This window comes from Psychrobacter sp. PSi21 (assembly GCF_054960615.1).
Genome location: NZ_JBHNYR010000006.1, coordinates 57,672 through 115,342, shown reverse-complemented (window position 1 = coordinate 115,342; position 57,671 = coordinate 57,672). Strand labels below are relative to the sequence as shown.

General features: G+C 44.3%; 52 protein-coding genes and 1 tRNA gene (1 of these 53 only partly in view). 31 read left to right on the top strand and 22 right to left on the bottom strand.

Annotated elements, in window-relative coordinates; translation table 11 throughout:
- The first annotated feature begins 20 nt into the window (after positions 1-20).
- Positions 21-1,766 carry an SEL1-like repeat protein gene (locus ACFI32_RS05935; RefSeq protein WP_462625587.1) on the top strand — a complete coding sequence of 582 codons (1,746 nt, stop codon included), beginning with the start codon at positions 21-23 and terminating at the stop codon, positions 1,764-1,766.
- 393 nt (positions 1,767-2,159) lie between these two features.
- On the top strand, positions 2,160-5,447 hold the full coding sequence (locus ACFI32_RS05930) for a type I restriction endonuclease subunit R (protein ID WP_462625586.1): 3,288 nt from the start codon (positions 2,160-2,162) through the stop codon (positions 5,445-5,447).
- A gap of 68 nt (positions 5,448-5,515) precedes the next feature.
- Here ACFI32_RS05930 and ACFI32_RS05925 read toward each other — a convergent pair.
- Positions 5,516-5,592: transfer RNA gene (locus ACFI32_RS05925), tRNA-Arg, on the bottom strand.
- A 365-nt stretch (positions 5,593-5,957) separates the two neighbouring features.
- On the opposite strand from ACFI32_RS05925, the gene ACFI32_RS05920 reads away from it, so the two are divergent.
- The 7 genes from ACFI32_RS05920 to ACFI32_RS05890 all read left to right on the top strand — a co-directional run bounded on the left by ACFI32_RS05920 (position 5,958) and on the right by ACFI32_RS05890 (position 13,145).
- A complete protein-coding gene (locus tag ACFI32_RS05920) occupies positions 5,958-6,566 on the top strand; it encodes a c-type cytochrome (protein ID WP_462625585.1) in 609 nt (202 codons plus the stop codon).
- 195 nt (positions 6,567-6,761) lie between these two features.
- Positions 6,762-7,724, top strand: a complete 963-nt coding sequence (locus ACFI32_RS05915) for an ABC transporter ATP-binding protein (RefSeq protein WP_462625584.1) — start codon at positions 6,762-6,764, stop codon at positions 7,722-7,724.
- Between the two features lie 32 nt (positions 7,725-7,756).
- Complete coding sequence (locus tag ACFI32_RS05910) at positions 7,757-8,530, top strand: ABC transporter permease (protein WP_462625641.1); 774 nt, start codon at positions 7,757-7,759, stop codon at positions 8,528-8,530.
- A gap of 84 nt (positions 8,531-8,614) precedes the next feature.
- Positions 8,615-9,493, top strand: coding sequence for a hypothetical protein (locus ACFI32_RS05905; RefSeq protein ID WP_462625583.1), 879 nt, complete (start codon positions 8,615-8,617; stop codon positions 9,491-9,493).
- A 528-nt stretch (positions 9,494-10,021) separates the two neighbouring features.
- Entirely contained in the window at positions 10,022-11,059 is a 1,038-nt protein-coding gene (locus ACFI32_RS05900) for a FecCD family ABC transporter permease (RefSeq protein ID WP_462625582.1), read from the top strand.
- The gene (locus ACFI32_RS05895) at positions 11,056-12,309 is read left to right on the top strand and encodes an ABC transporter substrate-binding protein (protein WP_462625581.1); all 1,254 of its coding nucleotides are present in this window, start codon (positions 11,056-11,058) and stop codon (positions 12,307-12,309) included. Before ACFI32_RS05900 ends, ACFI32_RS05895 begins: the two co-directional genes overlap by 4 nt.
- Before the next feature lie 59 nt (positions 12,310-12,368).
- Positions 12,369-13,145: an ABC transporter ATP-binding protein gene (locus ACFI32_RS05890; RefSeq protein WP_462625580.1), complete on the top strand. Its 777-nt coding sequence runs from the start codon at positions 12,369-12,371 to the stop codon at positions 13,143-13,145.
- 11 nt (positions 13,146-13,156) lie between these two features.
- Here ACFI32_RS05890 and ACFI32_RS05885 read toward each other — a convergent pair whose 3' ends face one another.
- Positions 13,157-14,032, bottom strand: coding sequence for a DMT family transporter (locus ACFI32_RS05885; RefSeq protein WP_462625579.1), 876 nt, complete (start codon positions 14,030-14,032; stop codon positions 13,157-13,159).
- A gap of 266 nt (positions 14,033-14,298) precedes the next feature.
- Between ACFI32_RS05885 and queF the strand changes: the two genes are divergently transcribed.
- Entirely contained in the window at positions 14,299-15,183 is an 885-nt protein-coding gene (gene queF / locus ACFI32_RS05880) for an NADPH-dependent 7-cyano-7-deazaguanine reductase QueF (protein ID WP_462625578.1), read from the top strand.
- Positions 15,184-15,258: 75 nt separating this feature from the next.
- Here the strand turns inward: queF and ACFI32_RS05875 are convergent, their stop codons facing one another.
- Positions 15,259-16,977, bottom strand: a complete 1,719-nt coding sequence (locus ACFI32_RS05875) for a proline--tRNA ligase (RefSeq protein WP_462625577.1) — start codon at positions 16,975-16,977, stop codon at positions 15,259-15,261.
- A 470-nt stretch (positions 16,978-17,447) separates the two neighbouring features.
- Between ACFI32_RS05875 and ACFI32_RS05870 the strand changes: the two genes are divergently transcribed.
- Entirely contained in the window at positions 17,448-18,146 is a 699-nt protein-coding gene (locus ACFI32_RS05870; protein ID WP_462625576.1) for a DUF4230 domain-containing protein, read from the top strand.
- Positions 18,147-18,391: 245 nt separating this feature from the next.
- Entirely contained in the window at positions 18,392-19,822 is a 1,431-nt protein-coding gene (locus tag ACFI32_RS05865; protein WP_462625575.1) for a hypothetical protein, read from the top strand.
- Between the two features lie 24 nt (positions 19,823-19,846).
- On the opposite strand, the gene ACFI32_RS05860 is transcribed toward ACFI32_RS05865, so the two are convergent.
- The 3 genes from ACFI32_RS05860 to ACFI32_RS05850 all read right to left on the bottom strand — a co-directional run bounded on the left by ACFI32_RS05860 (position 19,847) and on the right by ACFI32_RS05850 (position 21,563).
- Positions 19,847-20,419, bottom strand: coding sequence for a hypothetical protein (locus ACFI32_RS05860; protein WP_462625574.1), 573 nt, complete (start codon positions 20,417-20,419; stop codon positions 19,847-19,849).
- 157 nt (positions 20,420-20,576) lie between these two features.
- Complete coding sequence (locus tag ACFI32_RS05855; RefSeq protein ID WP_462625573.1) at positions 20,577-21,011, bottom strand: secondary thiamine-phosphate synthase enzyme YjbQ; 435 nt, start codon at positions 21,009-21,011, stop codon at positions 20,577-20,579.
- Positions 21,012-21,020: 9 nt separating this feature from the next.
- The gene (locus tag ACFI32_RS05850; protein ID WP_462625572.1) at positions 21,021-21,563 is read right to left on the bottom strand and encodes a hypothetical protein; all 543 of its coding nucleotides are present in this window, start codon (positions 21,561-21,563) and stop codon (positions 21,021-21,023) included.
- Between the two features lie 239 nt (positions 21,564-21,802).
- Between ACFI32_RS05850 and yiaA the strand changes: the two genes are divergently transcribed.
- On the top strand, positions 21,803-22,360 hold the full coding sequence (gene yiaA / locus ACFI32_RS05845; RefSeq protein ID WP_462625571.1) for an inner membrane protein YiaA: 558 nt from the start codon (positions 21,803-21,805) through the stop codon (positions 22,358-22,360).
- A 22-nt stretch (positions 22,361-22,382) separates the two neighbouring features.
- Here the strand turns inward: yiaA and mnmC1 are convergent, their stop codons facing one another.
- The 4 genes from mnmC1 to ispZ form a co-directional block, all read right to left on the bottom strand.
- On the bottom strand, positions 22,383-24,482 hold the full coding sequence (gene mnmC1 / locus ACFI32_RS05840) for an FAD-dependent 5-carboxymethylaminomethyl-2-thiouridine(34) oxidoreductase MnmC1 (protein WP_462625570.1): 2,100 nt from the start codon (positions 24,480-24,482) through the stop codon (positions 22,383-22,385).
- Positions 24,483-24,568: 86 nt separating this feature from the next.
- On the bottom strand, positions 24,569-24,991 hold the full coding sequence (locus ACFI32_RS05835) for a hypothetical protein (protein WP_462625569.1): 423 nt from the start codon (positions 24,989-24,991) through the stop codon (positions 24,569-24,571).
- Positions 24,988-25,305: a YciI family protein gene (locus tag ACFI32_RS05830; RefSeq protein WP_462625568.1), complete on the bottom strand. Its 318-nt coding sequence runs from the start codon at positions 25,303-25,305 to the stop codon at positions 24,988-24,990. The genes ACFI32_RS05835 and ACFI32_RS05830 overlap by 4 nt, the downstream gene beginning before the upstream one ends.
- A gap of 208 nt (positions 25,306-25,513) precedes the next feature.
- Positions 25,514-26,065, bottom strand: a complete 552-nt coding sequence (gene ispZ, locus ACFI32_RS05825) for a septation protein IspZ (RefSeq protein WP_462625567.1) — start codon at positions 26,063-26,065, stop codon at positions 25,514-25,516.
- Between the two features lie 280 nt (positions 26,066-26,345).
- Between ispZ and ACFI32_RS05820 the strand changes: the two genes are divergently transcribed.
- Together ACFI32_RS05820 and ACFI32_RS05815 are read left to right on the top strand one after the other, a co-directional pair.
- Entirely contained in the window at positions 26,346-27,224 is an 879-nt protein-coding gene (locus ACFI32_RS05820; protein WP_462625566.1) for a PHP domain-containing protein, read from the top strand.
- A 137-nt stretch (positions 27,225-27,361) separates the two neighbouring features.
- Positions 27,362-28,813 (top strand): GGDEF domain-containing protein, encoded by a 1,452-nt coding sequence (locus ACFI32_RS05815; protein WP_462625565.1) that lies wholly within the window; start codon positions 27,362-27,364, stop codon positions 28,811-28,813.
- Between the two features lie 13 nt (positions 28,814-28,826).
- Here the strand turns inward: ACFI32_RS05815 and truD are convergent, their stop codons facing one another.
- The gene (truD, locus tag ACFI32_RS05810) at positions 28,827-30,038 is read right to left on the bottom strand and encodes a tRNA pseudouridine(13) synthase TruD (RefSeq protein WP_462625564.1); all 1,212 of its coding nucleotides are present in this window, start codon (positions 30,036-30,038) and stop codon (positions 28,827-28,829) included.
- A 295-nt stretch (positions 30,039-30,333) separates the two neighbouring features.
- Between truD and ACFI32_RS05805 the strand changes: the two genes are divergently transcribed.
- Together ACFI32_RS05805 and ACFI32_RS05800 are read left to right on the top strand one after the other, a co-directional pair.
- Positions 30,334-31,962: an FAD-dependent oxidoreductase gene (locus ACFI32_RS05805; protein ID WP_462625563.1), complete on the top strand. Its 1,629-nt coding sequence runs from the start codon at positions 30,334-30,336 to the stop codon at positions 31,960-31,962.
- Positions 31,963-32,043: 81 nt separating this feature from the next.
- The gene (locus tag ACFI32_RS05800; RefSeq protein WP_462625562.1) at positions 32,044-32,676 is read left to right on the top strand and encodes a GNAT family N-acetyltransferase; all 633 of its coding nucleotides are present in this window, start codon (positions 32,044-32,046) and stop codon (positions 32,674-32,676) included.
- Positions 32,677-32,792: 116 nt separating this feature from the next.
- Here the strand turns inward: ACFI32_RS05800 and ACFI32_RS05795 are convergent, their stop codons facing one another.
- Complete coding sequence (locus tag ACFI32_RS05795; RefSeq protein ID WP_462625561.1) at positions 32,793-32,978, bottom strand: hypothetical protein; 186 nt, start codon at positions 32,976-32,978, stop codon at positions 32,793-32,795.
- A gap of 81 nt (positions 32,979-33,059) precedes the next feature.
- Here ACFI32_RS05795 and ACFI32_RS05790 point away from each other — a divergent pair, with 81 nt between their 5' ends.
- Positions 33,060-34,109 (top strand): XAC2610-related protein, encoded by a 1,050-nt coding sequence (locus tag ACFI32_RS05790; RefSeq protein ID WP_462625560.1) that lies wholly within the window; start codon positions 33,060-33,062, stop codon positions 34,107-34,109.
- Positions 34,110-34,536: 427 nt separating this feature from the next.
- Entirely contained in the window at positions 34,537-34,902 is a 366-nt protein-coding gene (locus tag ACFI32_RS05785; protein WP_462625559.1) for a hypothetical protein, read from the top strand.
- A gap of 54 nt (positions 34,903-34,956) precedes the next feature.
- Here the strand turns inward: ACFI32_RS05785 and ACFI32_RS05780 are convergent, their stop codons facing one another.
- Together ACFI32_RS05780 and ACFI32_RS05775 are read right to left on the bottom strand one after the other, a co-directional pair.
- The gene (locus ACFI32_RS05780; RefSeq protein ID WP_462625558.1) at positions 34,957-35,409 is read right to left on the bottom strand and encodes a threonine/serine exporter family protein; all 453 of its coding nucleotides are present in this window, start codon (positions 35,407-35,409) and stop codon (positions 34,957-34,959) included.
- Positions 35,410-36,198: a threonine/serine exporter family protein gene (locus ACFI32_RS05775; protein WP_462625640.1), complete on the bottom strand. Its 789-nt coding sequence runs from the start codon at positions 36,196-36,198 to the stop codon at positions 35,410-35,412.
- Between the two features lie 119 nt (positions 36,199-36,317).
- On the opposite strand from ACFI32_RS05775, the gene ACFI32_RS05770 reads away from it, so the two are divergent.
- Together ACFI32_RS05770 and ACFI32_RS05765 are read left to right on the top strand one after the other, a co-directional pair.
- A complete protein-coding gene (locus tag ACFI32_RS05770) occupies positions 36,318-36,599 on the top strand; it encodes a DUF503 domain-containing protein (protein WP_462625557.1) in 282 nt (93 codons plus the stop codon).
- 74 nt (positions 36,600-36,673) lie between these two features.
- A complete protein-coding gene (locus tag ACFI32_RS05765) occupies positions 36,674-37,027 on the top strand; it encodes a hypothetical protein (RefSeq protein ID WP_462625556.1) in 354 nt (117 codons plus the stop codon).
- Here the strand turns inward: ACFI32_RS05765 and ACFI32_RS05760 are convergent, their stop codons facing one another.
- A complete protein-coding gene (locus ACFI32_RS05760; protein ID WP_462625555.1) occupies positions 37,028-37,522 on the bottom strand; it encodes a hypothetical protein in 495 nt (164 codons plus the stop codon).
- Positions 37,523-37,687: 165 nt separating this feature from the next.
- Between ACFI32_RS05760 and ACFI32_RS05755 the strand changes: the two genes are divergently transcribed.
- Both ACFI32_RS05755 and ACFI32_RS05750 read left to right on the top strand, forming a co-directional pair.
- Positions 37,688-38,317, top strand: a complete 630-nt coding sequence (locus ACFI32_RS05755; protein ID WP_462625554.1) for a LysE family translocator — start codon at positions 37,688-37,690, stop codon at positions 38,315-38,317.
- A gap of 90 nt (positions 38,318-38,407) precedes the next feature.
- Positions 38,408-38,872, top strand: a complete 465-nt coding sequence (locus tag ACFI32_RS05750) for a hypothetical protein (protein WP_462625553.1) — start codon at positions 38,408-38,410, stop codon at positions 38,870-38,872.
- 122 nt (positions 38,873-38,994) lie between these two features.
- On the opposite strand, the gene ACFI32_RS05745 is transcribed toward ACFI32_RS05750, so the two are convergent.
- The gene (locus tag ACFI32_RS05745; RefSeq protein ID WP_462625552.1) at positions 38,995-40,308 is read right to left on the bottom strand and encodes a hypothetical protein; all 1,314 of its coding nucleotides are present in this window, start codon (positions 40,306-40,308) and stop codon (positions 38,995-38,997) included.
- Positions 40,309-40,594: 286 nt separating this feature from the next.
- The gene (uvrA, locus tag ACFI32_RS05740; protein WP_462625551.1) at positions 40,595-43,501 is read right to left on the bottom strand and encodes an excinuclease ABC subunit UvrA; all 2,907 of its coding nucleotides are present in this window, start codon (positions 43,499-43,501) and stop codon (positions 40,595-40,597) included.
- A 714-nt stretch (positions 43,502-44,215) separates the two neighbouring features.
- On the opposite strand from uvrA, the gene ACFI32_RS05735 reads away from it, so the two are divergent.
- From ACFI32_RS05735 to ACFI32_RS05710, 6 genes are all read left to right on the top strand, one after another.
- On the top strand, positions 44,216-45,580 hold the full coding sequence (locus ACFI32_RS05735) for an MFS transporter (protein WP_462625550.1): 1,365 nt from the start codon (positions 44,216-44,218) through the stop codon (positions 45,578-45,580).
- Positions 45,581-45,696: 116 nt separating this feature from the next.
- Positions 45,697-46,308, top strand: coding sequence for a single-stranded DNA-binding protein (ssb, locus tag ACFI32_RS05730; RefSeq protein ID WP_462625549.1), 612 nt, complete (start codon positions 45,697-45,699; stop codon positions 46,306-46,308).
- A 224-nt stretch (positions 46,309-46,532) separates the two neighbouring features.
- A complete protein-coding gene (locus ACFI32_RS05725; protein ID WP_462625548.1) occupies positions 46,533-47,702 on the top strand; it encodes a tyrosine-type recombinase/integrase in 1,170 nt (389 codons plus the stop codon).
- Positions 47,702-49,267: a site-specific integrase gene (locus ACFI32_RS05720; RefSeq protein ID WP_462625547.1), complete on the top strand. Its 1,566-nt coding sequence runs from the start codon at positions 47,702-47,704 to the stop codon at positions 49,265-49,267. The genes ACFI32_RS05725 and ACFI32_RS05720 overlap by 1 nt, the downstream gene beginning before the upstream one ends.
- 1 nt (position 49,268) lies before the next feature.
- A complete protein-coding gene (locus ACFI32_RS05715; RefSeq protein ID WP_462625546.1) occupies positions 49,269-51,254 on the top strand; it encodes an integrase in 1,986 nt (661 codons plus the stop codon).
- Complete coding sequence (locus ACFI32_RS05710; protein WP_462625545.1) at positions 51,247-51,723, top strand: protein kinase; 477 nt, start codon at positions 51,247-51,249, stop codon at positions 51,721-51,723. The genes ACFI32_RS05715 and ACFI32_RS05710 overlap by 8 nt, the downstream gene beginning before the upstream one ends.
- A 46-nt stretch (positions 51,724-51,769) precedes the next feature.
- Here ACFI32_RS05710 and ACFI32_RS05705 read toward each other — a convergent pair whose 3' ends face one another.
- Both ACFI32_RS05705 and ACFI32_RS05700 read right to left on the bottom strand, forming a co-directional pair.
- On the bottom strand, positions 51,770-52,018 hold the full coding sequence (locus tag ACFI32_RS05705; RefSeq protein ID WP_462625544.1) for an antitoxin VbhA family protein: 249 nt from the start codon (positions 52,016-52,018) through the stop codon (positions 51,770-51,772).
- A 113-nt stretch (positions 52,019-52,131) separates the two neighbouring features.
- Positions 52,132-53,439, bottom strand: coding sequence for a hypothetical protein (locus tag ACFI32_RS05700; RefSeq protein ID WP_462625543.1), 1,308 nt, complete (start codon positions 53,437-53,439; stop codon positions 52,132-52,134).
- Between the two features lie 102 nt (positions 53,440-53,541).
- Here ACFI32_RS05700 and ACFI32_RS05695 point away from each other — a divergent pair, with 102 nt between their 5' ends.
- Both ACFI32_RS05695 and ACFI32_RS05690 read left to right on the top strand, forming a co-directional pair.
- Complete coding sequence (locus ACFI32_RS05695; RefSeq protein WP_462625639.1) at positions 53,542-53,733, top strand: helix-turn-helix domain-containing protein; 192 nt, start codon at positions 53,542-53,544, stop codon at positions 53,731-53,733.
- A gap of 377 nt (positions 53,734-54,110) precedes the next feature.
- Positions 54,111-55,286, top strand: a complete 1,176-nt coding sequence (locus ACFI32_RS05690) for an IS256 family transposase (RefSeq protein ID WP_462625542.1) — start codon at positions 54,111-54,113, stop codon at positions 55,284-55,286.
- A 7-nt stretch (positions 55,287-55,293) separates the two neighbouring features.
- Here the strand turns inward: ACFI32_RS05690 and ACFI32_RS05685 are convergent, their stop codons facing one another.
- The 3 genes in view from ACFI32_RS05685 to ACFI32_RS05675 are tightly spaced (at most 55 nt apart) and all read right to left on the bottom strand, a layout consistent with a single transcriptional unit that may run on beyond the window.
- Positions 55,294-55,539 carry a hypothetical protein gene (locus ACFI32_RS05685; protein ID WP_462625541.1) on the bottom strand — a complete coding sequence of 82 codons (246 nt, stop codon included), beginning with the start codon at positions 55,537-55,539 and terminating at the stop codon, positions 55,294-55,296.
- Between the two features lie 55 nt (positions 55,540-55,594).
- Positions 55,595-57,451 carry an Eco57I restriction-modification methylase domain-containing protein gene (locus ACFI32_RS05680; RefSeq protein ID WP_462625540.1) on the bottom strand — a complete coding sequence of 619 codons (1,857 nt, stop codon included), beginning with the start codon at positions 57,449-57,451 and terminating at the stop codon, positions 55,595-55,597.
- Positions 57,451-57,671: the final stretch of a hypothetical protein gene (locus ACFI32_RS05675; protein WP_462625539.1), read on the bottom strand. The gene runs 499 nt beyond the window's last position; the window shows 221 of its 720 coding nt (coding positions 500-720); the start codon falls outside the window, past its right edge; the stop codon is at positions 57,451-57,453. The genes ACFI32_RS05680 and ACFI32_RS05675 overlap by 1 nt, the downstream gene beginning before the upstream one ends.

Sequence of the window (57,671 nt, the reverse complement as noted above, 5' to 3'; positions counted from 1 at the left end):
ATTATTTTTAGAGACAAATTATGAAAGTATGGATCTTAAAACGAAGACTTATCGGTCAAGCATTGATTTTGAGCATCATACTCGGTGCCTCACTATCAACACAGGCAAGCAATGTGGTCTCTGTCGAAACATTAGCGGCTAACGGCTCGGCATTGGCTCAGTATAATCTAGGTGCCATGTATGAGCTGGGCGACGGTGTCGAACAGGACAGTACACAGGCAGCAATATGGTATCAAAAGGCGGCAGAGCAAGGTAATCCGGCTGCACAAAACAACCTAGGGCTTTTGTACGATTTGGGCGATGGCGTTGATCAAGACTATGTCAAAGCCGCATACTGGTATCAGAAAGCGGCTGATCAAGGTAACCGATTTTCTCAAAAGAACCTCGCGGTATCGTATCAGCTGGGTCATGGGGTCAAACAGGATTATGCCAAAGCTGCACACTGGTATAGACGCGCCGCTGATCAAGGTGAGGTAGGCGCGCAGTATAATCTAGGTATCATGTACGAAGCAGGTCGCGGGGTCGAGCAGGACATGGCTGCCGCCGTTGAGTGGTATCAGCGAGCAGCCATCCAAGGAGATCCGTCAGCTCAGAACAATCTCGGCACCATGTACTATGCAGGTACAGGTATTGCTCAGAATTATGAGGAGGCTTATTCATGGTTTCAGCAGGCTGCTGATCAGGGAAATCCAGTCGCTAACTATAATTTAGGGCGGATGTACAGTTTAGGAGAGGGCGTCGATCAGGATGATATAACAGCTGCCCAATACTTTCAACGAGCGGCTGACCAAGGAAGTATTCAGGGTCAAGGTGCGCTTGGTTGGGTCTATTACATGGGACAAGGCGTAGAGCAAGATTATGATAAAGCCTATCAACTGATTAAAAAAGCCGCTACCAAGGGCAATGTCACGGCGCAAAACAACCTAGGGCTTTTGTACAGTTTGGGCGATGCTGTCGAGCAGGATTATATTAAAACGGCATATTGGTATCAAAAAGCCGCTGCTCAAGGCGACATTGCTGCTCAAAACAACATCGGCGTGATGTATGAATCAGGCTTGGGCGTGATGCAAGACTATAGTGAAGCCGCCAAATGGTATAAACAGGCTGCCGATCAAGGACACGCGATTGCTCAAAACAATATTGGACAGCTTTATCTAAAAGGCTTAGGTGTGACGCAAGATTATACCAAAGCGCTGTATTGGCTACGAAAAGCCGCTGGACAAGGTGATGGTTTGGCACAAAACAATCTAGGCTATATGTATGAGAACGGCAATGGGGTTGAGCGTGACTATGTCGAGGCTTTTAAGTGGTATAAAAAGTCTGCCAATCAAGGTAATGCACTGGGTATGGGCGGTTTGGGCTGGGCATACTATAGTGGTCAGGGCGTTGACCAAAACTATGTTAAAGCCTTTGAATGGTTACAACAATCTGCCAATCAAGGTGAAGCTGCTGGTCTAAACAACCTTGCTGTGATGTACTTAGAGGGCAATGGCGTACCGCAAAATTATGCCCGCGCCATGACGCTGTTTACACAAGCTGCCGCTCAAGATCATCCATTCGCCCCGCGGAATATTGGACTGATGTATATGAGAGCGCAAGGCGTTAAGAAAGACAAGGTGCAGGCTAAAGAATGGTTTGATAAAGGCTGTGATAATGGGGATGTATCGAGTTGTGACCTATATGAAGCGGTTAAAATGACATCGGATGATATGAAGTCAGCAATAGAGGCGAAACCAGATGCATCATCCCCTCGCAAAGCGCTATAAGCAGCTATTACTAGCGCTTCTCTGTAGCCCCTTCATTGCTTATTTACTAAATGCTTACTTGAATTACAGAGGCTACAAAAAGCACGACTCGAACTATGCTGTTTCTTTAGAGTTTTTTATTAGTACCGCTAAGTATATGCTGTTCGATATCACCACTACTTTCAGGTTCTTTTGGCTTCCCTATTTTTGGATTGTAATTATCCCTTATCTGTTTATTTTTTATAAGGCACTTACTTCCAAAAGCGCAGTCGCTGAAAAATACAGAACGATATGGTTAACATTACTGCTGGTATTGTTTTATCGGTTCACGAGCTTATATACTGATTTAATAGCTTCGGTTTGATATTTCTCTTAAAGTGGGATTAAAAAATAACAACGATAAGCGGACTTAACATGACCAACACGCATAACCTCACCTACGAATCTGTATTCCAAGCCGATATCGTCAGCCAGATGCAAGAAAATGGCTGGCAGCTTGGGCAGCCCAGTGACTATCAGGCTGAGACCGCGTTATATGAGCGCGACGTGCTGGACTTTGTGCAGAGCACCCAGCCAAAGGAGTGGGAGAAGTTCTGCCGCACCTTTCCTATCGACTCAGAGCGCCACTTTATCACCGCGCTGGTTAAGCAGCTCAATAAAGCTGATGAGCATGCTACCGATAGAGCCTCGCGCACTTATGGCACATTGGGCGTACTGCGTCATGGGCTTAAGATTCGTAACGCGCGCTTCTCATTGTGCCAGTTTAAGCCTGAGCACAGCCTCAATCCTGAGACCATGGCACGCTATGAGGCCAATATCTGCCGCATCGTGCCTGAGCTGGTGTATAGCCCTCATATCAGTCTCAAAGGCAGCCCAAAAGGCGACACAGACGGTAAGGTCGCTAAGCGTAATCGTATCGACATCGTATTATTCGTCAATGGCTTGCCTGTCACCACGATGGAGCTAAAGTCGGAATTTAAACAAGCGGTACAAAATGCCATCACTCAGTACAAGCGCACCCGCCTGCCAAAAGACCCCGATACCAAAAAGTCTGAGCCGCTGCTGACCTTTAAGCGGGGCGCGCTGGTGCATTTTGCGGTCAGTCAGTATGAAGTCTATATGACGACGAGGCTGGCAGGAGACAGTACTTATTTCTTGCCGTTTAACAAAGGCACTATTGAGGGCGGCGCGGGTAATAGTATCCCTAGTGATAGTAGCCAATATGCCACCGACTATCTGTGGCATGAAGTGCTCACGCCAGAGAATTTACTCTCCATCCTCGGCCACTTTATGCACTTACAGATCGACGAGGAAGAAGACGCAATTGGCCGCAAGTCCAAAAAAGAAACCATGATGTTCCCGCGCTATCATCAGTGGGATGTGGTGACCAAATTGGTTAATGCGGCTATTGACGAGGGCGCAGGGCACAAGTATCTGATTCAGCACAGTGCAGGCTCAGGCAAGTCTAACTCTATCGCATGGACGGCCCATCAGCTATCCACCTTATACAACCGTGATGGCGATAAGCAATTTCATTCAGTCATTGTCATCACCGACCGTACCGTGCTTGATGACCAATTGCAGGACACCATCTATCAGTTTGAACATGCCGATGGTGTGGTCGGTAAGATCAATAGAAAAGAGAGTGACGGCTCAAAGTCTGAGCAGTTAGCTAGCGCACTGGTAAACGCGCAGCCGATCATTATCGTGACCATTCAAACCTTTCCGTTTGTGCTCAAAGCCATTGAAGACTCAAGTGTGCTCAAGTCACGCCGCTATGCCATCATCGCCGATGAAGCGCATTCGTCACAGACAGGCTCAACCGCACGCCAGCTTAAAGAAGTGCTAGTAACGGGCGAGGCAGAAAAGAGCGAAGGTAGCGGGTTATCTGGTGAGGATGTCATCAATCAGGCGATGGACGATAAGCTTGCCGCCCGCCGTAGTAGTCCCAACCTCAGCTACTATGCCTTTACCGCCACGCCCAAACCGAAAACCATTGAGCTGTTTGGACGTGTGCCCAATCCTAAGTTGCCAGCGGCCAAAGACAATTTGCCCGCCGCTTTCCATGTCTATTCCATGCGCCAAGCCATTGAAGAGGGCTTTATCTTAGATGTGCTCAAAAACTATACCAACTACAAAGTGGTCTATCAGCTCACCCAAAAGCTGGCTAGCGAAGACAATGAAGTTGATGAGCGCCGCGCCAAGATTAAGCTTAATAGCTGGGTGCGACTACATGAGCACAATATCGCGCAAAAGGTCAAAATCATCATTGAGCACTTTAATGACAATATCAAAGGCTTACTTGGCGGGCAAGCCAAAGCCATGGTAGTGACAGGTTCCCGTAAAGAAGCGGTACGCTACAAGATAGCTTTTGATAACTATATTGCCAATAGTGGCTATTGCGGCATCAATGCCATGGTCGCGTTCTCAGGTGAGGTTGCCTTTAATGACAATGATCCTGATAGTGGCGCACTCATCGGCGAGAAGTTTACCGAGTACAACATTAATATTGGACTCAAAGGCCGTGATATGCGCACCGCCTTTGATAGTGATGACTATCAAGTGATGCTGGTGGCTAACAAGTTCCAGACAGGCTTTGATCAGCCTAAGCTCTGCGCTATGTATGTTGATAAAAAACTGACAGGCGTAGACTGCGTTCAAACTTTATCACGACTGAACCGTACCTATAAAGGCAAAGCAGAGAGCGGTACGTTTGTGCTCGACTTCTTTAATGATCCTGATGATATTCTCGAAGCATTTCAGCCATATTATGAGACCGCAACCTTAGCGGATGTGTCTGACCCTGATCAGGTATTTGACCTTTGTGAGAAGTTGCGTGCCAGCGGTATCTTTTTAAAGCATGAGGTCGAGCAGTTTGTTGACGCATTTTATAGCAAAAACAAGTCGAACGCCGCCATTAGCAATATTTGCAAGCCTGCGGTTGAGCGTTGGCAGAAGCGCTACAGTCAAGCCCGCGCGCAAGCCAAGTATGCCAAGATGATACTTGAACAAGCTAAAGGTACTGGCAATGTGGTGCTGATCACCAATGCCGAGAATGACTACAAAGGCTTTAAGGCCGATCAAGACGCGCTAGAAATCTTCAAAAAGGATTTGGGTACCTTTACCCGCCAGTATGAGTTTATGTCGCAAATCGTGGACTATGATGACAAAGACTTAGAGAAGCTGAGCCTGTACGCGCGTAACCTACAGCCGATGCTACGTGAAAGCGCGGATAATGAAGATGATATTGATCTGAGTAACATCGTCATGAGTCATTACCGCGTCTCAAAGCTGTATCAGCAGGACTTAAAACTACAAGAAGGCAATGGCGAACTGGCGGCAGGTGGCGGCGCTGGTACAGGAAAGCCCAAGGATCCAAAAGAAGAGCTACTGTCAAAAGTCATCAATCGATTAAACGAGGTGTTTGCTGGCGAGGACTTTACCGATAAAGACAAAGTGAACTTTATGAATACCATTTGGGATAAAGTCACTGAGAACGAGATCGTGGTCAAGCAGTTCACCAATAACAGTGTTGATCAGATCATGCTGGGTGGTTATCCAAATGCTGCTGAGGACGCTATGTTCGAGGCCAAAGGGGCATTTGAAGACATGACCATGCATCTACTGTCTAACCCAAATCAATTTAAGCAGTTTATTCGATTGATGCTGGATACGAAGTTGGGTGCTGAGGTTATAGAGTAGGCTGAAGACGGTGCTGTTTTGAGTAGTGCTAGGACGTGATGACATAACATAAGATGACATAACATAAATGGTGCGCTCGGCGGGAATCGAACCCACGACCCTCGGCTTCGGAAACCGATACTCTATCCAACTGAGCTACGAACGCATGATGACTTGACAGTAGGTGTGATCCACACAGTATCAAGCGATACAGCAGATCGAATCCATCAAGAAATAAAGACCGCTTAGTCTAACAAATAAAATGCCAAAAGCCAATGTACAAAGCCAGCTCGTGGCAATTTTTAAGAAAAAACAGGATAGTCAGCAAACAGGCATGGCAATTTACCCGTCTTTTCCCTTATAATGTTAGGGAGTATTTACATTGATAATCACCGATTACAAGTGTGCCCGCGAGCTTGATGCCTGTTTGCTATTGATGACGGTGTTGTCATGGGAGGACAGACGGCGCATCTTTGTGAGCCAGTCGCTTGTAGACGTAATAAGAGAACGTGACGAATGAGAAAAGTAGTTATGTTATCGGCAGCTGCCATTCTAGGAATCGCTAGTATCGCGGTGAGCCAAGCTGAAGATATCGCAGACACCCCAGTAACCGTGGCTGACGTTGTAGAAGGGCAAGAGGTTAAAGAGGCAGCGCCTGAAATGCTGGGTGAAGAGCCTCAAGCGGCTGCGGATACCACCGATGAAGCGGCACCTGCTGAAGAAGTCGCCGCTGCTGCCGACGAAGAGCCGATGCCAAAAGAAACCCCGCAGGTACAAAAGCTGATGTTATTGTACCCGAATTTGATTGCTCGTATTCAGCCAGTTGGTACGGTATGTTTTGAGGAAGATGACGTCTGTGATGTGACCGCACGCTCCTCTGGTCCCTCTGCTGGTGATGGGCCTCGTGATGGTAAAGCCGTATACAACGCGGTCTGCCATACCTGTCACGCGACAGGTCTACTTGGATCACCCATGATTGGTGATGCTGGTGCTTGGGGCCCTCGTATCGGCAAGGGTGCCGACACATTGTACACGCACGCGATCAACGGCTTTAACGCCATGCCTGCAAAAGGTGGCGCTGACATCCCTGATGAAGAAGTCCAAAACGCTGTGGATTACATGATCGCTGAATCGAGCTAATCACTGCCCTGTCGTGGTACTGATTGCACAAAAAACACTCATTTCCTATAGTGGAATGGGTGTTTTTTTATGGGTGATCGGTGCATTCAGAGATTCTAACGTATCAGTGTTGAAATCGGAGACTGTTAACCTCAGATTAAGGCCTTACATGATTTATTTCATAAACTGCTTTTATATAAGAATACAGAGGCTTATATGTCTGACGTACCAGCGCTTTCTATCCAAAACCTATCCAAGACTTATGACAATGGGTTTTCGGCGTTAAAAGAGGTCAATTTAACCGTGCCGCAAGGGGGATTTTTTGCGCTGCTGGGCCCCAATGGAGCAGGTAAGTCCACCATGATTGGCATTATCAGCTCACTATTTAAACCGAGTACTGGTAGTGTAGAGATCTTTGGTACAGACCTTTTGGCCAACCCGTCACTTGCCAAGCAATATCTGGGCGTGGTGCCGCAAGAATTTAACTTTAATATGTTCGAAAAGGTCGAAGATATCTTAATCACTCAAGCCGGCTATTTTGGTATTCCAGCCAAAGAGGCCAAGCCACGCGCCAAGCGACTGCTCACCGCACTTGGACTATGGGACAAACGCAATAACAAATCGCGGGAGTTATCTGGCGGTATGAAACGCCGCTTGATGATCGCGCGTGCCTTGATCCATAAGCCCAAGCTACTGATTCTTGATGAGCCGACCGCAGGGGTTGATATCGAGCTGCGCCGCTCAATGTGGGCGTTTATGCAGCAGATCAATATCGAAGAGAATACCACTATTATTTTGACCACCCATTATCTTGAGGAGGCTGAGCAGCTGTGCAAACGTATCGCCATCTTAGATCATGGTGAGATTCGTATCAATACTGAAATGAAAGATTTGCTCGCGCAGCTGTCGGTTGAGACCTTTGTGTTTGACTTGGATACCCCAGCCAACCATACCGTGCAGTTGGATGGGGTCACCGAAGTGACGCAGCCAGATACTCAGACGATAGAAGTCACGCTGACAGAAGGGGAGTCTCTTAATAATGTCTTTGAGCAGTTGTCGTCACAAGGGCTGGTCGTCGCCAGTATGCGTAATAAAGCCAACCGCCTAGAAGAGCTGTTTATGCGCTTGGTGGATCAAAATATCGAGAGTAAAGACAGCATGAAGGAGGCAGGATTATGAGCCAAACGCCAGCGATTGACAGCAAAAAAACCATGTCTTGGGACAAAAAATGGGTCTCATTTCGCACCATTTGGCTCAAAGAGGTGCGCCGAATTTTGCGCATTTGGCCACAGACGCTACTGCCACCTGTCATCACCATGAGCTTATACTTTGTCATCTTTGGTAAAATGATCGGCTCGCGTGTGGGTGAAATGGGCGGCGTGCCTTACATGCAGTTTATCGTCCCCGGTTTGATTATGATGTCGATCATCACCAACAGTTACTCGAACGTGGTTTCCAGTTTTTTTAGTGCCAAATTCACGGCCAGTATCGAAGAGCTGCTCGTTTCGCCCGTCTCCAAACATGCGATTTTGATGGGCTATATCAGCGGTGGTATTTTTCGCGGCTTAGCCATTGCCTGTATTGTTTCCATTGTGGCGCTGTTTTTTACCCAGCTGGGTATTGAGCATTTATTTGTCACCATATTTACGGTACTGGGCACCTCTATTTTGTTCTCCCTAGGCGGCTTTATTAACGCTGTCTTTGCCCGCTCGTTTGATGATATCTCGATCGTGCCAAGCTTTGTACTGACGCCGCTGACGTATTTGGGCGGTGTATTTTACTCAATGGAAAACTTATCGCCATTTTGGCAAAACGTCTCGCTGCTTAACCCCATTGTTTATATGGTCAACTCGTTTCGCTACGGTATCTTGGGCTACTCTGATGTCAATGTTTGGTACTCGATGGGTGCGATTTTCTTATTTTGCGTGATATTTTATGTCATCGCGTATCGCTTGCTGGATAATGGCTCGCGAATTCGTTTGTAGTTGGGCTATTAAGCAATACTAAACTCTTGTTATTATTCACTGCAATGTCTTATTATTAGAATCTAACACTGTTGGAGTCTTATTATGAAAAGATTATTGGGTAGCAGTCTGTTAGCATTGGTGATTGTGACACACGCACATGCCGCGCCGCGCGCGCCAGTACAGTATGTGTGGGAGGTATGGCTCGAGGAATTATATGGTGACGAAATATTTTCGGTATGTCACGATAATCCACAGTTCCCAGAAAAAACTTATTATCGACGGTCTTACTATGAGTGTTTACAAAATATATCTGAGAGTCGTGATAATGCACTGAGCAAAAAATGGGGATTGACTGATAAGGTAATACGTGAAAACGATACTATCTATATTAATGTGCCCACTCGAAATTTGCCACTGACCTTGCGAGAGAACCATTCACCATTAGTATCAAGAGACGGGTTGAATTATTACTTATCGCTTGAAACCTATGATGCAGAAAATGAAGTATTGACGATAAAAAAACAAATGTGGAATGCTACTAATACTATCGCAGTAAACTTAACAAGTGGCATTGATCAAGTATTTATCGGTACACAGCTGAAACTCTCACCAAATGGAGATTATGCAATAACAGTTGATCAATCTCATGGGGGAGAGGATGTTGATCAGTCCTATGAAGAGCATATAGATCAATCTTATGGAGACGATATTGTACTATGGCAACGAAAATCAGATGGTTTGTATTATTCTGAAGATATTGATTCGGATTTGAAAAAGGCTTACTTATTGGAGCAATCTATGGCTCATTATAATGATGAGGGTTACCACGTTCAGGTAAGGCCGCAGTGGGTGACGGATAACAGCCTTATCATAGACTATCATTTTGAAACGATAGGTAACGATAAGGACAATTATGATGTACGCTTTAATTATGTCAAATCAAACCTTGAAGATGATTGGAAAATCATTCCTATAAGATAAGTGGTAGCGATAACTTAGTAAGTTTTGAAATAACTTCTTATAGCTTACGGACATGCCTTAGTAGTAATTTTTTCAAAACCGCTTTTAGTTATATAAAAAATTAGATAGCTTTTACGTCTGAGAGTATCAAGTTTATCCTGATGGTGCTCCCATTCATTTTGATAATTATATGTAGTTAAGTGCTGCAAGCTCTTTTTGAAAGACGTTCAGTTACTTGTCTTCAGACCAATTTAGGGCGTGTCTCTAATTCAAACGCTTATCACTAAATGGGTTAAAAATGGCTAAATCCCTGATGCTGTTTGCCTATGATTTATCTCGTTTCTACCGCTATTCTTCAAATAGGGATACGCTCTAGTATTCTTAAATACATTCGCCTTTTATCTGTGTGATGGCCTTTATTATGTAAACAAAAGAAGGCAATTAGGAGAAAGATAGGACTATCAATTGCGAATATTCCTCATTCGCATTATAATTCTCACCTTTTAGAATAAAAGGTGGCTTCGGCTGCTTTGGTAATTGAGATATCAAATGACCCAATCCGTCAGCGCACAAATCATTCGACAACAACGCCGTATCGAATCAAAACGCCGAGTGGTGCTATTGGCGCTTGCGGTAGCGTGTATCGTGGGGCTGGTGCTGGATGTGATGACAGGGCCTTCTATGCTGCCGATGGGTGAAGTGGTAAGGTCGCTGTTACAGCTCAGCGGTGTGGATGATGTCTCGCATACCATCGTCTATGATCTGCGCTTGCCAATTGCATTTATGGCGCTGCTAGTAGGGGCGTCACTTGGCGCTGGTGGTGCTGAGATGCAGACCCTGCTCAATAACCCGATGGCAAGCCCCTATACGCTAGGGCTTGCGGCAGCGGCAGGGTTTGGGGCGTCGCTGGTTATTGCGTTTGGTAGCTTTGGCTTACCACTACAATATGCCGTCCCGATTGGGGCATTTGCGATGACCATGATCGCCTCTGCGGTGCTGTTTTTGTTTGCCTCCTTGCAGCAGTTTACCGCCGCCACACTGATATTGGTGGGTATCGCACTGTTATTTATTTTTCAGTCGATGTTGTCCTTGGTGCAATTTACCGCCTCAGCCGAAGTCTCACAGCAGATTTTGTTTTGGCTATTTGGCAGCTTAACCAAATCCACTTGGGCCAATGTCGCGGTGGTCGCGGTCGTGAGTAGTATTTGTATTACCTTACTGATGCGAGACAATTGGCAATTAACCGCGCTGAGACTGGGTGATGAACGCGCAGCAGCACTGGGTGTTAATATCACACGACTGCGTATCAAAACCCTAATTTTAGTAGCGATGATGACAGCGACAGCGATCAGCTTTGTTGGGGTAATTGGTTTTATCGGTCTGGTGGCTCCGCACGTGGCGCGGCTGCTGGTTGGCGAAGACCAGCGTTATTTTTTACCCGCCACCATGTTCTCTGGTGCGGCGTTTTTATCATTCTCATCGGTATTATCAAAAGTGATTATTCCAGGCGCGCTGTTTCCAGTGGGGATTGTCACGTCGTTTGTGGGCGTGCCTTTTTTATTTTGGATTATTTGGAGTAAGCGGTGAAAAACTGGCTTTGTGGAACAGTGGCAGCAGGTTTGGTGTTAACGACGTTAACCGCTCATGCAGAAATAAAAACCATCAATGATGTGCTAGGACGTGACGTTCAAGTTGACGTACCTGCCAAGCGCGTGGTGCTCGGCTTTTATTATCCTGATTATATTGCGGCGACAGGCGCAGAGAACTTCGATCAGGTGGTTGGTATTTCGCGCGAATTTTGGGAAGGCTTCAACCCCGGTAGCTGGGCGCTATATAGTAAAGAGATGCCCAGTCTAAACACCATCGGCGATATTGGCAACGTGAGTACAGGCACGTTTTCTTTTGAGAAAACCTTGGCAATGAAGCCTGATGTAGTGGTATTGGCAAAATGGCAATACGACACGCTAAAGGCTGAAATGCCACGTTTTGAAGCGGCCAATATTCCTGTTGTCGTGGTTGATTATAATGACCAAACGGTAAAAAACCATGTCAAAAGCACTGAGATTTTTGGTGAATTGGCGGGTAGCGAGCAACGGGCCAATCAAGCGGCACAAGAATACGCGGATGGCATCGCAGAGGTCGAAAAACGCGTACAAGCGGCACAAAGTCCCAAGCCCAAAATCTATATTGAATTTGGTGATAAAGGGCCAGAGGAACACAGCTTTACCTTTGGCAAAAACATGTGGGGCGCAATCGCCGATACGGTTGGCGGCGATAATATCAGCAAACCCTTTATCGAAGACTGGGGCACGCTTAACCCCGAGCAGGTCTTGGTAAGTAAGCCTGAAGTCATTATTATCTCAGGCACCGAAGTGGGTATGAAACAGCACAATGCGATGGCAATGGGCATTGATATCCCAGCTGACGAGGCGCAGCGCCGCTTAAAAGGGTTTACCACCCGCAGCGGTTGGGACAATCTGCCTGCGGTCAAAAACAACCGTGTCTATGGTATCTATCATACTGCCTCGCGCTCGCTATCAGACTTGGCAGCCGCGCAGTTTATGGCAAAAGCCCTATACCCCAGCGCCTTCACCGATGTGGATCCTGAACAGACGTATGCTGCATTTCACAAAAAATATCTACCGGTTCAGCCTGAAGGTACGTTTTTTATTCAACTAGGCTGCGGGGCTAGTATCTGTGATGACACTGCCACTGCCAACGAGCAGGACAGCTCAGTCACCACGGCGGCTCAAGCGGACAACACTGCTGATACGGCATCTGAAGAGGTCTCATGGTTTACCAAGCTGATAAACTGGTTTAGTGGGTTGTTTGCTTAACTGGGAATACGCCCTAGCAACAAGCCCTGATTATTGACAATGTGATAAAAGAGGTCGCCATGCTCAAACTTGACGGTTTAACCATCCAATATGGCACGCATACCGTTGCCAATGCCATTGATACCCAGTTTGCATCGGGTAACATTTATACCATCTTGGGTGCAAATGGGGCGGGTAAATCAAGTTTGCTGAAGGCCATCTTTGGTGAGCTGGATTTTTCAGGCACTATCGATTATCAGGGCAAGGTACAAAGCAAATCTCATTTGAACGCGTGGCGCAAGCCCATTGCCTATATGCCGCAAGACAGCAACACCGATGCTGAGTTGACCACGCTTGAAGTGGTACTGCTCGGACGTATAGACGCGCTGAGCCGCCGTATCAGTGATGACTTATTAACCGAGGCCGTCGAGTTATTGACCGAGCTGAATATCTCTCATTTGGCGCATCGTCCGATTCGCTTATTGAGTGGGGGACAGCGGCAGCTGGCGATGTTTGCCCAAGCCCTGCTGCGTCGACCTAAGATTTTGCTGCTTGATGAGCCTGTCTCAGCCCTTGATATGGCGCATCAAATCAACCTGTTGGACAAGGTGCGCCACTACACCCAGCAGCACCAGCTGATTTGCATTATGGTGTTGCATGATTTGAGCTTGGCCGCGCAGTTTTCGGATGACGTTCTTCTATTGGCGGATGGACACATCCAAGCCCAAGGCATGCCGAGTGCTGTCTTACGGTCTGAGATTTTGCGCCAAGTTTATCATGTGGATATCGAAATTCTGACCAGTCAGCAAGGCTTTCCTGTGATTCATCCGTATCGCAAGCGTTTGGCTAGCGCTTGATTCGTGCCTGACTAGGGAAGTTTAACGGCTTTTTTTTCGGGCAAGCTGCTTGCCACTCCTGCCAAAATAACCGCCATAATTCCAAGAACTTCTATCCAGCCAATGCTTTCGCCTGCAAAAATGACCCCATAAATGGCGGAAAATACCACCGTCAAATAAGACAACGCCGCCACCGTGAACTTTTGTCCCACGTGATAGGCGTGCGTCATCGCCAACTGCGCAAGCAGTCCAGTCACCCCAATGCCAATGATGTAAGGCAAACTTTGACTCGTCAACGCTTGCCAACCAAACCATGTCGCCGCGATGGCCGAAACGATGGTTGCCACTGCCGAAAAGTAAAACACAATCCGCCATGCAGGCTCACCCATCAAGGACAACTCTCGCACTTGTAGCAGCGCAAACGCGGTAAAAATACCACCACTTAAGGTAATCAATGTCTCAAGCAATCTGTCACTGGCAAAGGCAGGTTGTAGCATCAAACAAATACCGCCCAGCCCCATAAGCAGCGCCACCCATGTTTTGAGCGGTGGTTTTTCTTTGAGCCACAGGATGGATAGTAGGGCAATAAATACCACTGAGGTATAGTTTAGGGTGACAGAGGTGGCCAGTGGTAAATGACCCAAACCATAAAACGCCACCAACAAGGCCGTCGTGCCTGCCAAACTACGCTGCATATGTCCCCAAAAAAACGGCGTCTTTAGGGTTTTTTTGCGTGCTAGTGTGGTACCGAAAATGACGAGGGCAGGCAGCAAGGAGCGCCAAAAGGCCAGCTCATACTCATTCATATGCAGGTTAGTGGCGGCATTTTTGACCAAGATACTCATGGCGGCAAATAAGAAGGCAGCGATGACCATCCAAGCTGAGCCTAAAGGGATTGTTTTTATCATAAGTCGCGACAAGCAAAAAAAGGCAATTGTAACATTGCAAGCATCATACTTTTTGCCTAATTTAAACCACTGATGATCATGATATCTGATGCGGTCTTATGACTATCATGCGGACTTTGATAGGGCTAAATCAAGCCTTGATGATGAGTAGTAAATGATTCGTGTACGCTGAGCGATTGCTGTAAAATAGCACGTTTTGAAACCAATTTTATGAGTCGTCATACGGTGTTGGTATGAGCGATTGATAAGCGCTAAAGGGGTGATTGATGAGTATTCATGGTATTTTAGGCGAGCAAACCACAGACTATCCGACTGAGTATAGCCCAGAGACGCTTTATCCCATCGCGCGTAGTATGGGGCGTGATGCAATTGGCTGGGATACTGAGCAATTGAGTGTCGGTATGGATTGGTGGCAGGCGTTCGAGCTGTCTTGGTTAACTCCGCAAGGTATCTCACAAGTGGCGATTGCGCGCTTTAGCATTCCTGCCAGCTCGCCGTTTATTGTAGAGTCAAAGTCGCTTAAGCTGTATTTGAACAGCATCAATTTTACCGAGTTTGCCAGTTGGGATGCGGTGCAAGCCTTGATTGCTCAGGATTTGTCAGCCTGCGTGCAAGCAGAGGTACAGGTGGCTTTGTTTGGCCTCAGCGATGATCTAAACGGCAAGGTGTCAGAATTATTGATTGCTCAGCCAGAGGGCATTTGTATCGATAAAGCATTGGAAAATAGCACCGATAAGGTCGCATTAACCGAGCATCCTGACGCGTCGCTGCTGCGTGGCAATGATAAAGAAGTAAGCGACGATAATATGACACATAACAGCCATCAGCCTTATAACTTTTACTCTAATTTGCTGCGCAGTAATTGCCCTGTGACCAATCAGCCCGACTGGGGTACGCTTGCGGTGTCGATAACGACAGATACACCCGTTAATGAGGCCAACATGCTGCGCTATATTTTGAGCTTTCGTCAACACAATGGCTTTCATGAGCAGTGCGTGGAGCAGATATTCGCAGACCTGAGTCGGTATTATGAGCCAAGCGTGCTTATGGTTAGGGCTTGGTATACCCGCCGCGGCGGTATTGATATCAATCCGTGCCGCGTCAGTAACCTGCGCTTACTGCCTGCGCCGAGTCGTTTGATACGCCAGTAGTGATCATTCAATACTGATATGACAGACATAAAAAAAGCGCCTAATTATGAGGCGCTTTTTTGTGCGTTGATAAATTTACTCGCAGCCCAATTTTGCAAGCATCTCATCACGGCTTAGCAGCTCTTTTTCACCGCTGCGGCGATTGACGTATTCATATTTGTCTTCTGCAAGATTACGATCAGAGACGACGATGCGATGCGGGATACCGATCAGCTCTAAATCGGCAAACTTAACCCCAGGACGCTCGTTACGATCGTCAAGTAGCACATTGACGCCTTGAGCTTTTAGCTCGTCGTACAGTGCCGTCGCCGTTTCCATCACCGTATCTTCTTTTGACTTCATCGGCACGATAGCCACTTCAAACGGCGATAGTGAGTCGTCGACATCAGGTGTCTCTGGCCAGATGATGCCATTGTCGTCATAGTTTTGCTCGATGGCGGCAGCAATGATACGGCTCACGCCAATACCATAGCAGCCCATCATCAACGTCACAGGCTTGCCCGTTTCGCCAGAGACGCTACAGCCAAGTGCTTGTGAGTATTTGTCACCCAATTGAAAGATATGACCGACTTCAATACCGCGTTTGATTTGTAGGGTGCCTTGACCATCAGGTGAGGCGTCACCTTCGAGCACATTACGGATATCAACGATGCGCGTGATGTGTGCGTCACGATCCCAGTTGACGCCCGTTGTGTGTTTGTTGATTTCGTTTGCCCCAGCGACAAAATCAGAGAGAACCGCTGCGGCGCGATCGACAAATACAGGCATATCCAAATCAACACCGATATAGCCTTTAAGCAGACCAGCAGCTTTTAGATCTCCTTCACTGGCCATGGTCAGCGGTATGTTTACTTCTTCAATTTTTTCAGCTTTGATGTCGTTTAGCGTATGATCGCCGCGCAATACCAGCGCCACCAACTGATCGTCACCCTCTGGCGTGTGACCTTGGACAATCAACGTTTTTACGGTGGTGGCAAGCGCAATGTCCAAATGCTCAGCAACCGCTTCACAGGTTGGCATATCAACGGTATCAACGTTGGTAGGTGTTTGAGTTGCAGGCTGACGCTCGCCCGTACTGATGGCTTCGGCAAGCTCAATATTGGCGGCATAGTCAGAGACAGTTGAGAAAGCGATATCATCTTCGCCACTGTCTGCCAACACATGGAACTCATGCGAGGCAAAGCCGCCGATAGAGCCTGAATCGGCCTGAACGGCGCGAAAGTCAAATCCTAAGCGGCTAAAGATGCGGGTATAAGCGTCGTACATATCTTGGTAGGTTTCAGCCAGTGAGGCTTGATTGATATGAAACGAGTAAGCATCTTTCATGGTGAATTCGCGTGCACGCATCACCCCAAAGCGCGGACGAATCTCGTCACGGAATTTGCTTTGGATCTGAAAAAAGGTTATTGGCAACTGCTTGTAACTGCGCAGCTCGCCTTTTGCCAGATTGGTGATCACTTCTTCATGTGTTGGCCCAAGGACAAAGCTGCGATCATGACGGTCTTTAAAGCGCAACAACTCAGGACCGTAATCTTCAAAACGGCCGCTGGTTTGCCATAGCTCAGCAGGCTGGGTCATCGGCATCAGCAGTTCTTGGGCATCGATATTTTGCATCTCTTCACGAACAATGCGCTCAACCTTTTGCAAAATGCGCAAACCCATCGGCAACCAAATATACAATCCAGAAGCGATTTTGCGAATCAGACCGGCGCGCACCATCAACTGGCTTGAGGCGATATCGGCATCACTTGGGGTTTCTTTTAGCGTGGCAAACAAAAACTGACTGGCTTTCATAAATAAAGCGTAACCTTATCTTTGACAGAGTAAATAACAAGTAGGGTGCTGAGCGTTTGACTCAGAGAGTGACGAGCGCTATAAGCTTACCTTGGTAGCCACTCACCATCATGACATTGTGATAGATATGATGGTGAATACACGGTAATGGATGTATCAGCGAGCTGCTCTTTCAGCGCCTATGGTAGGTTGACAGAGAGACGCTGACATTTCATCGAAACAATTAAGCTATGTTAGGTAAACTTAGCCTCAGACGCAATGATTTTTTGCGTTTTCCTATTAAAAGCGTGCTCATAGCGATATACACCGAACCATAATAGTATATTGCGTTGGACAATAGTCTCAAATTAGCACTGCGCACGCACCAGTTTTATGGGATAGTAAAGAAGGGCATACCATCATCACGATGAGTCAATATGTCAATCTATCAACGGTCATGACAGACACCAACCAAATATAGGGGCGCTCATATGACAGAGTCTGATAACCGCATACCCAAACGCGTCTGGTTTTTGGTTATTGCCAGTATTGCGGTATTGATTGCTGCTTTTTATGTGTCAAGTCAGCATAGTGAGGAGGCCGAGATTGAGACCATCACCCGAGACGGTGTGGTGACGCAAATCCAGCGTCTCAATCGTTTGCAAACGGTTGCCTTTAGTGTCGATACGGTAGTGACCAGTCAGCGTCAAGGCAGCTGGATGCGCTTGTGGCAAGATGAGCAAAAGGCATTATTTATCGCCCATGGTCGCGTACAGGCGGGTATTGATTTGAGCGCCTTAACGCCTGATATGGTGCAAGTGACTCCGCCCGTAGCCCTAGATGACAATGCGCTCTCTACAGGAGCGGAAGGTAATGCGGCAGCAAATTTACCGCAGATTCACATCACGTTGCCACCTTCTGAAATCTTTGCAGTCTATTTGGATAATATGGAGGTCTATGACTGGCAAACCGGTATTTTTGGTATGACGCAAGTTGATCCTAAGATACTGGATCAAGCGCAGCAGATGGCCAAAAAAGAAGTGCTTGAGCGCGCTTGTCGCGGTGAGGTGATGACCATGGCGATACAAAATGCCCAAGCACAAGTGCAGCAGTTGTTTGCCTTAACAGGGGCAGTAGTTACCGTCAGCACTCAAGGCGCAGGTGCGTGCCAGATGCCAGTGACAGGGTGATGCTTCTTTACTGAGCATTGCTTATTTGGCGATGCAGATGGCTTTGTACTTCAAATAAGCAGACACAAAAAACACAGACTGGTTACCAAGCTGTTAATGTAAAACGGTTTGTTGCATTGATAGTATAGACGGCCTGATACAGAGCTTAAGAGGCATCGTGCTTACGTCTGTCATGCTCTACAATGAACAAGCACCCGTTAAACGCAGCATAATAATATGACTATCGTGCGGTTTGGAGAGGTTTTATGAGTCGCCCCATCTATCAAGGTCAAGATAACCTAAAGAAAGTTTTACGCACGGCGCTCGTGGGTATCAGGCCTGCCGATCAGGTATTGCTTAAAGGCTATCTGCGCATATTACTACGTTTGGAAGCGGACTTGGAATGGGTTGCGGCCAATCATCCTCAAGTTGACCTATTTTTTATCAGCAATGACTTTCGTGATGCTGCCAGTGTGGTCAAGCTATTATCAGAGCAGGCACAAAAGCCTGTGCTTTATGTCAGCCGATCGGACGATGACGAAGGCCGCATGGCGGATAATCAAATCGTCTTACCGCTCAAAACCATGACCGCGCTCAACAACTGGCTGATGACCTCCATACCTGTACTTAAAAAAGCAGGCACCGCGACCAGTATTTTGCAGCAACATGATAAGACAGAAAACACGACTCAAACCACGCCGCCGCCACCTGTTGATGCCAGACCTGAACCGCCACAAGTCAAAAACGCTATCGTAAGTCCCCCAGAGCCGATTGTAACGACAGAAGCAGTCGCTGCTCCTGTCACCAAACCAGTAGCGCAAAGTTATCAAAGCGTCATTGAGCTGATCCAAAAGCTGCAGCAGCGGCCAGAAGGGCTGTACGAAATCAGCAGTTATCACGACGATCAGGAGCAAACCCTTGCTATTGTAGAGCCAAGCCGCGCCCGCGTTTGGCTGTCCAAAGTCGCTGATACTGCCACATTGCCGCTAACCTTAAAATGGCAACTCAAAGCCGCCCAAACAGAGCGTCCAGCGGACATAGACTCCCATGATATGCTGCAGTGGCTTTGGCAGTACGGATGGCAACATGCTGGCGTGTTATTGCCGCTGATTCATGATGATGCGACATACCAGCTGCGCTATTGGGTCAAGCCTGCGCTTGCAGTAAAAGCGCGCAGTGCAGGTGGTCGCTTGGTCACTGGTAAAGACCGTCAAGAGATTTTGCGGGTGATGACTGCTATAGAAAATGCGCCGCGCAACGTTACCCAGCTGGCGCACCGTGCCGATATTTCCGTCGGCGCTGCCAAAAAAATTATCGCAAGCTTGCTGTTTTCGGGCAGCTTACAGTCTGACAATTATCGTAATCTTGATCATCGTATCAGTTACACTGCGAATAATGCCGCCCCACCATCAGATGCTGCAGTAGTTGAGCCACCAGCACCAGTAGCGGCCATGGAAGAGACAAGGGTGATGGAGACAAATATGCAGCCATCAGCACCCAAGCAGATGACCCTAGATGAGGTATTGGCAAAACGCGCGCGCGGAGAGACCAGTGCTCAGCCGACCTCGAGCAGCATTGAGCTTACCAGCCGTACACCAGATACGGCTGCTACTGATACCAGCCAAGCGCCAGCACCGTATCAACAAAACAAAAAAGGCTTCTTATCCCGCTTACGCGACAAACTTGGCATAGCGTAATGTAATCACCAGTCGCCGCGCCCATTAAGACTCGGTCACCACCTCAGCGTCGGCACTAACAGCATCGAAACTGGTTATCGTATTATCCTGAATCAAATCAATGGTGCTACCCCCCGCATGACTCACCAATTGGATGTTGCCATCGGCTGAGCGATAAGTGGGGTTGTTACCCTGTCCTTCTGGTGCGCTGAGTGTCATTTTTGGCTGGTTGGGGCGAGTGACGATGGCATTGAGCAACCCTGCAGCTGACGTTTCAAAAACAACTGATAGGCTATCACCTGCGGTACTCTTATAACGTACATCAGTGATTTGTGCGCCTTTGATTGCCTGTTCTGGATTGGGCGCTGTACCAGTATTACTTGGTGCAGCGACAGTGCCTCCAAGATCTTGCTCTAATTCAGTCAAGCTCACATCACGCTCTGAATCAATATCAGTCTGCGTTACATTTTGAGCGTCATCTGCATTGCTGTTTTCAGCTTTATTTACATTGATATTTGTGGTTACTGGCATGGTCTGTGTTGACGTTTCAGATGGTGTTTCGGTAGGTGCTTCAGGTTCTGGCGTTTCTTGACAGGCAGTTAGCAGAAATAGACTCAAAAAAATAGCAGAAGCCTTGAGAAAGTGAACCTTAGCGTTTGTTGAGCTTGGTAGTTTTGAGAAGAAAGTGGTCATAATCAGGTTTATCCGTTAATAGCGCGCTATATCAATGTGGCAATTTGCGAGGGTCAACCTGCCAGTTAATGACCCTATATTATTATGTATTGACCGTAATAACCAGCTTGCGCTGTCCGCTATATCCAGTCACGTCTCTATGCTCACATAAGTAAACCCCTTGCCACATGCCCAGACCCAACATACCATCGATCAGTGGAATGGTTAAACTGACGCCCAGCACCATGCTTTTAAAATGAGCGGGCAAGTCATCTGACCCTTCTAGGGTATGACGATACTCTGGCTGATCGGCGGGGGCGATTTTATTGAGCCATTCCTCAGTATCTAGTCTCACGTCTGGGTCAGCATTTTCATTAATCGTGAGACTGGCTGAGGTGTGCGGCAAGAATAAATGAACCAACCCTGCTTTGTTAGAGTGAGGTATTAGCTGAGCACTGGCTGCTTCGATAATTGGCGTGATGATATGAATACCACGGGCATAAGTGGGTAGGGTAATGGTGGTTTGATGATAGCTCATGTTGTTGTCTCACTTAATTTTTAGACTATCGGCTGCCATGCCACTTTCTTTATAGACATCATCTAGATACCGGCGGCTAGCAAGTAGCTTGTCCACGACACCGCTTTGGCTTTGGGTGTTGAGCTTCTGCGAAAAATCTAGAATGGAGGTTAATTGCTCAAGCACCATATCATAGCTGGTATTTTGTTTATCCGTATCAATCAGGACAGTTTTTGCATAATGAGTGTCGAGGCTCAGATAGTCAGTAATCAATTCTGGCACACGGGTCGCAATGAGCTTATTGAGCGTGAATAACTGTGATTCGGTAATTTGCTCATGATGGGTAGACTCATATTGCTGCCCGATAGCATCCATAATGGCTCGAAACGTGTGCGGGACTTGCTCATCATAGAGCAATTTTACAAAAGGGTGATGCGCTGAAAAATGGATAACATTGAGACCATGACTGGGTTCGTTATTTGTCTTTTCTCTTGACGCCATCTGCGCTTGAGATTGGTCAGCCTTAATACTTGCTGCTGCTAAATACTCTTGATGACGCTGTGCCATATCCATTTGTGTATGCTTAGATTTTTCTTTTATGACAAAAAATATAGGTACAATAAGGATCAGGCTAAGCAAAATGAGTAAGGTAAAAAAAGACATGTCAGGACTCTGTCGTTAAGAATGCTATTTATTTAAAAGATAATTTTTAGCTTACAATATAGCATGGTTGTGTTATTTTAAGGCGAAACAAAGGTTGATAAAATACTTATCTGACCACAGGGTTTGCCTAATTATAATTGAGGATAATAATGAATAATGACACGATTACCAAGAGTCAGCTCGCCGCTTATAAGCCGACTACCGCTTATGTAGGGACGTCTTGGGCCGTTATGTTGGTCGGTGTCCTTGCGTATTTACTGGGACTATGGAATGCTCAAAGTATGTTGTTAAATGAGAAGGGCTATTATATTGCGGTGTTGGCACTTGGGCTGTACTCTGCCATCAGTCTGCAAAAAACGCTACGTGATCGTAGTGAGGGTATTCCAACGACCAATATGTATTATTTCATTAGCTGGGCGGCGCTTGGTTTGTCCATTGCGCTTATTGCCCTTGGTCTTATGAATGCAGGCAGTTTGAGCCTCAGTGAAAAAGGGTTCTATATGATGGCGTTTACCATGAGTTTGTTTGCTGCGGTCACCATTCAAAAAAACACTCGTGATGAAGCGCAGATTCGAACCTTAACAGCACCATCAGCTGTCATTGATAACGATAGTAGCGCGAAAATTACTCATCAAGCGTCACGCGAGCCTGAGGCTAGCAAGTCATTGTTTGGCGCTGTTAAGTCAAGAATGGAGAGCGGTGAGTAAAAACTATTTGGCGAGAAATCATCTAAGTCAGCGGCGTCTGTAGACGTGTACGATTGGGCGATAGACGTGCAAGCATCGCATTAGATAGCGGCGCAAATGACCCTAGCATCATACCTGCTAATGCCTCAGCACAGATGGGTGCCAACGCATAGCCTTTTGCACCCATTGCGCTCATCGTCCAGATCCGCTGACTGTTGGTTAGTTGCCCAACGATTGGATGATAGTCAGGCGTTTGGGTGCGAATGCCAGCGCGCCCTTGCCATAAGCTCGTATCGGCTGGCACGATAGATTCCATCTCAGGAATGGCAGCAACGAGCTTGTCCCGGCTAATTTGGTGTTCTTCAGGGCGTATGTCAGTACCCGTATCATTACGGATAAAGCTCGCGCCTAATAATAGGTATGGCTCGCCAGCGGTGACAGTGTTTAGCTCATCATCGCCAGTCTGTGCGTTGAACAGCGCACAGTAACCACTATATTTAAGCGGTATTTTAGGCAAATTTGTCAGTTGCTCTACGTCAGGTGTAAACCAAGACAGCTGACCACGAATTTTACGGCAATCAAAAATACGCTTATCTAATTGATTACTCTCAAAGGCGGCGCAAATAACGACATTATCAGCAAGAATAGAGACAGTCTCCTGATTTTGATTGCTGCCTTCAATACACACTTGCTGTTCAGTTTCGTCAATTTTACTCACGTCTAATTGCTGAAAACAAATGAGTGGATGTGTCAATATAATAGTTTTCAATGCTTGCGGATTGACCAAACCAGACTGTGGTAAGTATAAGTTCTCTGATAAGTCTTGTGCTTGCAACCCACTAATATTCTGCGCTTGCTCATGGGATAGCGTAGTTGCCATCTCATCAGGATAATCTGCGATTTGCTCGGTGCCAATATTGGCTTTTATCAGTAAATCAAGCGCAGCAGTCAGTTCAAGTACTGGCGCTGTATTGAGCTTTATTGCTTTTTGATTGAGGTCTCGGTACAGTCTGCTGCTATAGAGATAGCCGATGGTGTGCAAATGCTCGTCAACGTGGTGAATAGGCGTCATTTTGGGCGCAAGCAATGCTCGAGGGTTGCCTGACGCCCCTGCCAAAGGCGCTGATTTATCTAATAAGGTCACAGTAATACCGCGATTGGCAAGCGACCAAGCCGTTAGCAACCCTGAGACACCTGCACCAATGACGACAGTGTGATTAAAGGTGCTATCTGTTGTTATCTGCTTCGCATCGTGGCTTTCGTTATCACAGCTTTTATCATCACTAGCAACGTCAATATGGTCTGCACCGGTCATGATGGCGGTCAGCATTTCTCGCTTTCGACCAAAACCTTTTACCTTTTTGATGTCAAAGCCATGTTCCTTGAGCCCACGCTTGACGATGCCTGCACAGCTATAAGTGGCGGCGGTGGTATGCGTACGCGATAGACGCTGCATCTGTGCAAAGATACTGTCAGCCCACAATGTACTGTTGCAAGAAGGCGCAAAGCCATCCAAAAACCACGCATCGATATGAGGCTGAGGCGCAGACTGCTGAGGGTGATCTATTGCCAGTTTGCTAAGACTCTGGGCTGCATCACCAAGCCATATATCGACCGTCAGATTATCATAAGAGAAATCCAAACGATGACAGCCTGCGATGAGAGGCGGATACGCTGCCAAAAGTAGCGCAATCAACGTTACAAGCTCAGGCGCACGCTGACCCCATAGGGCAAGTATGTGCGTCAAATCTGCAAGTGGTATCGGGAATTTTTCAGTGGTAATGAAATGTAGGCGAGCATCTGCCAGTTGTGGGTGGGTATCGCGTAGCTGTCGCCATAACTGCCACGTCGCTAAAAGGTTAAGCCCAGTACCAAAACCCAATTCAGCAATCGTAAAACATTGCTTTGGTGCAAGGCGCGCTAAGCGATCAGGCAGCTGATTGTGCTCTAAAAACACATGACGCGTCTCCGCCAAGCCGTCAGCATGAGAGAAGTAGACATCACCAAACTCACCAGAGACAGGCACTCTATTGCCAGTGTCATCGGTCTGCCAGTCGATGTGAGCAGGTGTGATGGTACGGGCTTGTTCGTCAGCACTCATAGTGGCCGTTGTTGCTTTAGCGGAGGTTTTGGAATGGGACATAAATCGTTACGCCAGTTGGATCAATCAATAAAGATGGCCGCCAATAGAGCACGGCTGTGAGACTGTGGTTTGCTATATGACCACTATTACCAACGTGTGCGCCGTGATAAAATCAGCCATGATATTAGCGCTCCAATAGCAATGCTAACCAGTGTGGTCAGTGCGCCATATAAGAACAGTTGCCCCTTACTTTCATAGATCAGCACATTGACTTGGGTTTGTAAGTCAGTGACCTGCCGCTGCAGGGTAGCATTACGACGGAGCAATTCCTGATTGGTCGCTGCTAAGGTCTGATTGGATGGCTGCAGGGTTTGTTGTAAGGTTGGCGGCGTAGCGGTCACAGGAGATACTGCCGTATCGGACTCTGTTTCTATATTGGCATCAGCCGCCACGGTTGGTGATGTGGCAACAGTACTGGGCGCTGCATGCGCGCCCAGTACTGTTGCAAGGAGAATAAATAAGACTGCAAAGCGCTGCCCCGTATGGGCAGGCAAGCGGCGATAAGTCACGACGATGAAACCTGCTTATCAGCCTGTGGTAGCACATGAATAAAGGGCTTGATGTCCACATGACTGTAGACGCCATCACGCAGATAAGGTTCTTCATCGGCCCATGCCTGCGCCGCCTCAAGTGAGTCAAATTCAGCGATAACCACGCTGCCTGACATGGCACTTTGACCATGCTCAATCGGTGTTGGCCCTGCGACAATGAGTCGCTGCTCGCTGTCAAGTGCTTGCAGGCGCGCCAAATGCTCTGTGCGGGTCAGTTGGCGCTGGGCGGCGCTGTCTGCAACATCGTGACCGATAATGACAAATAAAGACATGATAATTCCTTGATTAGAGAAAGGTATAGTATAATGGATGTAACCGAAGCGAGGTAATGATCAAGACCATGTCCAAAAAATGAATACCGACAGCGCCACTTAGCATAACTGCGTGACCATTAATCCATGGCTAATGCTTACTTTTTTCATAAAATAGCAGAAGGTATGCCTTTTATTGATACTGAGCATGGCGCATGATAGATGCGGCTTATTTAGTGGTTTTATCCATTAATTCAGGGTTGACGTGCTTCTTTAATACCATAAATTGGGCAGCCACAAATATCAACATGATCGGTATCCAGCCGTAAGTTTTAAAATTAATCCATGCCTCATCAGACATGGTAAATGCGGTCAGATAATGTAGGACACCCATCAACGCAAAAAACATCGCCCAAGCGATAGTCAGTTTTTTCCAACCACGCATTGACAGTATAAACACATCTTTCATGGCCAGCTGCATCAGTGGCTTATTGATCGCCGCACTGACCAATAAGGTGACGGCAAATAAACCGTTAATAATCGGTGATTTCCAGCGCAGATACACATCATCGCGTAGCAATAGCGTACCACCACAAAAGACGATAGTAAGCAGCAGCACAATCCATTGTTGCTTATCAAATTTGCCTTTTTGACGAATAAAATGAATCGCATAAATAATAATGGTTGCAATCAGTAATGCCCCTGCTGCTGCTAAGATACCGCTATGACGTGCAGCGATAAAAAAGGCAATCAGGGGAATGAAGTCTAATAAGGCTTTCATAGCAAAGGGTGTATCCAACAAAAACGTATGGGGTAGTTTACACGTCTACTGTCCCAAAAAAAAGCAATCAACCGCACAATACGGCGATATAAAAGACTGACAGAACAATACTTTTTACCGATACCTGATGCGCGTGATGCTGACAACGAACCATTATTTACTATTATGAATAGCCATCACGCTCAAAGCTAGCGCACCACCAATATCCGTTATGGCACCGATTGCCAACCACACACATTTTTATACCCCCATTTTATTTAAAAGCATTAAGGTTTACCTTATGAAAATTGATTTACATTGTCACAGTACTTGCTCAGATGGCACTTATGCACCCGCAGACGTGGTGCAGCGTGCGCATATGGCAGGGGTAAATGTATTGGCACTGACCGATCATGACACCTTGCTAGGCATTGATGCGGCGCGAGAGGCAGCGACGGCGTGCGGTATGATGCTGATTAATGGTGTGGAGATCAGCTGCGAGCATACGCTCAGCGGTGGCTATGGTAAGAATAAATCCACGACCAAAATCATTCATGTTTTGGGGCTGGACTTTACTGACCGCGCGCAGATGCACGCCACTTTGCAGCAACTACAAGACAGCCGTGCAATGCGGGGTCAGCGCATCACTCAGAAGCTCAGTGAGCTGCTGTCAATTGAGTACGAGGCGTTGTGGCAAGATATCCTGAATAAGGCTGGCAACAATCCGCAAGCAGTCGGCCGCGCTCACATCGGCCAAGTACTACACGAGCGAGGGCTGGTCAAAACGGTACAGCAAGCCTTTGATAAATATCTAGCTGACAACAAACCTGCGTATGTGGCGATTGAAGCCCTGACCATGCAGCGCGGCATTGAGCTGATTCAGGCGTGTGGTGGCAAAGCGGTTTTGGCACATCCAACGCGTTATCACCTCTCGGCAACCCGCGTGCGCAAATTAATTGCTGAGTTCGCGGCGCTTGGCGGTGATGGTTGCGAGTTGCCCGCTGCCAGTGAGCCACTAAGCACTCGCAAAATGGTTGATCGTAGTATCGCTGAGCATCAGTTATCAGTATCGATAGGCAGTGATTTTCATGGCAGTACGATGCCGTGGCGACGCATCGGGGATGTGCCAGTTATACACCCTGAGCAGCAAGGCATCTGGCAATCATTTGCCGCGATTTGAGTGGCGTAGCACCGCAAGAATTGTTGATAGTGAGCGGTGATAGATATGGTACAGTGAAATGATAATAGTCGCATAGGCTGCCACACCCAATAGCGTATTTGGCGACTTCTTTTTTATACATATGTGGTAGTGTAAACATGGCAGTATCGATACATCAGCTTAGCTATACTAAGCTCTCGCATATTATATTCGAGTGGCAGGCGGCAGATAAAGCGTCACTGCTTGCTCTGTTTATTTTGATGGAAACCACCATGCATTGGTTGTGGTGCTTGTTTGTGTGGATGTTCCAAGGCGCTTATGGCGACTATGTGCAGATGACCTTGCTCTATATCATGTGGGCAGGCATCACCGTTTTTTTGGCATTTTTTTGGTGGCTGGTTGGCTATCTGTCACGCATCAAAAACGACAGTCAGCGTCTGTATTATTGGCAAGTGATATTGATTGTCAGTTATAGCTTATACATCTCTGTTATTATTCTGGTGATGGGTTACAGCAGTTTGATGGCAGGTGTGTCGCTGGTGGGTGGAGCGATGCTGGGTATGATGCTGATACGGCGACGCTATATTTGGCGCGCTTTTTTGCTGCAACTTTTTTTAATTATGTTTGCCGCGATTGCGCCTTACTTTGGTATTGATTTGCCCAATTTACGTCAAATCAACATTGCAGCGTCGCCGTTTCATATCCACAATCACCTCAGTTATAACGATACGTTAAACATCGAAAATGCGATTGCTGTATCTATTTTTCATAACAACACATTAGTACTGGACGATCTGCACCATTTGCATCAACTGTCGGCGCTGTTTTGGCGCATGACCCATATGTATTTTGCCGTGCCCAAAGCCATTTTTATGGTTTACGTGTTTCGTACCTTGCTGCTGATATTAGATGACAGCAAAGCTGAGATTTTGCATCATGCCAACCAAGATGAGCTGACCAAGTTACACAATCGCCGTTATGGACTCAGCCAAATGTGTGAGGCCGTCATTAATACCGAGACGGGGCAAGACTATAGCGTTATTTTATTGGATTTGGATTTGTTTAAGCGTGTCAATGATACCCATGGTCATGAAGTGGGCGATCAGGTGCTGTGTGAGGTGTCCCATATTTTATCTGGAGCATTTACCGAAACCCAAATTATCAGCCGCTACGGTGGTGAAGAGTTTTTGATCGCGCTACCCGGTATTGATCATCATAGTGCCATGACGGTTGCTGAGCAGCTACGTGGTGATATCGCCATGCACACGGTTAGAGTCAATGCTGCTATCGAGTTCCAGATGACCGCTTCATTTGGGGTATATACGTTAACTTATGATGAGCTGGCACAAGTTGTTTATGGCAAAAAAGCGGATACAGCGGCCTATACTCATACCAAGCTGGGTTCACGTAAGGTAACCGCTGAAAAAGCATGGGAGGAGATACTGACCCAATTGTCTAACGATATCTGTCAGCGTTTAATCAGCACAGCAGACAAAGCGCTATATGAAGCCAAAGATCTTGGTCGCAATCAGGTGGTCAGCGCCAACACTTTGATAGAGTACGGGGTCATCGAAGCGCCGCGTTTTGGCGGCGGCTCCAAAGATTGCTAAGATGAAACATACCTCATAAGTGTAAATGCTGCACCAAGCTTACCAGTACACTGGTGGCAAAGCTGCCAGTAGGCAGCGTAAAGTCTACTACCAATAGATAATTAGGTGCGTCTGTTTGTAGGTCTTCTTTGGTATCAGCATCCAGCCATTGCCAAGATAATCCCTCAATGGGCAAACGAAGCGCACGGCGCTGGGCTTTGACTTCTTGCTGCAGCAGACCGTCCGCCAAGCGCGTGAGTAACGGATCAGCCGTTACTACCATTCGCTCAAGCTGTGCTGCTGCGCCACCGACCTTGTCATTGTGTGTGCCCCACAGCACGCCAGTGGGGTGAATATCCCCCACTTTTACCCGCGCCCGCAGCGCATCATCCATCTGTTCACTGGCAAATATTGAGCCTGATCCTGCCAGATTGAATACTTCTCCTGCCAGTCCTGTGTTCCAATTTCCATCACGTACGCGCGCGGCCAAAATCTGATTGAATATCAAACTGCGCGCGGCCGACAGTTGCATGGTGTGCTGCTCACGTGGGGCGCGCTTGCGTTTGCTCTTACGTGGGGCCGGCACAGGTTTTTGTGCAGCGCGCGCAAACAATGCCAGAGCTTCTGTGATGTTATTGCCATGATGTCCAAAGCGCTGCGGGCCAAAATAGTTGGGTACACCTTGCTGCGCAATCACTGCCAGATGTGCATCGACCGCTTGGCGTAAGTTGTCGGTCGGTGTCCCTAGCTTTGCATTGAGCGCTCGCAGGGTGATGGTGAACTGATTGGCACGGTGTGCGCCGCGATTGAGCTTTTTGTTATGCCACTGCTGATCAAGGATCTCAATCTGCTCATTCGTGCCCAACTCACTAGGCGTAAAATCGCCTTCTGGTAACTGGCGATTGGGAATGCGCAAACTGAACCACTGCGTGGTGAGCGCATGGCGATCTTTGAGTCCCGAGTAGCCTACATCACGTAGCGCGATGCCCGCCCATTCGGACAACAACTTGGCGACATACGCGGTATTCATACCGATTTTTTGAATGTGTAACCACAAATGCTCGCCTTCGCCTGTAAACGTAACTTCCATACATTCATGCACCACAAAGTCAGTGGTCAAGGTCTTGTAGCGCGCATCATGAAGGGGCGGGGTGACTGGTTGCGGCAACGACGCACTGTCCGTCATGGCACTCACATTTATCGTATCTAAAGCGGGATGCTGATGATCAGTTTGAAAAGTAGTCATAGGATAATCTGTATATGAATAAAAGCAGTGATAAAAAAAATGGGTTACGTTTTGCAACGAGGCTGTCATACAAAAAAACATCGTCATAAAAAGTGACTTGCTATGATGAAGACAGTTTTTAGCGTTTGGTTTGACATCGTAACGGTGAGGCAAGCCGTGACAAGCATACGATTGCCAAGTCGTTTTTGTCCGCAGTCAGCCATTAGCCAAGCAGCGCCAGCTGTCGTATCACGCCGCATAGCCTTATTCAATAACCACAGCCAATAACAATTAAAACATCAGCCAAGGACAGACTATGACTCAAGTAACCATGAACAAAGCCGACATTCCAAGTGGCGGCATGAAATCATACAAGCAAGATGATGATAGTATCATTTTAATTACCCGCGATGACAGTGAGTTCCGCGCTTTTGATGGCAAATGCCCTCATGCTGGTGCGGATTTGGGCGACGGCCTACGCTGCGGCAATCGCGTGGTTTGTCCTTGGCATCATGCAAGTTTTGACAGTCGCGATGGGTCGCTCCTAGAGCCGATAGCGACGACAGGCTTGACCCAGTACGAGATCACTGATGATGGCGACAGCATAATGGTCAATACCTCAGCTAAGCTAAACACATCAGTAGAGAGTGATCAACTGAACGATACGCACACCATCATCGTGGGCGGCGGCGGGGCGGGCTTTATGACCGCTACTCAATTGCGTCAAGGCGGCTATGGTGGCAAAATCACCATGATCAGTAAAGACGATACTGCGCCTTATAATCGTCCGCTATTGTCCAAAGCATTTTTGGCAGGGAATATGAGCGAAGACAAGTTGCTGTTAGGCGGATCAGAGTGGGCAAGTAGCAATAATATTGATTTGCGCCTCAATCAAACGGTCAGCGAGGTATTGCCTAATAAAGCGAGCATTGTGATAGAAAATGACAATGGTGAAAGTGAGCGGCAGACGGCGGACTTTTTGGTAGTGGCAACGGGCGCGACGCCGATTGTTCCGCCTATCGATTGGGCGGATATGGACGGCGTCTATACCCTGCGCAGCATGGCAGATGCCAAGTTGATCAAAGCGGCCAGTCATGATCAGCGTGTGGTCATTATCGGTACAGGGTTTATCGGACTTGAGACCGCTTCAGCACTGGCGCAGGCAGGTACGACGGCCTCTATCACCGTGATCGGGCAAGACAAACGCGTGATGGGCAACATCGTCTCAGAAACGGTAAGTAACGCCTTGATTAAACTCCATGAAGAAAAGGGCATCAACTTTGTCTTTGACGCTACTGTAAACGCAATCACCAAGATTGAGCGTCAAGCAGACAACGATGGAGATCAAGACACTTTTTCACAAGTAGGCGGTGTGACACTGGCGAATGGCGAGCATATTGATGCTGATATCGTGGTCTTAGGTACGGGCGTATCGCCGCGCACGGAGATATTGCATGAGGTCAATGACCCCGATGGCGTGCAGGTCGATGAGCGTCTAAACCTACGCGATGGTGTCTACGCGCTGGGTGATATTGCCAAACCCACCAATCAAATGGGACGTATGCGCATCGAGCATTGGCGCGTGGCGCTCCAGCACGGTATGGTCACCGCCGCAACCATATTGAATGACGATAATGTCGACACATTAGAGACGCGCATTCCATTCTTTTGGACCATGCAATATGGCAAAAGCCTACGCTATAGCGGTCATGCCCAGACACCTGAGCACAATGTCTTGTTTGGTACACCAGATACGCTCGACTATATCGAATATTATTTCGATGACGAAGGCGAGGACACACGCGCCAGTGCCGCAAGTACGCTTGGACGCGACAAGGAGCTGGTGGCGTTTTCTGAGCTGCTGCGCCGTGGTCATGCACCAACGCGCGCCCAGCTTAACGCAGGGTTTGATATGATTGATCAGGCACATGTGTTATCGCGCTAGAACTATAGACAAATATGTACTAATATTTAAGCTGGCTTAGTATGCTAAGCCAGTTTTTCTATATAAAAGGGAAATTATAATATGAATAAAGGCAATGTGAGCAAAGACTCCGTATTTTTACGCCAGGCCAAAGCGGACGATATTAGCGCGCTTGAGCAACTATTAAACTGCTGCTATCGAGAGACGGCTGGCTGGACCAATGAAGCCGAGCTTGTCGGTGGTATCCGTACCACGCCAGATGAATTACTGCGTATCATCGATGATTCTGCTCACTACCTGTTTGTCTATCCAAAGACCGAAACAGGCGCACGTGAGGCAGCTGAAACAGGCGAGCTGCTTGGCTGTATCGCTGTCGATATACAAAGTAGTGAGGCTGAAAGCGTAAAAGACGATGGTAAAAAGGCCTATATCGGCATGTTTGCGGTGCATCCCAAATTGCAAGGGCTGGGCATTGGCAATGTCATACTACAGGCGGCTGAGACGTTTGCGACAAAGCATCTACAGAGTGACAGCGGGCTTGATAAACAGCCTGCGCGCCTGACCATGTCTATCCTTAGTCATCGCCCTGAGCTGCTCGCGTACTATGAGCGGCGCGGCTATCAGCTGACGGGTGCGCGTATTCCGTTCCCTAATGATGGGAAAAACGGTGAGCCCAAACAGCAAGGACTACAGCTGCTGACGCTAGAAAAGATAGTCAATACAGAGGCTCTCTAGTTGATCAACGTAAAAAATGCCGAAAAGTTAAAAATAGCCCTGCACTCAGTAACAAAAATGCCACGATGATCAAGCGCTTAAACCAATTAAACGCTGGCAAGCGCGTGGCGTTGTCATCAGATATCAAAAAAATGAACAATCCAATCAGACTGGCAACTAAAGTCAAAATGCCTAGCCCAATTGGTAAAATAAATAAATACACCTGCCACATCATCGCTTTCACCGTCTATATTTTTAATTGGCATGATAACAGTATCTGCGTCTGACTGTCTGTAGGGGTAAGTCGTCACGGCACTACTCATATTCAATCTATACTAACTCTCGTATTTTGTTTATCATTGCAACCTTTATTATTTATAAGCGACACATGATAGGAGAATCGTATGATAAGTCACGCTGTAGCTCAGTTTGCTGATAAGAGTTGGTTACCACCGAGTTTGGCGCTGATATTGATAGCGCTCTCCCATGCGTCTTTTGCACAAACCTATCAAATTACCGATTTTTCTGACGATTACTATGCCATTATCAAATCCGAACTAAGCGGCGAAACGAATAGCGTTGTAGAAATAAGAGACGCAAAAAATAAGCGTGTCCTAATCCGCCAGCCTGCTTATATCGATATTGACGACGAGCTGGACAATAGCAAAGCGAGCGGATTGGATGACAAAATCAGTGCCAATGTCGTGAGCCTACCTTATGGGGAACATAGCGTACTGATTTATCAGGATTTTAATTTTGACAATAAAAACGACATCGCTATTAAAGATGGATATGGTGGTTGTTATGGCGGACCGTCTTACCAAATATATTTAAGAGCGGGTAACGGCTTTACTTATAGCAAGGCATTTACCGAGCTGGGTCAGGGTTATTGTGGTTTTTTTGGTGTGAATAAAAAAGACAAAACCTTAAGCACCATGACTAAAAGCGGCGCAGGATGGCACCAATACTCAACCTATACAGTCATTGATAACGAGCCTGTGGCGACGAATATTAGAGAGGAGGAGTATGGAAGCGAGCATGGGATGATTGCTGTCACCGAGCATACGCGTATCAATGGCGAGATGAGCACAGCGTATTATGAAAAGTTGCCATGGTACTATGTCACAGACACTGAGGAGCGTCATGAAGCGGTTTATCAGTTTGAATTAAATAATGGCAATAAGATGATTATTGATGATACCAACGCTGACACTCTTGTTTATGCTTTTGCTGACAAAGAAGATCGTATAGAGCTGTTTTATGATGGAGACTTTGACTACGATGCCTCGGAGAACCGATTAAGCTTTACCAATAAATCGATACGCTATCAAATCAATGATCAAGGCATTACCGTCCTATTGCCAAACAAGCAGTTTTTCTTACCAGCAAAACCAAACAGTATCCAAGGCGATCTGCACAATGTGGCGCAATTAAATAATGTTAAAGTGAAGTAAAACTACCACATCATCGTTTTCACCGCCTACGTTTTTAATTGGCATGATAAACGTATTGACGTTTGACTGTCTGTCAGGTCAGCATTTTACTATGAGTTTTGTTTTGACTTTAGGGCGTGTCTTCAATTTAAACGTTAATAACTAAATGGGCTAGAAATGGCTAAATTTTTGGCAAACGGTGTCAAATAGCTGGTTAATATCTCGATATTATCTGCGCTATTTTCCTTGTTTGCCTTTAATTTATCTCATTTTTATCACCATTTTTAAAATGAAGACACGCCCTAGTCATACTGAAATTGTCTTAGTAATAACGAACCTTTTCATCTATATAAAAATTTTATAAGCAAATATCGAGAAAATAAGTTGGGTTTTTAGCAATACTTGTGTATATTTGCTTAACATTTATATAACATTCGAGGGTAGAACGATGCGTTTGCAGCAATTGGCAATGATTGGACTATTGACGCCTTTATTAATCGCTTGTTCCAATGCGCCATCAGACAATGACGTTCAGGCGTTGATAGAAGCGCAATATGAACAGGCAAATACCATGATGGCGGATGCGGTCGCCGACATGAGTGATGATAAAGACGTACAATCTATAAGTGAGATGACGAGAAGCATGATGCCAAAGCTTGAAAGCGTCGAGGACATCAATTGCGCTGAAGCAGATGGCAAAAATACGTATGTGTGTACTGCTAACATCATGCAAACCATCGCAGGCAATAGCCGTACCAACAAGACCAGCTTTAAAATCTATCAAGTCAACGATGAGTGGGTGCTGGGTAATTAATTCAGAAGCTCACTCACCAACGAACGCGCTCGACTGGCTGATCATCAACGCCGTCTATACGATAGCGCGGCGGCGATAAAACAACAGCCCCGGAATCGACAAGCCCAGTACCAAAGCGGATGTCACAAACAGCGCTTCAAACAAATAACCCATCATCTGGCTAAACAGCTCATCTGAATAGCCAAAATAGCCAATCTGCACCATACCCACCATCGCCTTATACGCCGCAATACCTGGCATCATACAGATGACACTAGGCGAAATCAGCGCCTTGGGCGGTAAGGTATATTTCTTAGAAAAATAGACACCCAAAAAGCTTGAGAGCATCGCTCCAAAAAAGCTGGCAATCACCAGATGAACATGCTGATAGACCAGCGCCGTCTTCAGCCCAAAGCCAAACGCCGTCATCAGCAGACACGGCAAGATATAACGCTTGGGCACAGTGAACATCAACGTCCAGCCAAGGGTAATAATACAAGAGAGTACGACTGTCTGAACAAACCACATCTAAAACCCCCAGTGCTGTATACGCAGCAATACCAGCGCCATCACGATACCCACGCAGGCGGACAACGTCAGCATATAAGTAAAGACTGCGCGCCCAACGCCAATATTGACATAGCCTTTTAGAATATCGGATAACGAGTTAATCAGTGGAAAGCTAGGCACAAGTAGCAACACACTAGAGGCCACCGCAATATCGGCATTGTTACCAATATCAAAATAATAGGTCGTCGCCCCAATAAGTGACGCGATGAACGCGGTTACGATAACGGTAATAAAAGGGTTAAAGTGGTGCTTGGACAAATAAATACGGGTCAGCATTGCCACCAGTCCTGCGACAAAGGTCACCGCCGTAATCGACCAGCTACCGCCATTCAAATAAGCAAACGCGGCACAAGACGCCCCGACAAAGATACCAACTAGCCATGTGGGATAAACCGCTTTATTTAATTGATCAAAGGCAAGGGTAGTGCGATCAATCAAATTCTCATGATCGACAGTGGCTTCGGTTTTATTGACGATTTGCTGGATTTGTACCAATAAATGGACATTGATGCTCTGATTGATGGTGTCTCGGGTAGTGGTGATACAGCGCTCATCGCAGATGGTGGTCAAGGTCAAGGCATTAAAGTTGAGCGAACATTCGACGCTATTCATCCCCAGCGCAATACCTAAGCGCTTGGATAAGTCCACTACCACGGCAGATTCCGCGCCATACTGCATAAGGAGTAAGCCGCAGCGCACGCACAGTCGGGTGATGCGCTGCTGCTGGACGTAACTGATAGAGGTCATGGAAGAGATACGCAGGTTGGTTGGCGATTGATACGCTATTATAAAGGGTCTGGGTGCTGACGCGTAGACAATATCAGGCATTATCGAACATTATAAACTTTTTTGGCAAGGAGGATAAAATGCATATTGCTATTTTGACACTGACGTTTTCATTATCCGGTTGTGGTTCGCTAAAAGAAAAGCGCCAACGCATGGGCGGCTTACACGCACGCTTTGGTAATACACCAAGCATCGCAGTATGTGAAAGCGGAGGCCGCGCGCGCCATGATGCCAGCGAATGGACGTTTGTGATCGTCGGGCTGTCTAAACGTGAGGTCGAGTCGCAGTGCAGTCAGATTGAGGAAAAGATAGAACGCACGGTAGATGCGCGAGTGATGAATGTGGAGCGGGAGTTTATTTAGGTTGAGCAGTAACTATCTTATATCTTAAGATATAGTTTGGGTGATGGCTCTTACTTACGACCTCAAAGCAATATATGGAATTGAAAAAAATGTCTGTTATGGGAATGGTTGACAATGCGCAAGGTTCAGAAGAAGAATTCAGCTTTCCGATATCTTTTGAGAGAGTTTATAGAGACTATTGGTATAAATTTGCTAATGAGAAAGAACTGTATTGGTTAAAGTTCTTTTTGTATGGTGTTGAGGTGGAGAGAGCCAATTTCAATCAAGTGAGAATAGAATTACAGTTATTTAAAGATTTCTTATTAAATGGAGGAGATGTTTATTACTTAAGCGAAAGGAAATATATTCTTTCACGAATTGAGCTGTTTCTTGAAAAGCTTGATGAAGCAGAGAGTTTTAGAGATGATATAGTCTTATATATTGGTTAGCTAATATAAGTCATCAACTATAACGACTCCATGTAAATCTGAAACCAAGGCGATACCAAATCGAGGGTCAGCACAAATATCTATAGCTCTATCAAGATACTCAATACAGCCAAACACACTTTCCTTAAAGACTAGATTTGTATTCTTATCTTTGTAATAGTAGAACTGACCTTGCGTGCTACAGAGGTCATCTTGTTGCCAATAGGTAAATAACTTTTCACAGGTATCTAACAATATGTTTCCAAAGGTTGTTCTACTAGAATCGTATTTATTCCATGATTTTTGAGCGTCAACGACTGCATGCTTTGTCATTGGGACTTCTGAATGGTCAATGTTTTGCAATTCATCAATCCAAAAAATAAAATTATTGATTTTTAATAAAGAAGATACGTTTTTTAGAATGATAATAAAATCACTAATCAATATTGATTTGTCACTATTTAAAGCGCTAATAACAGCCAGTTTGTTTTTTTCTAAATGTGTATTGAAGTTCATAAAATTATAGGCTTATTATTAATTATTTGAATTGTGCTAGTCTAGGCAATATCATGCTTATAGGTATTTTGCGCCTATAAATACTCTAAAACAATCATACTAAACTAGAAATATGTTTATTTAATCAATTATACTTAAGTATTAATATACCTATAAAGAAATATCATGACCATCACCACTATCCAGCTATTTACCTTCATCATTGCTGTATTCATATTTATCATGACGCCGGGTCCTGGTGTGTTTGCCACGATTGCCAAAGCCATGACGCAAGGTTCTTGGGCTGCGCTGCCCTTAATCATTGGCCTTGCCGCAGGGGATACTATTTATATGGTTTTTTCCGCTTATGGACTGAGCGCATTGGCAAGCAATTTTAATACCTTGTTTACTATCGTTAAGTTTGTAGGTGCAGGTTATTTATTTTACTTGGCGTACAAGATGTGGACGACGGTGCCAAGTGAAATTATCACTGGAAATGTAGCGTTAAAGAATAAGAATGAGGGTTTAAAAAGTGTGATGTCAGGTTTTCTGGTATCCATTAGTAATCCAAAAGTTATTTTATTCTACATTAGCTTGTTACCTAGCTTTTTTCCAGTCACTAGCTTGACAGGGGTGGATATTACGATTCTATGTCTAGTGATTTTTAGCTGCGCCATTGTTGCCATGATGATGTATGCCTTTATGGCGAGTTATGCGCAAAAACGTCTAAAAAGCCCTAAAGCCCGTCAGAAATTTAACCGAGTAGGGTCTTCATTTATGGGATTGGCTGGCACATGGTTGATCGCGAAGGGGTAGGTTTATAATACAATATTGGGTAAAGTATGACGCCTAGCAGTTGTGGTCACGTACAAATGCTTGCAATCTATTTCTAATTACGGCAATGCCATGAATGAACAACGGTTTCAAGAAAATGAGGAAAATAGACTATCTATTAGTACGCCCACCAAAGATGACCCCACGCTGGTGTGCTGCCCAGAATGTCAATCTAAAGCCTTCGTTACCATAAATAATGATGAGGCTCGATTGAGTTGTCCAAGTTGTGGCTATAATCAAGTAAAATTGGCTGGACATAGAACCTTTTATTGGAGCGCGGAAAATCCAACGGATAGTTATTTTGGCGCAAATTTATGGTTGCAAACTGATTGTGTGGGCGAGAGCTTGTGGGCATTCAACAAGCGTCATTTAGAATATTTGGAAGACTTTGTATCGGCTAAACATAGGCAACGTAATCCAAATGTAGATACTTGGATAAATAGTTCATTAGCCAGTCGCCTGCCAAAATGGATTAAAGCTGCCAAAAACCGTGAACAGGTTGTAAAGGCAATTACAGTTTTGAAAAACAAAATATAGCAGCTATGCTTTATTCTGCTCACCCATAAAAAAGGCTACTCCATAAAGAGTAGCCTTTGAATTACTTGCTCAAGTAATATTTGACTTTGATGCTAACATTAAAATGTATAGTTTAAAATATTTTATAGTTCAAACACAAGATACTGTAAAATTCTTTGCTGAGCATGTAGTCCATCATCTAAAGTTTCTGTTGAGTATTCGCCTTCTGTATTTTCTTCATTATGATAAGACGTATAAGTCACACGGCCATTGCCATAGTCGAATGCAACCGTTAATGGGCGCAGCATTTGATCGCTATCTTGACCACTCACATATATATCAACGTCTTTACTGCTATTCACTGAGTTCATTTTAGCCCATCCGCCTAAAAAGCCATCAATAGTGACGGTGCCATCAGCGTTTAAGCATGAAGCTGATGCACAAGTTACGCCTTCAAGCCAAGATCTGAGTTTTGGTTCAATCGTACTTTGGATGGTAATGCCGCTTTGTCCTTGGTATGCAGCGTCCATCCCTTCTGGCTGGTTTGTTGGCGTATCATCTGAGCCAGCGAAATCTATATACTCTGGGAACGTCTGTTCGACGATGTTATAAGCTTGATCGCTCACATAAATGCGGCCTCCACTGCTGATATAATCTTTAAGGATTTGACGTTTTCCATCATCCATTAGCCAGTTGATATCTTCTTGACCACAGTTGAAGAAGACAATCTCATAGTTGTATATGTCTGCTTTGCCATCATTATTACTGTCTACAAATAAGTTGTTAGCGGTATTCCACAAATCAAATTTAGAGTCAATGATTTCACCAGACTGGGTATCGATACTTGCAAGACCCAGTTTTGCAAGGATATTTTCAATACTATCATAATAGCCTTCGATAACGACCATATTCGGTACATTCTCAAGAATGGTGTCATTGAGCTCAGTTACTTCTGCTTGAGAAGAGCCATTCTCTTGGAGAGTAATGTTTTGCTCGGCACTGAACGCACCTTTTTCGAATTTAATTAACAAGTCTCTATTATTGGTCTCAATGCTTAACTCATAGCTACCATCTGCGTTGGTACAAGTACTTGCCAAGCTGCCTTGGGGTGCTGCCCCGCATTCAGTTGTTGAACTGCTATTTGAGGTGTTGTTCGCTTCGATGACTAAGCTGCTGGTATTGTATACATTAGCGACTATTTTGCTGTTCGTGCCGTTGGCTTGATCCATGACATATACTAAAGCATTAGCAATAGGAGTCTGACCATCATAAGAAACCAGCTTGCCAGAAACTATATTTGTTTGTGTGGTCTGAGAAGGCGGGGTCACCTCGCCTGGCGTTTCGGTAACGGGTGCCGTAGTGGTAGAGTCATTATCATCGTTGCAAGCAGTCAACGATAGTGACGTCATAGCTAAGATTGTCATTATCGATAATTTATTTTTCAAAAATCTTTTCATGCTCTTGAGCCTTTTTATAAAGTAATAGAACGTATGAATTCAAATTAAAGAAGCTAATCTGTCACACAAATATGTCTTTAGTTATACTAACTTAACAATGTAGTATTTAGCCAGAAACAATAAAGAGAATGTTAAACATAAGTGTATTTTGTGTCAACTATTAACTTGCTGATTTTGTATCTGATGTATTTGAAAAAAAACAGCTTATAAAGCAAAAATCTCGGTTAAAAACAAAAAAGGCCACTCCCGAAAGAATAGCCTTTTATTAATCATTCACTAATTTGTCTTAGCTGACGTCTTTTAACCCTTGCTCAAGCATCGGTTTTAAGAATTCACCCGTATACGAGCCTTTCACTTCCGACACTTCCTCAGGCGTACCTTCAGCGATGATCCGGCCTCCGCCTTTACCGCCTTCAGGGCCCAGATCAATTACCCAGTCCGCCGTTTTGATGACATCGAGGTTATGCTCGATAACCACAACAGTATTGCCCTTATCGCGCAGGGTATGCAGGATATGCAGCAGCTTGTAGATATCATGGAAATGCAAACCCGTGGTTGGCTCATCCAAGATATAGAGCGTCTGTCCCGTATCACGTTTGGCAAGCTCACGCGCCAGTTTGACCCGCTGTGCTTCACCGCCCGACAGCGTCGGTGCAGATTGACCGAGGCGAATATAACCAAGACCGACATCCATAAGCGCTTGCAGACGGCGATAGATCGCGGGTATCGCTGAGAAGAACTCAGTCGCGTCTTCTACGGTCATTTCTAACACTTCGGCGATGCTTTTGCCTTTATAGTGAATCTCAAGCGTTTCGCGGTTATAGCGTTTGCCTTCACAGGTATCGCATGGCACATACATGTCAGGCAAGAAATGCATCTCAACTTTGATGAGACCATCACCTTGGCACATCTCACAGCGTCCGCCTTTGACATTGAAGCTAAAGCGACCCGGCTTATAACCACGAGCGCGCGCTTCTTGCGTTTGCGCAAACATCTCACGCACAGGGGTAAACACGCCCGTATACGTTGCTGGGTTTGAGCGTGGCGTCCGACCGATGGGGCTTTGATCGATATCGACCATTTTGTCCAAATGCTCAAAACCGCTGACACTCTCAAATTTATCAGCAATCAGCGTTGAGGCATTGTTTAACTGCGTCGCTGCCAATGGCATGAGGGTGCGGTTAATCAAGGTAGATTTGCCCGAACCAGATACGCCCGTCACACAGGTCATCACGCCAACAGGGATACTCAAATCCACATCGTGCAAGTTGTTGCCGGATGCGCCTTTTAGCTCAATCGTCATCGGCGCTTTTTTGGCTTTGGCTTTTCCTTTGACCTCGACATCCATGGTTTTGGCTGTATGACGCACGGCTGGAATCTCGATACGTTTTTCGCCAGACATATATTGTCCAGTGAGCGATTCTTTGTTTGCCATGATGTCATCGACCGTACCCTGAGCGATCACATGACCACCATGGACGCCTGCGCCGATACCGATATCGATCACGTGATCCGCTTGGCGAATGGCATCTTCGTCATGCTCAACGACCAGTACGGTATTGCCCAAATCACGCAAACGCGTCAGTGTCTTTAGCAGACGATCGTTATCACGCTGATGCAGACCGATGGATGGTTCATCAAGTACGTACATGACGCCCATGAGACCGGCACCGATTTGACTGGCAAGCCTAATACGCTGCGCTTCACCGCCCGACAGCGTTTCGGCAGAGCGTGCTAAGGTCAGATAATCAAGACCGACGCTAACGAGGAAGTTTAAGCGTTCATTAATCTCTTTAAAGATTTTTTCGGCAACCTCACCTTTGTGACCGTCGATTTTTAGCGTTTTGTAATAGTCCGCAGAGTCGCCGATAGAGAGCTTAACGATGTCAGCGATGGTTTGGTCATCGACACGCACATTGCGCGAGATTTCGTTTAAGCGCGCACCATCACAGACATTACAAGTGGTATCCGCCAGATATTTGGCCAGCTCATCGCGCACAAGATTACTTTGCGTTTTCGCATAACGGCGCTCTAAGTAAGGCAGCACGCCTTCAAAGGGTACGGTCTTATTCGTCTTGCGGCCACGCTCATCGGTAAAGTTAAAGGTGAGCTTTTCTTTGCCCGAGCCGTGCATGATGATGTCTTGCTGCTTTTTGGCGAGATCTTGCCACGGCATATCCATATCGATTTTAAAATGCTTACAGACGGTGCTCAGCAAACCAAAATAGTAGGCATGGCGTTTATCCCAACCATTGATCGCGCCCTGATTGAGCGACTTTTCATGATGGGCAATGAGCTTTTCTGCCGAAAAATACTGGCGTTTACCAAGACCATCACAGCTTGGGCAAGCACCGTAGGGGTTGTTAAAACTGAACATACGCGGTTCAAGCTCAGGTACCGCGCGATCACAGACAGGGCAGGAGTGCTTGGCGGACATGACTTGATTGTCATCACCGCCTTCTTTTGGATTGCCATCCATAAAGTGTAGCGTGACCAATCCTTGACCCAAACGCAGCGCGGTCTCTAAGCTCTCAGCGACACGGTTACCCAAATCATCACGAACTTTAAAGCGGTCAACCACCACTTCGATGGTGTGTTTTTTCTTTTTATCGAGTGTCGGTAGCTCATCGGTGTCATACACATCGCCATCGACCCGCACCCGCACAAAGCCTTGTCCAATGAGCTGCTCTAGCAAGACCGTATGCTCACCTTTACGCTCACGAATCACGGGCGCTAATATCATCAGCTTAGTATCAGCGGGCAGGGCCATGACTTGATCGACCATCTCGGTAACCGACTGCGCGACCATCGGCTCGCCATGCTCTGGGCAGTAGGGCGTACCGATACGGGCATATAGCAGACGCAGATAGTCGTAAATTTCGGTAATCGTGCCTACGGTTGAGCGCGGATTATGGTTGGTCGATTTTTGCTCGATGGCAATCGCAGGGGAGAGGCCCTCGATGCTATCAACTTCGGGTTTTTCCATTTGTGAGAGGAACTGGCGCGCGTAGGCTGATAAGCTCTCGACATAACGGCGTTGCCCCTCGGCATAGAGGGTATCAAATGCCAGTGACGACTTACCAGAACCAGATAGGCCAGTGATTACCACAAATTTGTCTCGTGGAATGTCTAAATCAATGTTTTTTAAATTATGCGTGCGTGCGCCGCGTATTGCGATATGGTCATGTGCCATCGTTTAAGGGTTTCCTATTTGCTAAAATGTTGGTTACGACCAGAAGCTGGTCATCAACTATAAAAAAGTCAGTTAGGTGATTAAATCAAATCGTTATCAAGATTGCGTTTTGGTTTTGTGTAAAACGTGATACGAACATTCATTAAAAATAACAATAATGCGTGGCTGCGCTCAATGACACAGCAGCATCTCATCGCGTCAGCAATGATGGCTAATGATAGTGAGAAAAAAACCACCGTATAAAATAGTCATCACAAAAACCGATAAAGGCAAACATAGGTTTGACCTGATAAGTATTTTAATGTGGCCTTAAAAGGGTCAAGAAAGTTGTGTGGTTAATGTTGTGATAACAAACATAAATAACACCCTTAATACAAAAGGGCCTGCTCGATATAAGAGCAGTTGGGCGATGCGTTTTTAATATGGGTTGATGATGAAACGACAATCCTATGTCAGGTGCATGACCGTGAATAAACACTGTATATGAGTGTCGTCGTCTTTAGCAGCGTTTGTTTTTATGGTTGCGCCAGCGTCATTATTCAAGGTGTGTACGGCAGGCAGATGCACTTGGTAACAAAATTGTCTCACTCACAAGAGTGCGATGAGAAAAGTCTTCGGCATCTATGCGGTGAATGTTTTATACTGTGTGGCTTAATTGGTGCGCTGGGCGTTTGATGCGTATCAGTTGATCAGTTAAGAGACAGTGAGGCAACTATGAATAGCGTAGAGAAACGGGCGATCCTCGGAGTCGGTGGCATCTTTGCCCTGCGTATGATCGGCTTGTTTATGATTGTGCCGGTGTTTTCTGTTTATGGTGACAATTACGCGCACGCAACGCCGTTTTTGATCGGGCTGGCAGTGGGCGTTTATGGCTTAGGGCAGGCGATTTTTCAGATACCGATGAGCCTTGCTGCTGATAAATTCCCGCGTAAGCCGATTATCTTTTTGGGGTTAATACTGTTTGCCATCGGCGGCATGGTGGCGGCAAATGCGACCGATATTTATCAAGTGATTCTCGGTCGGGCGCTGGCAGGCAGTGGTGCGGTGTCGGCGGTACTGATGGCGCTCTTAGCAGATGTGACACGTGAGGAGATGCGCACCAAAGCCATGGCCACGATGGGTTTGACCATTGCCACCTCCATCATGCTCGCCTTTGCCTTTGGCCCATTATTGGTCGGTTCGCTCGGCATTTCTGGCCTGTTTTGGCTGACCTCAGGGTTTGCGGTTTTGGCAATGCTGCTATTGTTTGTGGTGCCCACGCCACTGCGCGTGCTCAAGCACAATCTAGATAACAAAACCATCGGTCAGCAGTTGGCGACGGTTCTTAAGATTGGTGATTTAAATCGCTTACATATCGGCATCTTTGCGCTGCATCTGACCATGACGGCGATATTTGTCATCTTGCCGCATCAGCTCAGTGAGGTGCTGGGCTTGTCAGTACGACAGCAGGGACTGGTTTATCTACCGCTACTGTTTATTGGTTTTGCCATCGCCATCCCTTTTATTATCATTGCCGAAAAGAAACGCAAAATGCGCCAAGTATTTTTGGGGGCGATTGCTTTAATGACTGCCGCTTTAGCACTGCTGGCGCTGGGTAGTCAGGTCGGTGTCGGTATTATATTGGGCTTGCTGCTGTATTTTATGGGCTTTAATTTGCTGGAGGCGACGATTCCCTCGTGGATATCTAAGCGTGCCCCAGTCGCTAATAAAGCCACCGCAATGGGGCTCAACTCGTCCAGTCAGTTTTTTGGCGCGTTCGTTGGCGGTGCGATGGGTGGTCTGCTGTTAAATCAGCCCAATTTGTTGGCATGGGGTATTTTAGCGATTATCATGGGCGCAGCGTTACTGATTATTATCCCCATTGCGCAGCCGCCTTATTTATCGAGCACGACAGTGACCATCCCTAACAATATCAATATCCAAGACTGGTCACGCCAAATGCTGGCAGTCGATGGCGTTGATGAGCTGGTGGTGATGGCAAAAGAGCAAGTGGCTTATTTAAAGTTAGATAAAACGCAATTAACGGACGACTCGCGACAAGCACTGTCGCATCTTGCCCAAAGTCCCCTAGATATTTGACCTAAAATTGGGTAAAGTAAAGCCATATTGTGATTGGCATTTATAAAGGTTGATCCATCACTGATTATTTTTTGCAAAAAAAGCAATTCACTTATTTATAACAAAAGGACAATATTATGCGCGGTGTTAACAAAGTCATTATCGTTGGTAATTTGGGCGCTGATCCAGATAGCAAAACTTTTAATAATGGTGGTACAGTGACCAATATTTCGGTCGCGACCTCAGAGCAATGGACGGATAAGCAAAGCGGTGAAAAGCGCGAAGCGACCGAATGGCACCGAATTGTATTTAATAACCGCCTTGCTGAAGTGGCGGCGCAATATCTGCGTAAGGGCAGTAAAGTCTATGTCGAAGGTAGCTTGCGTACCCGCAAATACCAAGACCAAAACGGTCAAGACCGTTACATCACCGAAATCCGCGCCAGTCAAATGCAAATGCTCGATAGCGCTGGTGCAGGACAACAGCAAGGTTCAGGATACAATCAAAACGCCCCGCAGCCTTATAACAACCAGGGTGGTTATAACAATCAAAATAATAATAACCAAAATAATAGCAACAATGGTTTCAATCCACAGGGCGGCTATAATGCCAATAATCAAGGCGGCCAAGGCGGCTTTAGCAACCAGCCAGCACAGTCCAATCAGTTTCAGCAACCAGCGGCCAATAATCAGCCACAAACAACCACTGCCATGCCTGATGGTCCGGTCGATGATGATATTCCGTTCTGATGATGATAAGACATAGAATGTAAAGATACTTAAGTAAATACTAGCTTCTAAGCCATTATTAGTAAGCCTCAGCCCTGAATATTATTCTTATATTGATGTAAATATTGAGAATAAAATTCAGGGCTATTTTTTAATAGTAATATATAAATTATTATAATAAAATTAATGTTAATTTATAAGTTATTATATGGTAAAATAAGTAAACTTATATCATGGTTAGTTTAATGAAAGTCAAGGTAGTAACACATTTAACTGGAGAGCAGATTCCAATCATACTTGATTATGACGGATTACCTATTCCAGCACCTAATGAGTATTTACTATCTCGTCGTGATAGAAGTACTAACACACTAATACGTAATGCTAGAGAGCTTTCTCTTTTGTATGACTGGCTGTACCGCGAACAAATCAACTTGAGAGAAAAGCTTATTGCTCCAGTATCTTTTAACTCTGCTCAGATCAATTCAGTACTAGTCGAGCAGCTAAGACAAAATAGAGAACGATCAAAAGCTGTTTCACCCATAACTTTTAATCAACGCCTTACTACTGTTAGACAATTTATAAACTGGTATATGAGTGTATTGATATCTCAGTTGCCTTACTCCTCTAACAAGTTTAAAAGTCTTAGTGAAAGAAAAAATATTTTCAATGAATGGCTATCTAGTTCTTTTATGTCGCCACCACCTAGCAAGAAGTATTTGAAAAAAGGACTAAATAACGAAGAGTCTAGCTTTTTGATAAATGTCTTAGACCCTACTTCTACTGATTCATTTGGTACAAATGAATCAGTAAAGTATAGAAATTTCATATCAATTGGATTGATGATTTATTGTGGTTTACGTCCGGGCGAGCTTCTTAGTTTAAGGGTAGAGGATATTACTATTGGTGCTATATCTTCGGTGGACATCGTTCGTAGAAATCCTGACCTTAATGATACTAGAAAGCCTAGACCTCAAATAAAGCGCAATGGGCGTTTACTACCAATTGAGAATTCAGAGTTGGTTAAATGTTTAGACAAATACATAGTCGATTTGAGAGATATTCTAGAAGAAAAATCAGAATTCGAGTCTGAGTACTTAATTTTAAGCGACGAAGGTGTTCCTTTATCACAGGCATCTATTACTCAGCTCTTTCATCTACTAAGAGATAAGTATTCTGAATACTTGCCTGATAATTTAAGTGCCAAATCTTTAAGACATACTTTTTCTTCGAGAATGGAAATGACAATGAGAGAGTCAGGATTATCAGAACAGAAGCGTCGAGAAGCTCTAGCTTATTTAAGAGGAGATTCTAGCCTTAGTTCTCAAGATGTATACATTGCTCAAGCAGTCGAAGAAAGTGCAAAAGAAGCTTTACGTAAATATCAATGTAATTTAGTGAAGGATGACACTTGATGGAACAATTAGATTTACTGTTTCAGGAAAATGTAGATGCTCAGACTATTACTACTAGAGAAGGTAATCTTGTTGATACTTCAGGAGATTTATGGCATTTACCATACGCTTATTATGCAAATTCAAGTATTGATTTTAGCAAGATAAAGAACCCCTTTATTAAAGAAGCATTGAAGCACTATATTAGTAGCAGCTTAAGACTTACTTCAGCCCACGCAGGATATTCTAATTTTAAAGTTGTCATTTTAGAAATTATGAAATTCTTTAATGATGACACTGCAATGACAAGTTCAAATGAGCAGGCTTTAGTAGAGGCGTTTGAGATAGCTATAAGTACTGCAAGAAAAGATCATAGGCTTTGGGCTTTATATCGTGCAATAGAATGGTATAAATGGTCATTTAAAAACTATCCAGAGCTAGGTTTTTCTGAGCTGTACACTAGACAACTTGCAGGTATGTCTATACCAGGAAACCCAAAAGGTCAGGCTGTGCGAATGGAAGATCCTGAGAGTGGGGCTTTTGATCACACTCTTGAGCTTCCTTTGATAATTGATGCTCTGAAACGCGATTCAAGCAATTCTTTTACGCACTTTCAGGAAAGGGCAGCTGTAGCTTTGTCTATTGCATTTGGGAGAAATCCTGCAAACTTGACTTGCTTACGCGAGAGTGACTTATCTAAATTAAGTCCTTCTGACCAAGATGATCCCTGTTACGTACTTAAAATGCCTCGCATAAAAAAACGCCAATTAAATGCCCGTGATGATTACATAGAGGAATACCTTGATCCACTATTTGGGAAAATAATTGAAGATTTAATAATAGCTAATAAAGATGTAAAGCTAGTCTATAACTTCAGGGACTATGCTAAGCCTAGCGAAAGACCGATATTTATTAATATTTCTAAAAATTCTGCTGCTAAAAAATCTCATTCTGTTGATGAAGTTTTCAATATGACAAGTAGTAATATTTCAGAATTATTAAAGTCGTTTGTGTTACGCCATAAGATAATATCGCCGATAACGGGTAGCCTACTGAAAGTCTCTACTAGGAGGTTCAGATATACGCTTGCAACAGGCTTAGCCTCTGAAGGAATCAGTATGGTAGAACTTGCAAGAATTCTAGACCATACCGATACTCAGCATGTCGAAGTTTACTATGATACTAGAAGTAATATCGTCGCACATTTAGACAAAGCCTCAGCGAGTCAATTCTCAGAGTATATTTCTCTGTTTAAAGGTAGCGTTATTAGTAACGATAGCGAAGCTATTAATGGTGAGCTTGATGAAAAGCACCTGCTATTTGTAGATGAAGAGTTTCCTGATAAACAAACTGAAATTGGTGTGTGCGGTGAGTTAGGTATTTGTCATTTAGATCCACCATTTTCATGTTATTTGTGTCCAAAATTCCAACCTTATCGCTCTGCTAATCATGAACAAGTACTTGATAGTCTGCTTGAAGATCGTGAACAACGGCTTAAGAAATATGAGAATGCTAGACTTGGTATTCAATTGGACGATGTAATATTAGCTGTTTCTAATGTAATAACATTATGTAAGGAAGCCTAAGGTGTCTGACAATAGATCAAAAAGAAAAACTAAGGTCATATCCTTTGTCACTATCGAGGATGATAGAGTATCTAACCTTTCTAGTTTGATTAATTTAGCCAAGAAACTAAAGCTTGAAGGTTTTGAGTCTGTAGTTTGGCAAGACTCACTATGGATTATAACTGGAGGGCGGTTAGTCAAACAAACTGGTAAGCATAGTATACAAGCTACTATTGATTTTGTGTTGCCACCTAAGCTTGGAAGTGAGGCGCTAACAAATGAGTGGGCTAATGTTGCAAAAGCTTTATTTGTTCTTAGGTTTCATCAAAAAAATCAAGCAATACCTAATCAGCGTAATTTTTTAACGGCAATAGGATATATCTACTATGTAGCCAAACAAATGAATCAAAACTTTTTTCAGCTGACTCCTGAAGTACTAGATAATGCTTGTAAGATGATTTCAAGGGATTATGCGGATTCAACAGCATATAATCTTCACAAAGCTGTATCCGAGTTTGCTGCTCATTGTGATAGTAATGGTTTATGCCATAATTATTTAGATTATAAATTCTCAAGCATGAGAAGACCTAAAAGTGTAGGTGGAGTAAAACATAAGAGATTAGACGATCCCGAGGCAGAAGAGTCTACTAAATCTGAAAAAATGGTTGAACCTCTTGTGTATAAGGTAATAGGTGAGCTTTACCAAAATGTACCTAAAAATCATAAATATCGTCTATATATTTTATTGTTAAGTATGTTGATTTTAACAGGTAGAAGACTAAGCGAAATTTCTTTATTGCCTTTTCAGAAAATAAGCGAGGACAATAAAGGTAATTTCTACATCAACTATTTTCCTAGAAAATCAAGCTTTGGTGATACGATTACTCCTCTAGAGAGACTTTTCTTACCAACTGATATCGCTCCTATAGTAAAAGAAATTATAGAAGAAACAATTGAGCTAACTGAAAAGTCGCGCGCAGTTGCCAAGCAAATGAAAAAAATAGGTGGGGCTGATTTAAGATTTTTAGAGAAAATACCAGAGAATAGAAGGCTTTATAATAAAGATCTTGAGAAAATAGGACTGGCTTCCAGCCTTCTCACAAAGCGTAGTTGGATAAGAAAGAATAATCTTGCTTTCGAGGAAATGAAAAATAATGTAAGAGCCTTTTATACGAATAAAAAAGGAGTTGAACAGTATTGTTCGAAGTATTTTAAGCCTAGGTCGATTGAGGTTGTACATATTGATCAGCAAGGTAAAAAATACTTTTTAGCAGACTTACTATTCATTAAGGAGTTATTGCTTTCTGATGGAGTTTTAGCACACTGGATTTCTATTAGTTGTAGTCATTCAATGATAGCGACATTCTTACGATATTTTCCTGACCTATCTAAAGAGTATGCTAACAAACATACAGAGGTTGACTTTACAAGTCATCAATTCCGTCACACTATGAACACATTACTTGATGAAGGTGGATTGAGTGATTTGCTGCAAACTGAGTGGTTCGGTCGAAGCAATCCAAGAGATACGAAAGCTTATCAACATACAAGTCCTGAAAAGAAGGCTTTGATGTTAAGAGAAGATATTAAAAATGGCACAATTGGCGGTAAGATTGCGGAACAAATTAAAGTAATGCCTATTAACCACCAAGATGCTATTTTAAAAGCTCGTATAAAAGCTGTGCACGATGTAGGGACAGGTCTTTGCATTCACAACTTCTCTCAAATGCCTTGTGAAAGGCATTTACAGTGCTCTGCTGACTGTAAGGACTATGTGTGGATTAAGGACGATGCTAAGCGAATTGAAGAAGTTAAACGGCTATTTTCATTAACTACTATCGCTCAAGAAACTGTAAAAGATCAAGTGGAGTCGAAAAAGCCTAAGAAAAGTAGCGATTGGATACTTCACAATGAGAAAAAGCTTCGCACATTAGGTAAACAATTATCTGATTACGGTGTAGAGAACTTTGATCCATCCCAGTATCTAAAGGAGACTAGCAATGTCTAAGTTTCGTCATATGTCTAATGAAGATATCGATTTAGTTGTTAGAGAGTTAGATAAGTGGGCTTTAGGTGAGCTTGGTTCAAAACTAACTTGGAAGGTAATTGTAGACCAGTTTGGATTCAGTAGGCAGTCACTTCAAGCTAAGCCAAAGATCAAGGCTGCTTATGACAATGCCAAACAAGCATTATCTGGTGGATTAGTAAAGTCGAAGAAACAGACAGAGAGTGAGTACGAGGACCTATTAGTTGAGCTAGAACGAACCAAGTTGGAGCTAGAAAGTTATAAAAATAAAGAGCAACTATGGTTAAGGCGTTGGCAACAAATCGCTTTTAACATAAGGCAAAAAGGCATTCAGATTTCAGATATAGATAAGGGTACTAATTATCCTGATGAAGATCTACCTTCAAAAAACGAAACTAGTAAAATATTACGTCCTTTTGACAAAGGAATTCCATCATCAGGAAGAATTTAGTAGTTTAGGTCAATATATCTAAAAACGAAGGCAGTAGTTATAAGCGTTAACTATCTTCAAGGAATACCTTAGTATAGTGAGCGTGTAGCAGCGCTATTACTTCTTTGATAGTTGCGATTCTACCTTCCTGATAGTCTTTGAAGATATGCTGAGTATCTGGATTGACAGGAAGGTTGTCTACTGCGAAACTAGCCGAAGTTATAGCCATAATATAGCGTCGTTCTTCTATTTCTTGTTGGCTAACGAGGATAGGACGATCATCAGTAATTGATTCTTCGAATCTAGAGTCTTCCATACTAGCTCCTATTAGTAATAATAAATTTGCTCAGCAAATTATATAGTCTTCTATCTAGACAATCTTTCTCTTACTGGTATACCTTATTTGGCTAATTTAGTTGTATTAATGATTTAGACGTAGGTAGAGCATGATTGTTTGATATCAAGAGTGATTGTGACTGAATAATTCGTACTTCTAGTATCTCCTAAAGTTGCATAACTTATTGGCTCTAAAACTTTCTGGGGCCTATATGGACTAAATAACTCATCAATAGTGTAGTGAAAACTACCATCATCTACTCCAAATACATAATCAAAAAATATTTTGGCCATTGCAGACTGAGGGTGGCTAGCATCGCGAAAAGATTTATTGCGATTCCAACTACCACTATGTATTTTACCGAAAACCCTTTCTATATTACCAGAAACAGAATTTGAAGCATGTCTTCGAGTAATATTTGGTTTTTGCACGTATGCAGCAGCATTTTCAACAGACTTCCAAATTATATAATGCATGGTCGATACAGAACATTCAGCTAGACATAATCTGAGAATGCTAACTAGCTTGTCGCCAATAGGCGGTGCTAGATCGTTCAGTCTTGACCTAGTAATCAGGTAGCTTAAACACTCTCCTAGTTGCACCTGTTCACACCAGCTCTTAAATTGACTATCCGCTACTAGAGCACTGACATTTTTTTTAGATTTAGCGTTTATCAAGATTTTAGTAAGATTCTCAATACTATAAGTAGACTCAAAGATCGCTTGATGGAAGTCTATTTCTAACTCCTGTTCTTCGTTGACGGTTACGTATTCGTAGCTATCCTCAGGAGCTAGTATGAGCAGATTTCGGTTAAAGAGATGATGTAGTATCTTTTCATCTAATTTAGAGAACGATGATAAAGGTAGTGATAAGTTGTCATGTAGAGAAACTGTATTCTTTAAATTATCTGCTCCTATACTCTCTATAGTCGCTGCAAGTAGCAGCCTATCCACATCGTTAAGCTCAGTGACTGAAGGAATACTGCTTAATTGAATGCTTCTGTATTGATTGATGTACTCTAGAGTGGTCTGTCTCTTTTCTTCTGCTAAACGGTCTTGTTTAAGACGATACTCTAAGTACTCTTGATCCATTCTTTTTTCAAGCGCCTCCCTGCAATCATCACACCGCCATCTAATAAAATCCAATCGAGTTAGCTGTGAGCGAGTATAGCAAATCTTAGTTTTACCACAGTCTATGCATTGACAGTCCAGTACGACAAGATGAGCATTTATTTTAACGATACTAGGTATATCTTGATGCTTAAAGCCAAACTCTTGACCTATCTCCCTACAGGTATATATAAAACCACTTCGTTTATCGCCTTCTCTTAACCAGTACTTCTCACAGATAAGCTTATTAGTTTCTGTTATATCTGACTCATACTCTAGTTTAGTTTTCACGCTCACCTCTTAATACCGACTATATCCCGTGGATATTGTAGCTTACCACTGTGAGTATTGCTATCTTTAGCAGTGGTTAATGAAATGACGACAGACGATCGTATGATTACCTTTGGAAAGCGTGTCCGTGAGGTGCGAAAAGGTAAGGGGATATCCCAAGAAAGATTAGCGGAGATGGCAGGTATTGATCGTAGCTATATGGGTAATATAGAACGTGGAGAAAAAAATATTACGCTGAAGAAGGCGTACGAGATATGTGATGCGTTAGAGGTAAATATTAAGGAGTTGATTTAACAGAATTAGTATGTAGGAGTTGAATAGCGCTAAACAGTGATGAGATTGGAAAGGTCCATGAGCGATGTAAAGCGGAGAACGATAAGGGAGGTGAAGTTGAAGATAATTTAGAGGAAAGCCTGCATACTACCCATAGAGCTAAAATGAAGTTGATAAGGTCTGCACTAAAATAGTTAACTATAAGTTGTAAAAACATATCAGATAATTAAGTAAAGTCCGAAATGATATGTTTTAGTTGGCCTATATTGGCATAGTTATCAGACTCGTAATAGCTGCTATGTAGGGAGTTTCCCAAACTCTGTGTAACTGCTTATAATCCACTAACCGGAGAATAAGCAATGACGACTTAATCTGATATTAAAAAACTGGCCGAGCAAATGGCCAGTAGCATGAATAGCTTTGATGACATCAAAGACTTTCAAAAGCAGCTCATGCAATCCTTCATTGATACTGCCTTAGAAGCCGAGATGGAAGACCATCTAGGCTATCCCAAGCATGAGAAAGCAGACAAGCTTAATAAGCGCAATGGGCATACTAAAAAGAGAGTCCGCAGTGACACAGGCGATCTTGAGATCTCTACCCCAAGAGACCGTGATGGTGACTTTGAACCTACACTCGTGCGCAAGCATCAAACTCGTATTAGTGGACTTGATGACAAGATCGTATTCCTTTACGCCAAGGGTCAAACCACCACCGAGATTGTAGAGAGTATTAAAGAGCTCTACGATGTCGACATCTCAAGCTCTCTTGTCTCAAGAGTCACCGATAATATATTAGAGGACATCACAGCTTGGCAGAACAGACCACTGAGCAGCATCTATCCTATCGTTTATTTGGATTGCATTGTCGTCAAAGTACGTCAAGACAAGCAGATCATCAACAAAGCCATTTACTTAGCCCTAGGCGTCAGTCTTAGTGGTAAGAAAGAGCTGCTTGGTATGTGGCTCTCAGAGAATGAAGGCGCTAAGTTCTGGCTTGGCGTGCTCACTGAGCTACAAAACCGCGGGGTGCAAGATATTCTCATTGCCTGTGTCGATGGCTTAAAGGGCTTCCCTGATGCTATCAACACGGTTTATCCTAAAGCACAGGTTCAGGTGTATATCGTCCACATGGTGCGTTACTCAATGAAGTTTGTACCATGGACGGACAAAAAGGCCGTAGCGACTGATTTAAAGGCCATCTACGGCGCTGATACGCTTGAGATAGCAGAGGCCAATCTTGAGCACTTTGATGAGGTGTGGGGTGATAAGTACCCGCATGTGGTCAAGTCTTGGCGTAATAACTGGGAGGGCTTAACGGTGTTCTTCGAGTATCCTAAAGACATCAGAAAAGTCATATACACTACCAATGCTATTGAGTCACTAAACAGTGTGATTCGGATGGCGGTGAATAAGCGTAAGGTGTTCCCCTCTGATCAAGCTGCTTTTAAAGTGGTGTACTTAGCAACACAGCAGGCATTCAAAAAGTGGTCAATGCCGATCCGTAACTGGACGTCTGCTCTTAATCGCTTTATGATTATGTTTGATGATCGCATCAGTAAGCATTTAATCTAAATGGCAGTTACACAGAATTCAGGATGGTCTCGCTATGTAACGGGGATGTTTTAGACACTAAGCTTTCAGCACTTTTACCATCTGATAAAAGTAGCTTATTAATGCCTACTACTGTTTTTTGCTCATTACCTTCTAAAAGATAACCTATCATATCTCCTAATGGATATTTTTGAGAAATGAACCTATCCATACCCTCATTGATATAAGCTCGCTTTAAAGTCGAGTCTTTCTCTTTCAAAATTTTGGCTTCCATCTGGTGTCAGCGAGTAATAAAGTATCATACTTAATTAATTTAAAATGAAGTAAACTTATATATCTGATAAATCAATACCATATTTAACTTCAATAAACTCATCAATCAACAGCTGATCTCTTTCCTTAAGCAAATATTTAATGTCTTCTTCCGTAAAGTCATATACACCAAAATGCTTAATATAGTTGCCATTCATGGAATAATAACCCGATGAATATGGCTTGCTTGTTGATGACAGGTAAAACCAAAAAATACGACTCTGCATAATAATTTTAGCAAGATCAAGATCACGAATAGATTTTCCAATAAGTGCTTGACCGTTATAGAATTTAGTCTGTTCATCACTATTTATAATAAAAAAGGAATTAGTATTCGAATATTTCGGGAAAAACAGTTTGTATTTATTGTTGGCTAATGCCTGGCTCCTTCCGTATGCATACCAATTCGGGTAAATACCTTTACCTTTATCTCGCTTCGAAAGAATGTCTTTCTTCGAAAAAAGATATTCATATGTTTTAGGAAAGTTACTATATAAGCTATCTTCAGTTATAAGGATTGCCGTATTTTCTTTGTACATATAGGGAAAAATTACTTTTTCAACGAGCTTCTTAGGATCTTGTATGCTACTAAGCTTATTTGTATTGTATATATCTCTGCAAATCCCTTTTTCTATACATACTTCATATTCGTCTGAATCTACAAAATAATAGTATTCGTTATCTTCTTTAATAGGCTTAAATATATAAACATCATTTTTTAGTGTAGCAATACCATGTCGTGTAGTATAAATCTCTCCAAAAGGTGTTCCTGTCCTTTCAATCTTTTGAATCAAATCATGGTTTTTCAAATTCCATCCAGACTTAAAGTCTAGTTTACTATAGTAAACTTTTTCGAAATCTAAATTAGCAGTCGATTTCCCTAGGGATTCAGGCTTAAGCGACCTATACTTAATATAATTTTTTCTGGAATTACTTATAATACATATACATGTATATGTGTTTTTAGATTTGAATAGCTGTTCATAACCAAAGTCTACAATACTAAAATCCAGCTTTAATTTTTGAAAGTACTGCCTCAGAGATCTAGCATTTAAACTTTTGAAGAATGAATTCATAGTAATATAGCCCATTGAGCCATTTTTATTTAAGTTACTAATTGCAATTTGAAAAAAAGGAATATACAAGTCAGTATTTCCCAAATTAGCTACACTCCATTCTTTTAAATAGGCTTTGCTACTCTCATCAAGATTTTTTGCACTAACATATGGAGGGTTTCCAACAATAAAATCGAAACCTGTAAAACTATCTATTACATCTGACCACTTAAAACTTAGAGCATCTGCAATATAGATATTGAAATTATAACTTTCTATATCTTCATTATGGAATAAAGCGTTTAAGCTCAAAACTATTTTTGTTCTTTCTACGGAATAATTTTTAATATCTACTCCAAATAAATAATTTTCATAGATATCACCAAAACTAATCTCATTAGTTTGCTTGAGCGTATTAGCAACAACTAATAGAAAACCTCCACAACCGCATGAGATGTCGGCGAAAGTTTTATGACTGACATCTTCATCTTTAATGACAGACTGGACAATGTACTCTCTTATATATAAAGGTGTGTAAATAGCACCACTAATCACTCTGTCAGATGGTGAGATGACAAATTCAAATAGCTGACAAAGGTGTTCTAAGGTGAACTCTTTGAGTACACTCTTAACAATTTTTTCAAAATTCAAATAGCGTTCATAGGATGAATTTGACTCATTTATGATATAGCTTGAGACTAAAATATTATTAATGACAGATACTTTATTTAATCTGACAAAAGCAGTTACTATAAAGCTATCTACTATAGAAGGCTCATTTATCGTTTGAACCTTTAAAAAACTAAATATTTCTTTCATTATATCCAGTAGGGTTGAAGCTGTTGTCCAGCTTTGAATTGATTAGAATTAAAATTAGGGCTCAAGAGGGATTGTAGAGATTCAATATATGGTTTCCAATAATGATTTTGATACTTCTGTTGAAATTTTACGAAGTCTCTATCATCCTGTAGCATACTAAAGGTCTCTGGTAGAAAGTTAGCTAAAATAAAACTTGTACCAAGAATTAGTTCCATTGGAA

Coding starts and splice junctions, on each gene's coding strand:
- ACFI32_RS05935 (WP_462625587.1), top strand. CDS start 21: ATGAAAGTATGGATCTTAAAACGAAGACTTATCGGTCAAGCATTGATT.
- ACFI32_RS05930 (WP_462625586.1), top strand. CDS start 2,160: ATGACCAACACGCATAACCTCACCTACGAATCTGTATTCCAAGCCGAT.
- ACFI32_RS05920 (WP_462625585.1), top strand. CDS start 5,958: ATGTTATCGGCAGCTGCCATTCTAGGAATCGCTAGTATCGCGGTGAGC.
- ACFI32_RS05915 (WP_462625584.1), top strand. CDS start 6,762: ATGTCTGACGTACCAGCGCTTTCTATCCAAAACCTATCCAAGACTTAT.
- ACFI32_RS05910 (WP_462625641.1), top strand. CDS start 7,757: ATGTCTTGGGACAAAAAATGGGTCTCATTTCGCACCATTTGGCTCAAA.
- ACFI32_RS05905 (WP_462625583.1), top strand. CDS start 8,615: ATGAAAAGATTATTGGGTAGCAGTCTGTTAGCATTGGTGATTGTGACA.
- ACFI32_RS05900 (WP_462625582.1), top strand. CDS start 10,022: ATGACCCAATCCGTCAGCGCACAAATCATTCGACAACAACGCCGTATC.
- ACFI32_RS05890 (WP_462625580.1), top strand. CDS start 12,369: ATGCTCAAACTTGACGGTTTAACCATCCAATATGGCACGCATACCGTT.
- ACFI32_RS05885 (WP_462625579.1), bottom strand. CDS start 14,032: ATGATAAAAACAATCCCTTTAGGCTCAGCTTGGATGGTCATCGCTGCC.
- queF (WP_462625578.1), top strand. CDS start 14,299: ATGAGTATTCATGGTATTTTAGGCGAGCAAACCACAGACTATCCGACT.
- ACFI32_RS05875 (WP_462625577.1), bottom strand. CDS start 16,977: ATGAAAGCCAGTCAGTTTTTGTTTGCCACGCTAAAAGAAACCCCAAGT.
- ACFI32_RS05870 (WP_462625576.1), top strand. CDS start 17,448: ATGACAGAGTCTGATAACCGCATACCCAAACGCGTCTGGTTTTTGGTT.
- ACFI32_RS05865 (WP_462625575.1), top strand. CDS start 18,392: ATGAGTCGCCCCATCTATCAAGGTCAAGATAACCTAAAGAAAGTTTTA.
- ACFI32_RS05855 (WP_462625573.1), bottom strand. CDS start 21,011: ATGAGCTATCATCAAACCACCATTACCCTACCCACTTATGCCCGTGGT.
- ACFI32_RS05850 (WP_462625572.1), bottom strand. CDS start 21,563: ATGGATATGGCACAGCGTCATCAAGAGTATTTAGCAGCAGCAAGTATT.
- yiaA (WP_462625571.1), top strand. CDS start 21,803: ATGAATAATGACACGATTACCAAGAGTCAGCTCGCCGCTTATAAGCCG.
- mnmC1 (WP_462625570.1), bottom strand. CDS start 24,482: ATGTCCCATTCCAAAACCTCCGCTAAAGCAACAACGGCCACTATGAGT.
- ACFI32_RS05830 (WP_462625568.1), bottom strand. CDS start 25,305: ATGTCTTTATTTGTCATTATCGGTCACGATGTTGCAGACAGCGCCGCC.
- ispZ (WP_462625567.1), bottom strand. CDS start 26,065: ATGAAAGCCTTATTAGACTTCATTCCCCTGATTGCCTTTTTTATCGCT.
- ACFI32_RS05820 (WP_462625566.1), top strand. CDS start 26,346: ATGAAAATTGATTTACATTGTCACAGTACTTGCTCAGATGGCACTTAT.
- ACFI32_RS05815 (WP_462625565.1), top strand. CDS start 27,362: ATGGCAGTATCGATACATCAGCTTAGCTATACTAAGCTCTCGCATATT.
- truD (WP_462625564.1), bottom strand. CDS start 30,038: ATGACTACTTTTCAAACTGATCATCAGCATCCCGCTTTAGATACGATA.
- ACFI32_RS05805 (WP_462625563.1), top strand. CDS start 30,334: ATGACTCAAGTAACCATGAACAAAGCCGACATTCCAAGTGGCGGCATG.
- ACFI32_RS05800 (WP_462625562.1), top strand. CDS start 32,044: ATGAATAAAGGCAATGTGAGCAAAGACTCCGTATTTTTACGCCAGGCC.
- ACFI32_RS05795 (WP_462625561.1), bottom strand. CDS start 32,978: ATGAGTAGTGCCGTGACGACTTACCCCTACAGACAGTCAGACGCAGAT.
- ACFI32_RS05790 (WP_462625560.1), top strand. CDS start 33,060: ATGATAAGTCACGCTGTAGCTCAGTTTGCTGATAAGAGTTGGTTACCA.
- ACFI32_RS05785 (WP_462625559.1), top strand. CDS start 34,537: ATGCGTTTGCAGCAATTGGCAATGATTGGACTATTGACGCCTTTATTA.
- ACFI32_RS05780 (WP_462625558.1), bottom strand. CDS start 35,409: ATGTGGTTTGTTCAGACAGTCGTACTCTCTTGTATTATTACCCTTGGC.
- ACFI32_RS05775 (WP_462625640.1), bottom strand. CDS start 36,198: ATGACCTCTATCAGTTACGTCCAGCAGCAGCGCATCACCCGACTGTGC.
- ACFI32_RS05770 (WP_462625557.1), top strand. CDS start 36,318: ATGCATATTGCTATTTTGACACTGACGTTTTCATTATCCGGTTGTGGT.
- ACFI32_RS05765 (WP_462625556.1), top strand. CDS start 36,674: ATGGAATTGAAAAAAATGTCTGTTATGGGAATGGTTGACAATGCGCAA.
- ACFI32_RS05760 (WP_462625555.1), bottom strand. CDS start 37,522: ATGAACTTCAATACACATTTAGAAAAAAACAAACTGGCTGTTATTAGC.
- ACFI32_RS05755 (WP_462625554.1), top strand. CDS start 37,688: ATGACCATCACCACTATCCAGCTATTTACCTTCATCATTGCTGTATTC.
- ACFI32_RS05750 (WP_462625553.1), top strand. CDS start 38,408: ATGAATGAACAACGGTTTCAAGAAAATGAGGAAAATAGACTATCTATT.
- ACFI32_RS05745 (WP_462625552.1), bottom strand. CDS start 40,308: ATGAAAAGATTTTTGAAAAATAAATTATCGATAATGACAATCTTAGCT.
- uvrA (WP_462625551.1), bottom strand. CDS start 43,501: ATGGCACATGACCATATCGCAATACGCGGCGCACGCACGCATAATTTA.
- ACFI32_RS05735 (WP_462625550.1), top strand. CDS start 44,216: ATGAATAGCGTAGAGAAACGGGCGATCCTCGGAGTCGGTGGCATCTTT.
- ssb (WP_462625549.1), top strand. CDS start 45,697: ATGCGCGGTGTTAACAAAGTCATTATCGTTGGTAATTTGGGCGCTGAT.
- ACFI32_RS05725 (WP_462625548.1), top strand. CDS start 46,533: ATGAAAGTCAAGGTAGTAACACATTTAACTGGAGAGCAGATTCCAATC.
- ACFI32_RS05720 (WP_462625547.1), top strand. CDS start 47,702: ATGGAACAATTAGATTTACTGTTTCAGGAAAATGTAGATGCTCAGACT.
- ACFI32_RS05710 (WP_462625545.1), top strand. CDS start 51,247: ATGTCTAAGTTTCGTCATATGTCTAATGAAGATATCGATTTAGTTGTT.
- ACFI32_RS05705 (WP_462625544.1), bottom strand. CDS start 52,018: ATGGAAGACTCTAGATTCGAAGAATCAATTACTGATGATCGTCCTATC.
- ACFI32_RS05695 (WP_462625639.1), top strand. CDS start 53,542: ATGATTACCTTTGGAAAGCGTGTCCGTGAGGTGCGAAAAGGTAAGGGG.
- ACFI32_RS05690 (WP_462625542.1), top strand. CDS start 54,111: ATGGCCAGTAGCATGAATAGCTTTGATGACATCAAAGACTTTCAAAAG.
- ACFI32_RS05685 (WP_462625541.1), bottom strand. CDS start 55,539: ATGGAAGCCAAAATTTTGAAAGAGAAAGACTCGACTTTAAAGCGAGCT.
- ACFI32_RS05680 (WP_462625540.1), bottom strand. CDS start 57,451: ATGAAAGAAATATTTAGTTTTTTAAAGGTTCAAACGATAAATGAGCCT.